Genomic DNA, 49,624 nt, shown 5'->3' with positions numbered 1-49,624 from the left:
TGAAAGAGTGTGGGTAACTTTCTCTTAAAATAAGACAGGCTTTTTATTATCCCCCCTTTAGTAAAGGGGGGCGAGGGGGGGATTTGAAGGGCAATCAATTATAAAATCTCCCCATAACCCCTCTTTTCCAAAGAGGGGAATAGAGAAGGGTAAAAAATTAACCGCTCGATTACGCGAAGCCCCGCTATTACAAATGCAAGAGGTAATAAATATGGTAAGAAAACCAGCCGTAGCCGGTCAATTTTATCCGGGATCGGCGGCGGCTTTAGAAAGGGAAGTCCGGTCGTATCTGGTTTCGGGGGAGAAGAAGGAAGTCCTGGGGGTTATTTCTCCTCACGCCGGGTATATATACTCCGGACACGTAGCCGGGGCGGTCTTTTCCCGTATAGCCGTTCCCGATGATGTGATTATCTTGGGCCCGAATCACCGGGGCATGGGCGATCCTTATGCCGTGATGGCTGAGGGTACATGGCAGATGCCTAACGGCGAAGTAGCTATCAATAAGGAACTCGCCTCCCTGATACTTGGGCATTCACGTTATATTACAGATGATTACCGCGCCCATAGTTATGAGCATTCACTGGAGGTGCAGGTTCCTTTTCTGCAGGCGTTAAATAAGGATTTCAGTCTGGTGCCGATCGCCCTCGCCCATGCGGGCTGGGAGGTCTGCCGGGAGATCGGCGAATCCATAGCCAGGGCCATCAAGGAGTACGGCCGGAAGGTGCTTATCGTGGCCAGTTCGGATATGACCCACTACGAGTCTGACAAGTCCGCCAGGCAGAAAGACAAACTGGCGATTGACCGCATCCTGGCCCTTGATCCGCGGGGCCTTTTAGCCACAGTCCTTAAACACGATATTTCTATGTGCGGGGTTATCCCGGCAACGATTACCCTGACAGCCTGCAAAGAGCTGGGGGCTACTCATGCTGAACTGGTTAAGTATGCCACCTCGGGTGATGTCAGTGGTGATTACCTGCAGGTGGTCGGGTACGCCGGACTTTACATAGAGTAACCCGGCGTTCAGCTCTCAGCCGTCAGCTATCAGCCTAGAAACAAAACCTTGGCAGAAAGCGATGGCTGTAGTTACGCTTGCTAAAAACAAGAATGTTTATTACATTGGCGGGGTCTGCGGCCCCGTTTTATTTTTGAAGGCGGTTAATTAAGCAGGGAAGGAATCTATAATTATGTCTGAGGCACGCACGCGTTTTTCGCCCAGCCCTACTGGCTATCTCCACATTGGCGGGGCGCGCACCGCCCTGTTTAACTGGCTTTTCGCCCGGAGGCATGGCGGGACGTTTATCCTGCGGATTGAAGACACCGATGTAGCCCGCTCTACAGAAGAGGCGACCCGGGCTATTCTGGACGGACTCCAGTGGCTGGGTATTGATTGGGACGAAGGCCCGTATTTCCAATCTCAGCGTCTGGATATCTATCAGTCTTACATTGACCGCCTTGTGTCGGAAGGAAAGGCATATTATTGTTCATGTTCGCCGGAGCAATTGGATGCCAGAAGGAAGGCCGCTATGGCCGAAGGGAGAAAGCCAAAATATGACGGCGCCTGCCGGAATCGGGGTCTTGAGAAAGGACCGGATACCGTCGTCCGTTTTCGCGCCCCGGAGCACGGAACAACTGTAGTACACGATCTGGTAAAAGGGGCAACGGTTTTTGACAATGCAGAACTGGATGACCTGATTATACAGCGCAGCGACGGCATGCCCACTTACAACTTCGCCGTGGTGATAGACGACATCAGCATGAAGATTACCCATGTTATCCGGGGCGACGATCACCTGAATAATACCCCGCGTCAGATATTGCTCTATGAGGCCTTGGGCTGGCCGGCGCCGGAGTTTGCCCATGTGCCTATGATTCTGGGCGCAGATAGAAGCAGGCTCAGTAAACGCCACGGAGCCACCTCCGTACTGGCCTATAAAGAGATGGGCTACTTACCCCAGGCCATGCTTAACTATCTGGCCCGGCTCGGCTGGTCTCATGGAGACCAGGAGATATTCTCGCGGGAAGAATTGATTGAAAAGTTCTCTTTAGAGAATGTGGGTAAGTCTGCGGGCATCTTTAACCCGGATAAACTCCTCTGGCTGAACGCCCATTATATTAAGGAAGAAGACCCGAATAAATTGGCCCGACTTGTTCTCCCATTTCTGGAACAGCATGGCATTAAGGTGGAAGATGTGTCTTATCTGGCCAGGGCTATTCCTACCCTGCAGCCGCGCAGCAAGACGCTGGTAGAGATGGCCGGGGGCATGCCCTTTTATTTTAAAGATGAATTGGACTATGAAGAAAAATCCGCCCAGAAGTTTCTTACCCCGGACATTAAAGGACTCATGCAGCAGATTTTGGAAGAGTTAAAAGGGCTTCCTCTCTTTCGGCAGAAGGATATGGAGGCGACATTTGAACGTTTCTGCGCCGAAAAAGATATTAAATTTAAAAAAATAGCCCAGCCCCTTCGGCTCATACTTACCGGCAAAACAGTAAGCCCGGGCCTGTTTGAGTTGATGGAAGTCCTCGGCCCGGAAAGGGTAGTAAAACGCTTAGAGCGAGGCATTAAATACCTCGCCTCTATGGTATGAGAGCGCCTGCCGCTTTTTCTCAAAACCCGTATTAGGCCACCATTTAAGCTTGACATGACTGGTTTTTTGTATATATTTGACAAGCTATGCATTTTTTATGTGTAGTTTTTAACTCGCAGATATTACAGGATAAAAATTAGTAAATTATCTCTGATTCTTCCGGGACTCTGCGGTAATTTTAAGTTTTTAAAGGTCCAGCCTTGAAGATAAAGGTACATGACATCCCCCAGGAAGGGTTAAGCTGCCATGTCGAATACGGGAGAGAGATTCTACAGGATATAACTCAGGTACAGGAGCCGATCGCGGTTAATATAAAGATTGAACGGGCGGGACGCGATATCCGGGTCATGGGTGATATTAAGACCAGGCTATTACTTAACTGCAGTCGTTGCCTGGAGGATTTTGCATGGGCGCTGGCGGATGAATTTGATTTCCTGTTGATGTTGCCCACCGGCGAAAAGGGTTATCCTGAGATCGAACTTTCACCTGAGGATATGGATGTTTCTTTTTTTGACGGGGAGACCGTGGATGTGGCGCAGATCGCGGCCGAGCAGATATTCTTGCAGATGCCTGTTAAACCTCTCTGTCATGAGGAGTGTAAGGGGCTGTGCCCGCATTGCGGCGTCAATCTGAATCTTACCGCATGTGATTGCCGGGCAGGGGCGACTTTCTCGCCATTTGAGGCGTTGAGAGATATAAAGCTCAAGGATCGATCATAAAAATAAGGAGAATTTAATATGGGATTACCAAAAAGAAGACATTCAAAGTCAAGGAGGGGAAAACGGCGGGCCCAGCAGGGTTTGGCGTTGCCCGGTCTTTCTCTTTGCCCGCAGTGCCAGGAAACCAAGTTGCCGCACCGTGTTTGTCCTCACTGCGGCACTTATAAGGGCCGGACCTTAATCGAAGTAACCGAATAATAACCATATAACCAACTATGATATGATAAGAGTAGCTGTTGATGCCATGGGGGGCGACCATGCCCCCGCCGTGGTCATAGAAGGGGCCGCTCAGGCTGTAAAGGAAAGGCCTCTGTCCATCATTCTGGTTGGCCAGGAAGATCTATTAACTCAAGAAATTGAGCGTCTCGGGGCCGGATCGGGTCATTTTATCATACAAAATGCCACAGAAGTTGTGGGCATGGATGAATCTCCTTCTGAGGCCTTAAAAAAGAAGAAGGATTCTTCTATCCGGGTGACGTTTGAGATGGTGGGCCAGGGCCGGGCCGACGCAGCGGTCAGCGCCGGAAATTCCGGCGCCACGCTGGCTACGGCCAGTTTTGTGCTGGGAAGGCTGGAAGGGGTGGAACGGCCGGCTATTGCCGGTGTCCTTCCCACTCTAAAGGGACCGACGGTGATGATTGATGCCGGGGCCAATGTGGACTGTAAGCCCCATCATCTTCTCCAATTCGGTATAATGGGCACGGTGTTTTCTCAGGGTATTTTGGGGGTATCCAATCCGCGTGTAGGTCTGATGAGTATAGGCGAAGAGGGCGCCAAAGGAAATCTGGTAGTAAAAAAGGCGTATGGGCTGTTTTCCGCGAGTTCACTCAACTTTATAGGTAACGTGGAAGGAAGGGACGTCTTTAGAGGCGATGTAGATGTTATTGTCTGTGATGGTTTTGTCGGCAATGTCTCGTTGAAGTTAAGCGAAGGTCTGGCCGAGGCCATCAGTCTTATGCTCAGGGCCGAGATAGAAAAGAGCCTTTTTGCCAGGGCAGGTTATTTGTTATGTAGTAGCGCCTTCCGCAGGTTTAAGAAAAAGGTAGATTATGCAGAGTACGGAGGAGCCCCTCTTCTGGGTATAAATGGCATCGGAATTATTGCCCATGGCCGATCTTGTCCCAGGGCCATCAAGAATGCCATTTTGATGGCTGCTGAGTTTGTATCACAGAAGCTGAACGAACACCTCCTTTCCAATTTAAGAAACAGCGGTGACTTGCAGGCTCTGGGCAGGCGGCGGGTCGTATCTGACAGGTAACACAGGAACAGGAAAATCTGAGGAGAATTTTATTTTGGTACGCACGGTTATTGTCGGCACAGGTTGTCACTTACCGGCGAGGGTATTGACCAACCAGGATCTGGAAAAGATGGTCGATACCTCTGACGAATGGATTACTACGCGTTCGGGAATAAAAGAGCGCCGCATCTCCTCTAAGGATGAACCCTGTTCCTTCCTGGCCACGCAGGCGGCTAAGAAGGCCCTGGATATGGCCGGGATTAAGGCCGCAGAACTGGATATGATTATCGTCTGTACCCTTACGCCGGATATGCTCATGCCCACGGCCGCCTGTCTGGTACAGAAAAATCTTGGGGCAGAAAGGGCAGCTGCCTTTGACCTGTCTGCGGCGTGTTCCGGTTTCCTCTATGGACTGGCTACCGCCGACAATTTTATTCGGAATAATATCAATTTTAAAATACTGGTTATAGGGGCTGAAGTTCTCTCCTGTCGCGTCAATTGGAAAGATAGAAATACGAGTGTCCTTTTCGGGGATGGGGCTGGAGCAGTAGTGGTAACCGGTCGTAACGGAAAGCGGGGTATCCTCTCCAACCATCTGCACGCCGACGGCGCCCTCTGGAAACTTTTACATATCCCGGGAGGCGGTTGCGTGTCGCCACCCTCCCGCCAGATGCTGGACGACAATCTGCAGTACATTCACATGCAGGGCCGTGATGTATTTAAGCTGGCCGTAAGGGCCATGGAAGAATCCGCCCGGGAGGCCCTGGAGGCCAATAACTTATCTCCGCAGGATATAGACCTTTACATTCCTCATCAGGCCAATATACGAATTATTAACAGCATCGCTGAGCGCCTGCAACTGCCCAGGGAAAAGGTCTATGTTAATATCCATAAATATGGCAATACATCGGCCGCCACCATTCCCATTGCCCTGGATGAGGCCAACCGTGAAGGGCGCATCAGGGAAGGAGATTTAATAATGCTCAATGCCTTCGGTGGAGGTTTTACCTGGGGGGCCTCGCTGATTAGATGGTGAAAGATATTAATGAAAGGGTGATTTCCTATGGATTATTTCCTGACTGATGAGCAGAAGATGATTGTGGACCTGGCGCGTAAGATAGCCGAGGAAAAGGTTGTGCCCGTGCGTGCGGAACTGGATGAAAAAGAGGAATTTCCCTGGAAGATAATGGAAGACCTGGCGAAGGCAGACCTCTTCGGAATCTATCTTCCGGAAAAATACGGTGGATTTGGCGGGGGATGCTTTGAAAACTGTCTGGCTGTGGAACAACTTGGGCGCGCCTGTATTGGCGTAGCCACAACCTTCGCCGCCAGCGCCTTGGGGGCCCTTCCCATCCTTTTCTTCGGCAGCGAAGAGCAAAGGCAGAAATATCTGCCGGAGATCGCCAGTGGCCGAAAATTGGCGGCCTTCGGCCTGACGGAGGCCGGGGCAGGAAGCGATGCCGGAGGTATCCGCACCACGGCGACGAAAGACGGCGACGCCTATATTCTAAATGGAACCAAGCAATGGATAACCAACGGCGGTGAGGCGGAGATCTATACGATAATCGCTCTAACGGATCGAGAAAAAGGGGCGCGGGGAGCGAGCGCCTTTATTGTAGAGAAAGGGGAGGCCGGGTTTAGCTTCGGGAAAAAGGAAAAGAAGATGGGACTTCGGGCCTCATCTACACGGGAACTTATATTTGACCATTGCCGCATCCCCAAGGACCGGCTTATTGGCCGTGAAGGCATGGGCTTTATAGTAGCCATGCGGACCCTTGATCTGGCCAGGCCGGGCATCGGATCCCTGTCCGTCGGTCTGGCGCAGGGGGCATTGGATGCCGCTGTGCAATATGCCAAAGAGCGGGTGCAATTTGGCCATCCCATAATCTCGTTCCAGGCCGTGCAGCACATGCTGGCGGATATGGCTACCCAGACGGAGGCGGGCCGGGCCCTGGTCTATGCCGTGGCCAGATATATAGACAGTAACCCCAAGGATATAAGTAAGGTCTCGGCCATGTCCAAGCTCTTCCCAAGTGATGCGGCCATGCAGGTGACCACTGATGCAGTCCAGGTCTTTGGCGGCTATGGTTACATGAAGGACTATCCCGTGGAGAAGATGATGCGGGACGCCAAAATTCTTCAGATTTATGAAGGAACCAACCAGATCCAACGCAGTGTCATTGGCCAGGCCCTGAATAAGGAATATAGCCGCACAAAGTAGACCCTTAGCTTTAAATTTCATAACGCAAAGACTCTGGTTGGTGAAGTTCAAAGTTCGAAGTTCAAAACGTCACTCGTCACTGGTCATTAGTCATTGGTTAGGTCTGGAAGATTGATCGCTTTTACCAGTGACAAATGACTACTGACTAGTTCCCGACGCGCGCAGCGCGGAGGGAACGGTCTTCGGCGTAGCCGAGTTAGGATTTAGAATTCGGGATTTACTTGAGGAGAAATATTAAATGGACATCGTAGCCTGCATAAAACAGGTTCCAAATTCGGCCCATGTCCGTATTGATCCTGAGACCAAAGCCCTGGTACGGGAGGGGGTAGAAAGCATTGTCAATCCCTATGACATGCACGCCCTCGAGGCCGGATTGAGTCTTAAAGAACGTTATGGAGGAAAGGTAACGGTATTAACCATGGGCCCGCCCCAGGCTGAAACAGCGCTCAGGGAGGCCCTTTCCTGTGGCGCTGATGAGGCCGTGCTCCTTTCCGATCGGGCCTTTGCCGGTTCTGATACCTGGGCTACTACCTATATCCTCTCTCTGGGCATTAAAAAGATCGGCCATTTTGATTTGATTATTTGCGGAAAACAGGCTATAGATGGGGACACAGCTCAGGTCGGCCCCGGTCTGGCCGAGCGTTTAAATCTTCCTTATGTTACCTATGTGCGGCATATAGAGTTTGTGGAAAACGGCGCCATGCGTTTGCAAAGGCTGATGGACAGTGGATACGACGTGCTTGACCTGCCCCTGCCGGCCCTTTTAACCGTGGTCAAAGAGATCAACGAGCCTCGTCTTCCTTCGCTTAAGGCCAAGATAAGGGCCAAGAATCAGCAGATTCCCGTTTATGGGGCCAAAGAGCTTGGCGCTGACGAAAAGAAGATCGGTCTGGCTGGATCATTTACCGAGGTAACCGAGATTTTTGCCCCGAAATGGGATAGAAAGCGCCTGATGATCGAGGGTCCGGTCGAGGAGCAGGTAGAGATTTTGCTTAAAAATATTAAACAGATTAGGTATTAAATATCAATATATGAGCATAAGAATAGACCAGGATAAATGCACCGGTTGCGGAACTTGCCTTGAATCCTGCCCCTATGAGGCTATTACCCTGGAAAATGGCATAGCCAGAGTTGGCGAGTCCTGTGTCCTTTGTGGGATCTGTGCGGATAACTGTGAGGCCGGAGCTATTGTTATTGAACGGGCCCGGGATATGGCCGGGGAAGACCTTCAGTCCTACCGTGGCGTGTGCATTTTTGCCGAGCAGGGATATGGAAAGATGCACTCCGTCTCCTATGAACTTCTTGGTGTCGGCCGGCGCTTGGCTGACGATCTGGGGGTAGAATTAGTCGCAGTCCTGTTGGGTCACAATGTCACGGATATGGCGGATGAACTGGCCGCCTATGGAGCTGATAAGATATATGTGATCGATCACCCGGAGCTTGCCTGTTACAGCGACGATGCCTATGGCAATGTCCTGGTGGATGTTATCCGGCAGTGCCGGCCGGAGATCTTCCTGGGAGGGGCTACAGCTATTGGCCGTTCGCTTATTCCCCGCGTGGCTACCATGCTCGGTGGCGGCCTTACTGCAGATTGCACAGAACTGTCTATACGTAAGGAAGACCGGTTATTGCTCCAGACCCGGCCGGCCTTTGGCGGGAATGTTATGGCTACCATTGTCTGTCCCAGATCGCGGCCCCAGATGGCCACGGTCCGGCCCAAGGTGATGAAGAAGGGGGATTACACCCCCGGTCGGAGGGCCGAAGTCATTCCTGTTACTCCCGGTTCGGACCGGGTGCGTTCCCGTGTACGCCTGGTAAATTCAGTTAAGGAAGAGACCGATCTGGTCAATGTGGCGGAGGCTGATGTTATAGTCACCGGAGGAAGGGGCCTGAAAAACGCGGAAAATTTTGCCTTGCTGCACGAACTGGCCAGACAACTGGCCGGCGCTGTTGGAGCCACACGGGCCGCAGTGGATGAGGGATGGATATCTTATGCCCATCAAATAGGACAGACAGGGAAGACCGTCAGTCCCAAGCTTTATATCGCCTGCGGGGTGTCGGGAGCGGTACAGCATTTGGTAGGTATGCAATCTTCAGATATCATCGTGGCTATTAACAGTGATCCTGGCGCCCCTATTTTTGATGTAGCTACCTATGGGATAGTCGGGGACCTCTTTGAGATTATTCCGGCGCTAACCAAGAGACTGAAGGAGTCATCAAGCTCATGAGCTTCCAGGGGAAGGTGGCGATAGTAACGGGTGGATCAAGAGGTATCGGCCGGGCCATAGCCCTGCGTCTGGGAGGCCTCGGCGCAAGGGTGCTCATAAATTATACGGCCAATGAAAAGGCGGCCATCGAGGTTAAAGAGGCCATTGAAAAGGGTGGCGGCACAGCCAGCATTCATTGCTTTAATGTCTCTTCTTATCAAGCGGCGCAGGATTTCTTCGGCCAGGTGCTTGAGGAATTGGGACGTATCGATATACTGGTAAATAATGCCGGGATTACCTGCGATGGACTGTTGGTACGCATGAAGGAAGAAGACTGGGACCGTGTCCTGGACGTCAACCTGAAGGGCGCCTTTAATTGTATTCGTGCTGTGGCCAGGGCCATGATGAAACAACGGACCGGCCGCATAATTAATATCTCTTCCGTGATTGGGGCCATGGGCAATGCTGGACAGGCCAATTATGCCGCTTCTAAGGCCGGGTTGATGGGGCTCACCCGCTCCGTAGCCAGGGAGCTGGCCCCGCGCGGTATCTGCGTAAATGCCATAGCCCCGGGTTATGTTGAAAGTGATATGACCGCAGCTATCCCCGAGGAGATAAAAAAGTCTTTATCCGCCCAGATACCTTTGGGCAGGCTGGGCACACCCGAAGATATAGCCGATATAGTGGAATTTTTGTCCTCAGATAAGGCCGGCTACATAACCGGACAGGTCATACATGTGAATGGCGGCATGTTTATGGGATAAATTATCCTTATTAATATTCGAAAATACAGGGAGGAGAAATAATATGTCTGTGCAGGATCAGGTAGTAGAGATTATTGCTAATCAGTTGAGCGTAGCCAAAGAGGAGGTTACACCTAAGGCCTCTTTTGTTGACGATCTCGGCGCTGATTCATTAGACCTGGTAGAGTTGGTAATGGCTATGGAGGAGAAATTTGGCGTCGACATCGCGGACGAAGATGCGGAGAAGATGAAGACTGTCCAGGATGCCGTCAATTATATCCAGGCACAGCAGAAATAATAAATTAGACGGCCCGGCAATCAGCGGTCTTTTGGGGCTTCTTTGCCTTGGCTGACCGTTGGAGCCGATGGCCGAATACTTACAGGTGGAGTGGTGTCTTGAAGCGAAGAGTGGTGGTTACTGGTTTGGGGTTGATTACTCCCCTTGGCATCGGGGTAAAAGAATCCTGGCCGGCGGCATTGGCAGGAAAATCCGGAGTAGGGGAGATCACACGCTTTGATACCAGGGATTTTTCGACAAAGATCGCGGCGGAAGTCAAAGGCTTTAATCCTGAAGACTTTATACCCAAGAAACTGATCAGGCGCATGGATCTGTTCATCCAATATGGCATTGCTGCGGCCAGTATGGCCATTGAAGATGCCAATCTGGTCATCAGTGAAGGGAATGCAACCCGCGTGGGGGTGCTCACCGGCAGCGGACTCGGCGGATTAGGGACAATCGAAGAATATCACGGCGTCCTTTCAAATGAAGGCCCGCGGCGAGTCACACCATTTTTTATTCCCATGGTTATCCCTAATATGGCCTGTGGCCACATATCAATACTCTATGGCGCCAAAGGGCCCAATATCTCTGTGACTACGGCCTGCGCGGCCGGCTCGCACGCTATAGGCGAGGCGTTCAGGATAGTTCAGGGCGGTGCGGCAGATGTTATGATCTGCGGGGGTGTGGAGTCGGTAATTACCCCGCTCACGGTGGCTGGTTTTAGTTCTATGAAGGCCCTCTCCGCCCGAAATGATGACCCTGCCGCAGCCTCCAGGCCTTTTGAAAAAGACCGGGACGGATTTATTATCGGCGAGGGCAGCGGTATGATTATCTTGGAAGACCTCGATACTGCCTTAAATCGCGGGGCGAAAATATATGCGGAGATCGTAGGATATGGCTTAAATAGCGATGCCTACCACATGACCGCGCCTGCGCCGAGCGGGGAAGGCGCAGCCAGATGTATGCAGCTCGCCCTGGATGATGCCGACCTTTCTCACCAGGACATTGATTATATCAACGCCCATGGCACATCGACCTCCCTTAACGATTTCATGGAAACGTTAGCTATAAAGAGCGTGTTTAAGGAACGAAGCCAAAGTGTCCCGGTCAGTTCGACCAAATCTATGACCGGCCATCTTTTGGGCGGGGCCGGTGGCGTTGAGGCTGTCTTCTGTATCTTGTCTATTGTAGATGGCGTAGTGCCTCCGACTATAAACTATGTAACGCCGGATCCGGAGTGCGACTTGGACTACGTGCCCAACCAGGCACGCAAGGTAGAAGTCAAGACAGCCATGTCTAATTCCTTTGGGTTCGGAGGCACAAACGCCGTTATCATCTTTAAAAAATTCGAGGAATAAAATGGAAGTGGCACTGGGTTGTGACCATGGCGGCTACGCCTTGAAAGGGCCGATAAGGCAATATCTGGCGTCAAATGGCATCTCTTGCTGTGATGTAGGCGCCGATAGCGAAGACTCAGTCGACTATCCTGTTTATGGGATGAAAGTTGCTAAACTGGTCTCCAGCGGCGAATGCCAGCGTGGAATTTTGCTCTGCGGCAGTGGAATAGGCATGTCTATTGTGGCCAATCGCCTGCCCGGGGTTCGGGCCGCCCTGTGCCATGACATTTACACGGCACGCTTGAGCCGCCAGCATAACGATGCCAATGTATTGGTCCTGGGGGCCAGGATTATTGGACCGGGGCTGGCCATGGAGATCATTAAGACGTGGTTTGAAACGGAGTTTGAGGGTGGCCGGCATAAGAGACGCATTGATTTGATCGAGGAGTTGGCTGGGAAATACAGATAGAGAGATCAAAAGGTGTAGGCTAAAAGGAATGACAAATTTCAAAGCTCAAATAAATGACAAATGGCAAAACCCAAACCGCGAAATTTTTGTCATTTAGTTATTTGAATTTCATTTGAATTTTGGATTTTGTCATTTGAAATTATACAACTACATTTTGGTTCTCCGCTTACAGCGGACGATGGTTAGGGGTTATAACGAGCATGTTGTATTTGAAGAATACCGATCCTGAGATATTCAACGTCCTCCAACTTGAACTTGAGAGGCAGACTCATAAGCTGGAGATGGTGGCCTCAGAAAATTTTGTCAGTGAAGCTGTCCTGGAGGCACAGGGAAGTATTTTAACGAACAAGTATGCCGAGGGTTATCCGGGCCGGCGGTACTACGGCGGTTGCGAGTACGTAGATATGGCCGAGAATTTGGCCATAGAGCGGGTCAAAGAGATATTCGGCGCTGAATACGCTAATGTCCAGGCCCACTCCGGTACTCAGGCCAACATGGCTATCTATTTCGGGTTTCTTGAGCCCGGCGACACAGTATTAGGTATGGATCTGGCGCATGGCGGCCATCTATCCCATGGCAGCCCGGTGAATTTTTCCGGCCGATTTTATAACATAGTCTCATATGGGGTAAGCAGGGAAACCGAGACCATAGATTATGAAGAGGTAAGAAAACTGGCCCTTCAATACAAACCCAAAATGATTATTTCCGGGGCCAGCGCCTATCCGCGGGTAATTGATTTTGCTGCCTTTCGCTCGATTGCGGATACAATTGGGGCCTATCTGATGGTAGATATGGCCCATATCGCCGGCCTGGTCGCGGCCGGGGTGCATCCTTCACCGGTACCCTATGCCGATTTTGTCACCTCGACTACCCATAAGACACTGCGGGGGCCGCGTGGAGGTCTTATTCTGGCCAGGGAAAAATATGGAAAAAAACTCAATAGCCAGATATTTCCGGGTATCCAGGGCGGGCCGCTTATGCATACTATTGCAGCCAAGGCGGTGGCCTTCAAGGAGGCGTTAAGTCCTTCCTTTAGATCCTATCAGGAACAGATTGTGAAAAATGCCCGGACCCTGGCTACGGTTCTTCAGCAGGATGGTTATCGTTTAGTCTCCGGAGGTACAGACAACCACCTTATGCTGGTTGACCTGATGACTGTCCGGGGGATAACCGGTAAAGACGCAGAACTGGCCCTGGATGAAGCCGGTATTACGGTGAATAAAAATGCCATACCCTTCGATACAAAAGGCCCGCAGATAACCAGCGGCATACGCATTGGGACGCCGGCCGTAACCAGCCGGGGCATGAGAGAAGAAGAGATGACTACTATAGGTCGTCTCATGACGCTTGTCCTGGGTAATCTGGACAGTGAGAAGGTGCGCCGGGAGGTACGGCAGGAAGTGCGCAGCCTTTGTGAGCGGTTTCCATTATATCCGGGCCTGTGGTCCTCATACGGCGGGCAGAAAAAGGGCTGAAGATGAGCAGGCCGTCATGGGAAGAATACTTTATGAACATTACCTATCTTGTGGCCGAACGATCCACCTGCCTGCGGCGCAAGGTAGGGGCAGTCCTGGTTAAAGACAAACGCATCCTGGCCACGGGTTACAACGGAGCCCCTTCCGGCCTTAAACATTGCCTTGATATAGGTTGTCTGCGCGAAAAAGAAGGCATTCCCTCCGGTGAACGGCACGAACTCTGTCGCGGATTGCATGCCGAACAGAATGTGATTATCCAGGCCGCATATCACGGCATATCCATCGCTGACTCCACCATCTTTTGTACGAATCTCCCCTGCGTTATTTGCACCAAAATGTTAATTAACGCCGGCGTCAAATGTATTTTTTACCGTGAAGGTTATGCGGATGCCCTTTCCCGTGATATGCTGGCAGAGGCCGGCATTAACTTGATTCAAATCTAACAGATACACGGAGGCCTTTCCAAAATGAAATGCCCCTTTTGTGGACACGCGGAAGACAAGGTAATCGACTCCCGGGTCAGCAAAGATAATCTGGTTATCAGACGCCGTAGGGAGTGTTTTCGCTGCCAGAGCCGGTTTACAACCTATGAGCGGGTTGAGGAATTTATGCCCCTTGTAGTAAAAAAAGACGGGCGGCGGGAGCCCTTTAATCGTACGAAGGTTGTCGAAGGGCTGAAAAAAGCCTGTGAGAAAAGGCCGATTAGCATTAATCTAATCGAGGAATTTGTGGATGGCCTGGAAAAAACCTTGCAAGAAATGGGGGAGAAAGAGATCCCATGCTCGGTTATTGGAGAAAAAGTCATGGCCAAATTGCGCGAATGGGATGAAGTGGCATACGTTCGATTTGCCTCAGTCTATAAGCAGTTTAAGGACCTGGACGAGTTTATGACCGAACTAAAGGGCTTACTGGCTACCCGCGAGGAAAAAGAGGAAAAATAGTTGGCAGAAAACGCTGACGAAAAGTATATGCGGATTGCCCTAACCCTTGCCTCAAAGGGGCGGGGACGTACTTCGCCTAATCCCTTGGTCGGAGCGGTTATTGTCAAGGATAATAGGATAGCCGGCCAGGGATACCACGAAAAGGCCGGAGAACCCCATGCGGAAATCAACGCCATTACCGCCGCGGGCAAACGGACGCAGGGCAGCGCCCTGTATGTAAATCTTGAGCCGTGCAATCACCATGGCCGCACGCCTCCCTGTACGCAGGCGATCCTGACGGCAGGAATACGCCGCGTGGTCGTTGGCATGCCTGATCCCAATCCCGATGTAAAGGGGGGCGGTATCGAGTTTCTGCGGTCACACGGGGTGAAAGTAGAATGCGGCATCTTAGAAAAAGAGTGCCTTCGGCTAAATGAGGCCTTTATCAAGTACGTCACTGAGAAAAGGCCCTTTGTTATCATGAAGGCGGCGGCCAGTATGGACGGCAAGATTGCTACCCGAAGCGGGGATGCCAGATGGATTACCGGTGAAAGGGCACGCCGTTTTGTGCACCGTCTGAGAAATGAGGTTGACGCCATCCTGGTAGGCGCCGGAACAGTTATAAAAGACAATCCCATGTTGACTACACGGCTCGGACAAAAAAGAGGCAGGGATCCGTTGCGGGTAATACTGGACTCCGGGCTAAAAATTCCCCTCACTGCCAGGATATTTAACTTAGACTCATCTGCGCAAACTCTCGTAGCTACACTTGACAATGCCTCCGATAGCAAAAAGAGGCGTCTCATAGAAAAAGGCGTAGAGATAATGGCGGTTTCTACCAATCAAAGCGGCCTGGACCTTGCGGAGTTGTTGAGTAAATTAGGCAGGAAAGGTATATTAAGCATACTCATTGAAGGCGGGGGAACCGTCTTTGCCTCAGCTATACAGTCCAGATTGGTGGATAAATTTTATCTCTTTTATGCGCCGATTATTATCGGAGGCACAAAAGCCGTGGACATGGTAGGCGGAGAAGGTGTAAATCATATAGCAGGGGCCTTTCGGCTTAAGGATATGAAGACAAGAAAGATAGGAGATGACCTTTTAGTTGAGGCCTATCCGGCTGGTTAGCGTTTAGCTGTCAGCAGGGCTGATGGCTGATAGCTGAATACTGACTGCTCGTCTGGGATTTTTTGGTTTCCGGATGAAAACTAACGAATTAGTAACAAGTTAGCGCTTTTAAAAATGCGCTAAATCTCATTGCAAAATGGAAAATGTAAAATTTCGGACAAAAACCATCAACATTTTGAATTTTGCACTTTGAATCTTGCATTTTGAATTGAAGTTTAGCCAGTTTTTCAAAAGGCTAAACTGATACACGAACTATAGGTTGAGAAATGTTCACCGGAATCGTAGAGACCCTGGGTACCGTAAGAAAAAAGGCCTCTTCCGGCGAGGGGTTGAGACTTACGATTGAGGCCGATATAAAGTGGTCCGACCTGATGCCGGGAGAAAGTATTAGTGTGAACGGGACCTGTCTGACCGCAACAGATTTATCCGGTCCGGTGTTTACCGTAGATGTCTCTCCGGAGAGCATTCGCCGGACTACCATGGGACGGATCAATATAGGCGATAAGGTAAACCTGGAAAGGGCATTAAGGCCCACAGATCGCCTGGGCGGTCATATCGTGACCGGACATATAGATGCGACCGGAGTTATTCTGAGCCGGCAGGAGCAGGCCGCCTTTACCCTGTTTTCTATCCGGATTCCAAAGGAATTCGCCGGATACGTGATAGAAAAGGGCTCCATCGCCGTAGATGGCATCAGCCTTACAGTAAACGATTGCCATGATTCTTCGTTCTCTGTATCCATCATCCCTTTTACTGCCCGGCACACCACTATAGGCCGGCGCAAAGCGGGCGATGCCGTTAATATCGAATTTGATATTATCGGCAAGTATGTGGAAAAATTGCTCTCAAGGGGCCGGAACGATAAGGCCAGGGATGTAGAGAAGGGCAGGATCAGCCGGGAGTTTCTGGCCGAACATGGGATTGTCTAAGCAAGCTAAGGAGATAATAAAATGCCTGTAACTACCATTGAAGAGGCCCTGAAAGATATTAAGGCCGGAAAGATGGTCATCCTGGTTGATGATGAGGACAGGGAAAACGAGGGTGACCTGACCATGGCAGCGGAAAAGATTTCAGCAGAGGCTATCAATTTCATGGCCCGTTATGGCCGGGGTTTGATATGCCTTTCTCTTACTCAAGAAAAGATCGAACAGTTGCAAATTCCTATGATGATCGGCCATAACACATCTCCTTTTCGAACTGCCTTCACTGTATCCATAGAAGCAAAACGGGGGGTAACTACCGGAATTTCTGCGGCAGACCGCGCCACAACTATACTTACCGCCATTGCCGACGATGCCGGCCCTGATGATCTGGTCATGCCCGGGCATATTTTCCCATTAAGGGCACGTAAAGGCGGCGTTTTGGTGCGCACCGGCCAGACCGAAGGCTCGGTTGATCTGGCCAGAATGGCCGGATTAAAACCGGCCGGCGTAATCTGCGAGATCATGAAAGATGACGGCACCATGGCCCGTCTCCCTGATCTGGAGATATTCGCAGCGGAACATAACCTTAAGATCGTTGCCGTCCGTGATATAATAGAATACCGGCTCAGAAACGAGCGCTTTGTGCATCGGGCGGCAACGACGGTTCTTCCTACCCTCTATGGCGGGGAATTCACGGCCATAGCCTTCACTAATGACATAGACGATAGCGAGCATCTGGCCCTGGTTAAGGGCGAGATTAACCCTGAAGATGAAGTTCTGGTGCGCGTCCATTCCGAGTGTCTTACCGGAGACGTGTTAGGATCCCTGCGTTGCGATTGCGGCAAACAATTGCAGGCCGCCATGAAAATGGTGGAACGGGAAGGGAAGGGGGTTATACTTTACATGGCCCAGGAGGGTCGTGGCATAGGCCTTGTCAATAAGATCAAGGCTTATGCATTGCAGGATCAGGGAAGGGATACGGTAGAAGCCAATTTAGAGCTGGGCTTTAAAGCCGACCTCAGGGACTACGGTATCGGCGCACAAATACTGCACGATCTTGGCGTTCGCAAGATGAGGCTTCTGACCAATAACCCCAAAAAGATTATTGGACTGGAGGGATATGACCTTAAGGTTACAGAAAGGGTGCCCATCGAAGTCCCTCCCGGTAAAGAGAATATCCGTTACCTCAAGACCAAAGAGAAAAAGATGGGGCATATATTGAACCTTGATTAAACTTTTAAGCGTTCAGCAGTCAGCCGTCAGCGATCGGCAGTGAGATTGGTTGAAAAAATCAATAAATTTTAAAAAAGAGGGAAGAAACATGGCCAGAGTATTCGAAGGCAAGGTACGGGCCGAAGGGCTCAAGATAGCCATTATCATCAGTCGATTTAATGACTTTATCGGTGAACGCCTTATGGGCGGGGCCATGGATGCCTTGCTGCGTCACGGGGCAAGCGAAAAGGATATTGATATATACAAGGTTCCGGGGGCCTTTGAGATTCCACTGGTGGCCAAAAAGGCGGCTGCCAGCGATAAATATGATGCTGTAATCTGCCTGGGCGCGGTCATCAGAGGGGCAACGCCACATTTTGAATATGTCAGCGCCGAAGTCTCCAAGGGAATCGCCCAGGTATCCCTGGATACCGGCGTTCCCCTGGCTTTTGGTATCCTTACCACGGACACTATCGAGCAGGCCATTGAACGCGCCGGGACTAAAGCAGGCAATAAGGGATGGGACGCGGCCCTGGCCGCTATTGAAATGGTCAATCTTCTTAAGGCCATTCACCGCAAAGACACAAAGGAAACCTAAGATAATAAAAATAGTTGATGTTCCTTAAGGCCTTGCGTTTTTTGCCTGCCCCGTAGGGAGGAACCGACCGTATCGGGGCGCCTTGGCAGCGGACTGTTAGGACTGCCGGAACCTCTTTGAAAGACTTATCGTATGGGCATTCGCCGGAAGGCACGAGAAAGCGCTCTCCAAATATTGTACGAAATGGACCTGACCGGGTCGGGGGCAGAAAAGGCGACGTCCGCCTTCTGCGCTTCATTTAAGATTCCGGAGCAGGCACATGATTTCTGCTTACGACTGGTCAAGGGTGTCGATACCCATCGGGGACAAATAGATACTTTAGTTAATGGGCATTCTGAGCACTGGCGGCTGAATCGAATGTCGCGGGTGGATCGGAATATCTTGCGGCTGGCTGCATTTGAACTCTTGTATTGTGACGACATTCCTCCTAAGGTAACTATCAACGAGGCAGTAGAACTGGGTAAAAAATTTGGGACCGAAGACTCCGGTCCTTTTATAAATGGAATACTGGACGCCATCAGCCATCAGCTATGTCAGGGTGGGAGTGATAAAACTTAGCTATGACGGAAGTACAAGCGAATAACTACGCCTTTCAAGAAATAGAGACGCGCTGGCAGACGTATTGGAAAGCGAATAAGACTTTTAAGACCGTAGCGGACGGTACAAAGGATAAATTTTATCTCCTTGAAATGTTCCCTTATCCCTCAGGCAGGATTCATATGGGTCATGTCCGCAACTATACCATAGGGGATGTCTTTGCGCGCTACAAGCGGATGAGAGGCTATAACGTACTCCACCCCATGGGCTGGGATGCCTTTGGACTTCCGGCAGAAAATGCCGCCATAAAACATAAAATTCATCCTGCCCGGTGGACATACGAGAACATCAATTATATGCGTTCTCAGTTGCAAAAGATGGGATTTAGTTATGACTGGGATCGGGAGATTGCCACCTGCGATCCCGGCTACTATCGTTGGGAACAGCTATTTTTTATCCAGATGCACAAGAAGGGGCTGGCATATCGCAGGGAATCTCCGGTTAACTGGTGTGAAAAATGCGGCACGGTTCTGGCTAACGAACAGGTCGTGGGAAGTGGTGTGTGCTGGCGCTGCGATACGCCGGTTACTACCCGCCGGTTGAAGCAGTGGTTTTTTAGAATCACGGCTTACGCCGAGGAGCTGCTGGCGGAATGTGACCGTCTTACCGGCTGGCCTGAAAAAGTGGTTACAATGCAAAAAAACTGGATCGGTAAGAGTGAAGGGTCCGAGATCCACTTTCCTATTGAGGGTTCTGATAAAAAGATAACGGTATTTACCACCCGGCCGGACACCGTATTTGGAGCCACTTTTATGAGCCTGGCGGTTGACCATCCGCTAGTCCTTGAACTTTCCCGCAGCGCCTCCCGGGAGGCCGCTGTGCTGGCCTTTGTAGAAAAAGAGAATCGTGAAAAAAGATTGCGTATCGGGGGCGAAGACTTTGAGAAGGAAGGCGTCTTTACGGGGGCCTATTGTTTGAATCCCCTTACCGGCCGGCGTATGCCCATATTTGCGGCCAATTTTGTTTTAATGGAGTATGGGTCCGGCGCGGTTATGGCCGTACCGGCACACGATCAGCGTGATTTTGAATTTGCCCGCAAGTATGATCTGGACGTTGTGGTGGTTATTCAACCGCCGGGAGATAAACTCTCCCCTGGAAATATGACTGAAGCCTATGTCGAAGAAGGCACAATGGTCAACTCCGGTCAATTTAACGGCATGAACAGCAACGAGGCTAAAAAGGCTATCATCCGCCATCTTGAGGTAACCGGCCTGGGTAAAAAAGCGTTAAGTTATCGGCTGCGGGACTGGGGGATCTCCAGACAGCGCTACTGGGGCGCGCCGATACCTATTATTTACTGTGATACATGTGGCGCTGTGCCCGTACCGGAAAAGGATCTGCCGGTTGTACTTCCCCTGGATGCCGAAATAGATGAGACCGGCCGCTCACCTCTTCCCCGGCTCAGTTCCTTTGTCAACACCACGTGCCCTTCCTGCGGCCGGGCCGCCCGCCGGGAAACAGATACCATGGACACTTTCGTTGAGTCTTCATGGTACTTTGCCCGCTATGCCTGCCCCGACTACACGGAAGCCCCCCTTGACCGGGCCGGAGTCGATTACTGGCTGCCGGTTGACCAATATATAGGTGGGGTAGAGCATGCCATACTCCACTTATTATATGCGCGCTTTTATACCAAGGTGCTGCGTGATCTGGGCTGGCTTAATATAAACGAACCGTTTAGAAATCTCCTTACCCAGGGGATGGTCATAAAAGACGGGGCAAAGATGTCAAAGTCCAAGGGCAATGTGGTCGATCCCGATGACCTCATAAATCGCTACGGCGCGGATACTGTACGCCTTTTTTGCCTGTTTGCCGCTCCTCCGGAACGCGACCTGGAGTGGAGTGACCAGGGCGTGGAAGGCGCCTATCGTTTCTTGAATCGGGTCTGGCGACTTGTAACTGAAAACCGGATTACAATAGCCCAATCTCCGGCTGTAATCAATGTATCTGAACTAAAGGGCGAGGCAAAGGCGCTGCATCGTAAGATTCACCAGACCATTAAAAAAGTCGGCGCTGATATTGAGGACAGATTTCATTTCAACACCGCTATAAGCGCCGTAATGAAACTGGTCAACGATGCTTATGGTGTCATCGGCTTAGGCGATAAAAATCCGCAGACCCTGGCCGTCTTGAAACTGGCGATAGAGACCGTCATCATATCACTCTCACCATTCGCTCCCCATCTTGCGGAAGAGCTGTGGCAAACGATGGGGCATAAGGAAATGCTCTCGTCAGTTTCCTGGCCTTCCTATGATGAAGAAGCCGCCCGCCAGGAAAAAGTAGAGCTTGTTGTTCAGGTCAACGGCAAGGTACGCAGCCGTGTCGAGGTGGATGCCGGGCAAGGAGAATCAGAGATCAAGGAAGCTGCCATTAGCGACCTGCGTATCAAAGAATGGATTAAGGAAAAAGAGATTAAAAAAGTCATCATAGTCGGGAATAAGCTGGTAAACATCGTGGTTTAGGCTTAAAAAAGGTTACGTTAAAATGAAGAGATACGCTAAGGTTATCAATCCGTTACTGCTATTTTTTTTCATTTCCGCCTGTGGTTATCACTTCAGCGGACAAGGCAATCCCTTTTCCGAAGATATAAAGACCATAGCTATTCCGGTATTCAGTAATCAGACGGGAGAGACAGGTTTCGAGAACTATTTAACAAACCAGTTGGTCTATGAATTTACAAGCCGAAAAAGGCTGAGGGTGGTCGATATCAAGGATGCGGATGTCGTTCTAAAAGGTAAAATAAGGTCGATTAACCTGCCGGATATATCCTTTAGCGGCACTTATCTAGGGCTGGAAAGGAAGGCGGTAGTTACGATAGAAGCGGTATTAGAAAGGCGCGACAGCAGCGTACTCTGGCAGAACAAAGACATAATCAGAGAAGAGGTCTATAAGGTAGAAAGCAGCCCCCTTACCACAGAAAGTAATAAGCAGGCAGCCCTTCATAAGATCGCTACTGACCTCGCCGAGATGATCCACATGCGGATATTTGAAGATTTCTAATCGATGAACTCATAAAAAGTCCAAAATATCACGCAAAGCCGCCAAGGACGCAAAAAGAATAAAATTTGGAACTCAGGAACTCATAAAGAAAAATACTGTTCTATTCCTGATTTCTTGATTTCCAGATTTTCTTTTTTCCTTCGCGGTCTTTGCGCCTTTGCGTGAGAAATAGAAGTGGCCTGTACCCGTCTGGATACAAGCCATTTCTGATATTGGTACGCTAAAATATTTCCGTCTTAGCTTTGTGAGCCGGATTGAAGGGCGTTTACATGTCTGGTCAAACGCGAAATCTTGCGAGCAGCGTTTCTGTGATGGAGTGTCCCCTTGGAAGCAGCCTTGTCGATGACCGGAATGGCTTTAGCCAAAGACTCCTTGGCCTTATCCGGTGATTTTTCTGCCATGGCTGCATGGACTGCTTTGATTACATTTTTAACCCGGGTCTTAATAGCTTTATTAATTTCCTGTTTTTTTTCAGACTGCTTAGCCCTCTTAATCGCTGATTTATGATTAGCCAACTCCTGCCCTCCTTAAAAAATCCTGAATTATCGTTGAAGTAAAACACCCGTATAAATAATTGGTTAAAGGTATTATGTCAAGGTTTTTCCGACTCTTTGTCGGCGGCTTCGTAAAAAAGTCCCCCAATACCCCGTCCCCTTTTGTTAACATATATCATTTTGGTAGTGCGTATACAGAATCCTGTGCTAAAATAATTTGGAAGCAGAGATATATTTCCGCCGGCTATAGCCATCCTGGAGATATACAAATTGAAGGCGCTGGAGCGCAGAACTTAACATGCCTGAACTTCCAGAAGTCGAGAATATAGTAAGAGACCTCCGGCCAAAGCTCTGTGGTAAGCTTATAAAAGAGGTTGAAGTTGCTCACCATAGCATAATAGTAGGCCGAAAAAATAATCTTCCAGGGCTCCTCAGAAATAAGAAAATCAAAAACCTGTCCCGGAAAGGCAAATGTATTGTCTTTGATCTGTCAAATGGCTATGAGCTTAGCATCCATCTGGGCATGACCGGTCAATTATTATACCGGCAGAAGGGTGGGGCGATAGACCGGCATACCCGCATGGTCTTACATCTTAATGATAATCTACATGAATTGCGCTTTGCCGATATGCGTCGCTTTGGCTGGGTTTCCCTCCGGTCGAAGATGCGCCGGGGCGTGAGGCCGGGTGAAGACAAAAATGCCTATCTGGATAATCTGGGCCCTGATGCCCTGACCCTCGATCTAAAAGGGTTCAAAACCTGTCTCTCTAACCGAACCGGCACAGTAAAAGGTCTCTTGCTCAATCAGCATATTATAAGCGGTCTGGGGAATATTTATACAGATGAAAGTCTTTACCGGGCCGGCATCCATCCGCAAAGAAAGGTAAATACGCTCACTGAACATGAGATCAAAAGACTCCATAAGACCATCGGGCAGATACTCAACGAGGCTATTGTCTGTGGTGGTTCTAGTGTCAGCACCTATAGGCTGCCGGATGGAAAAGAGGGGGAATTCCAGAGACAGCATAAGGTATATCAGCGGCAAGGCAGGCCGTGCCCGCGGTGTAGGACGCCTATTGTCAGGATAAAGGTGGCCGGGCGGGGAACCTGTTTTTGTCCAAAATGTCAAGATGAGAATTGATGGATTTGTAAAAAAGCCTTTTCACCGCTGAGCACGCAGAGTTCGCAGAGAAAAACTTCATTTTCGTTATTGGTTACTCGAATAACAAATAACAATTAACGAATAACTTCATTGACGTAACCATGTTCGAACCGGCCTACATGGAAACATATAAAAGTGGCGAGCTCAACCCCCGCATCGAAAAAGCTAATAAAATACTTGAAGAATGTTGTCTATGTCCGCGAAAGTGCCGGGTTAATCGGATGCAGAACGAAAAAGGGATATGCCATACAGGCAGACTTCCCATGGTCTCCAGTTTTAGCCCGCATTTTGGAGAAGAGGCCCCGCTTGTAGGTCGGCATGGATCAGGAGCCATATTTATCACAAGCTGTAATCTCCTTTGCGTTTTTTGTCAGAACTGGGAAATCAGTCACCTCGGAGAAGGCGAAGAGATCTCTCTGGAACAATTTGCCCTGCTGATGCTATATTTACAGAACATGGGTTGCCATAACATCAATTTTGTCACTCCAACCCATGTTGTGCCCCAGATACTGGAGACCCTATCCATAGCCATTGAGGGCGGACTTTGCGTCCCCCTGGTCTATAACACGGGCGGGTATGATGCCATCGAGACGATTAAGCTGCTGGATGGTATTTTTGATATCTATATGCCTGATTTTAAATACTGGGATGAAGAGGTGGCTATAAGACTCTCCAAGGCGCCCGGTTACCCGGAGATAGCCGGACAGGCCATCAAAGAAATGCATCGCCAGGTGGGCGACCTGACTGTAGATTCCAGTGGCATAGCACAACGTGGACTCCTGGTGCGCCATCTGGTCCTGCCGGATGGTCTGGCCGGGACGCGGGATGTTATGCGTTTTCTGGCCCGGGAAATATCGCCGAATACCTACGTGAATATAATGGACCAGTATCGGCCCTGCGGCGAGGCGTACAAATATCCTCCCCTTGACCGGCGTATAACTGCCGAGGAATACCGTGAGGCGATCACGATGGCGAAAGAAGAAGGGATAACCAGGCTTGACCTGCGGAAACGGACATTTATCCTGTATTGACGGCTTCGTAAAAAGTAAAATTTTACCGCAGAGATCGCTGAGAACGCTGAGATAACATATTGAATAGTTTACAGTTTTTCTCTGCGGACTCTGCGTGCTCAGCGGTAAAAAAGCTTTTTTACGGATTCATCAACATTGGAGTCTTTACGAGAACATCCGGTATTGATTTTAAAGGTTATGAGCGATAGACGTATATTTGCGGTTGGGGATATTCATGGATGTCTGGATAAGCTGGAAGGGTTAATGGGTACCCTGCCGGTTAACCTCGGACAGGATGCCCTTATCTTTCTTGGAGATTATATTAACCGCGGTCCGGCTTCCCGTGAAGTCATCGACTATCTCTTAGATTTAAAAGATAGGTCGAATCATATAGTATTTCTCATGGGTAACCATGAAAAGATGTTCCTCGATTATCTTGACCGGGTCAATCCCTTTTTATTCATCCTGAATGGAGGCCAGAAGACCATCGATGCCTATAGCAAAAAGGGGGAGTTTTCCCTGCCCCCGGATCATCATGATTTTTTTCGTTCGCTGCTCCTTATACATGAGACAGAGGACTATATCTTTGTTCATGCCGGCCTTCGGCCTTATTTACCGTTAGAGGATCAAAAAATAGAGGACATTCTCTGGATAAGAGAGGCCTTTTTTTCTTCTATGTACGACTTTGGCAAGAAAGTCGTCTTCGGTCACACGCCATTTGGTGAGCCGCTGGTGATGGGAAACAAGATAGGCATTGACACCGGTGCAGTTTACGGCAATAAACTGACATGCGTTGAGCTACCCGCACAGAAGTTTTATTCTTTTTGACCATATTTATACCCCCTTTGTCGAGCAATCAGCATTCAGCTATCGGCATGAAGCCGGTCCACCGTTCACTGTTGACCGTTTACCGAAAGAAAATGTCGGACAACGGTTAACGGATAACAAACATGCTGACGCCTGATGGCGGATAGCTGAAAGCTTGAAGTCGGAAACAGTAGTTCCCGGCCTATGGTCGGCCCAGGGCCGGATGAGCACTAACTACAACCCGTCAGGAATTTTCAATCAGGATTTAAGAAAAAAACTCCTCATGCCGATGCAAAAAACAGTGGTAGTCCCATTATGTATAGTCAAATAAGGAAAACTTAGAGGGATAGAGATGGACAACGAACCCAAAACCTTGCAGGAGATATTAGACGATATTGCGCTTAAGGCTATAATGCTGACCCCGGGAAATCTGGTTGAGTTAGGGGAGCTCCTCTCCAAGATTGAAGAGGTTATGGCCTATGAGGATACAACCCTCCCGGCGGCTCTAAAGAAGATAGGCGGGGGACTCAAACTTATTATAGAAAAGATCATATTGGGCGAGATATCCGACACGGACGTAGTCTATGAAAAAATAAGCCAGGCCATCTCTATGTTACAGGATATTTGCAGAGAAAAAGACCAGGAGCAGGCCGGCGTTTCTCTTAAAAACTTTAATGGACTGCTTAAAGAATTAAATCTTGCGGATACGGAAGGGCAAACAGCGGGACAAGATGACATAACAATGGAAGAGGAGGCAACACCTGAGGTTTCTGTGACCAAAAGCAAGCCGGTTATAGACATTACTCAGGATAAAGAATTGCTTGCCGGATTTATTAGCGAGAGCATGGAACATCTTGAACAGATTGAGGTGGACATCCTCTCCCTTGAACAGTCTCCTGAGGATAAGGACTGCATAAACACTATTTTTAGACCATTCCATACTATAAAAGGTGTCTCAGGCTTTTTGAATCTACAGGATATTAACAAGTTAGCACATGAAACGGAAAATATCCTGGATAAAGCCCGAAACGGCGAACTTTCGATCTCCTCAGAAATTATTGACCTTATCCTGGACGCCTGTGATGTCCTGAAGAGGATGATAATGGACATAAAAACGGCCCTGGAGACAGGTACATTAGAGCAAAAGGATTACGACCTGGACAGTTTTATCAGCCGGATAAGGGCCGCGCAGGAAGGGGAGGTAGGAGAAGAGGCCACCCGGCCGGAGCCTAAATTAGTAGGGGAGATACTGGTCGAAAAGGGTGTGGCCGATACAGAGGCCATAGATAACGCCCTGGAAAAACAGCGAGATTCCGGTGAAAAAATCGGGGAGATTATCATCAGAGAGGCCGCTGTTAAACCCAAAGAGGTCGCCCATGCCCTGCGTGAACAAAAAGCTATGACCTCCATTGCTTCTGCCGGGAATGCCAATAGCGCCGTCAAGGTGGACATCGGCAAGCTCGATAACCTGGTAGATATGGTCGGTGAGCTGGTCATCACCCAGTCCCTTATCTGGCAGAATTCCCACGTCCAGACCATACGGGATCAGAAACTTATGCGTGATTTCTCCCAGCTAAGCCGTATTACTACCGAGCTACAGAAGACAGCCATGTCTTTGCGAATGGTGCCCATAAAACAGACCCTTCAGAAGATGATCCGGTTGGTACGGGATCTGGCCAAAAAATCTGAAAAACAGGCTGATCTTCAGATGAGCGGTGAGGATACAGAGATCGACCGCAATATGGTGGACGCCATTTACGATCCCCTGGTGCATATGATACGTAACTCTATAGACCATGGCATTGAGATGCCGGATGAAAGAGCAACTAAAGGCAAGCCGGCCACCGGCACTATCTGGTTAAGGGCTTATCAAAAAGGCGGTAACATTGTGATTGAGATCGAGGATGACGGACAGGGCCTGAACCGCGAGAAGATATTAAAAAAGGCCAAGGAAAAGGGATTGATTAAAAACACCGAGGGTCTCTCCACATTTGAAATTGATAATCTTATATTCCAGGCCGGATTTTCTACGGCCGATAAGATAACCGATGTCTCCGGCCGGGGCGTAGGGATGGATGTAGTAAAGAAAGCCATAGAGAAGTTGCGCGGCAAGGTGGAGATAAATTCGCGTCCCGGACAAGGTTCTACATTCACCATTAAGGTTCCGCTTACCCTGGCTATTATCGACGGCATCATAGTAAAGGTAGGGGTGGAACGTTATATAGTGCCAACAGTGGTCATTAAAGAGACTATAAGGCCGCGGCAGGAAGAATATAGCACTGTCCATGGCAAGGGCGAGATGATTAAGGTCAGGGGAAATCTTATCCCGTTAGTAAGATTATATAAGATGTTTGATATTGATGCCGAACATAAAGACCCTTGCGAGTCTCTGGTAGTGGTGGTTGAAAACGAAGGACGGCAGAAATGCCTGCTGGTTGATGACCTACTTGGCAAACAAGAAGTGGTCATCAAGAGTCTCGGAGACCACATGAAAAATGTCAGAGGACTGGCTGGAGGGACTATTTTAGGAGACGGGAAAGTAGGGCTGATTTTAGACATAAACGGCATATTTAGTGTGGCTGAAGAACAAAATTTAGGGATGCTGCATTAATTATTAGCCGTCAGCCTTCAGGAGTCCAAAGAAGTGATGAGTAACGAGTAATGAGTTTTTCAACTCGTAACCCGCAACCCGGAACCCGGAGAGCTGAAGGCTGATAGCTGAAAGCTTATATATGAAAAAGGGGAGTTAAATTATGCCGGCAGATAAGAACATGAGAATATTGGTGGTTGATGACTTTAACACCATGCGCCGTATAGTAAAAAACATTCTGAAACAACTGGGATTCGAAAATGTAGGCGAGGCCGAAAACGGTCAGGAGGCGCTTGAGGTCTTGAAAAAAGAAAAATTTGACTTCGTCATAACCGACTGGAATATGCCGGTTATGACCGGCCTTGATCTGCTTAAGGCCATCAAGGCAGATGCCGCACTAAAAGATATCCCCGTAATGATGGTCACTGCCGAGGCACAGCAACAGAATATCGTGGAGGCGGTTAAGACCGGGGCTAGTAACTATATTGTCAAGCCATTTACGGCCGAGGTTCTGGAAGAAAAGATAAGCAAGATATTCAAGTAATTTGATGTTCGACGACCTTACCGATAAAGAATTCGAACTCTTCAGTAGGCTCATCTATACCAAGGCCGGCATTAACCTCCACACAGGCAAGAAAGAACTGTTACGGGCCAGGCTGGCTAAAAGGCTGAGAAGCTCTAATTTTCAGAGTTTTCAGGAATATTATGATTACGTGCTGCAGGATAAGAGTGGGGAGGAGCTGGTTAGGCTGCTGGATAGCGTGTCCACCAACCTGACCAGTTTTTTTCGTGAATCCAACCACTTTCAATTCCTGGCAGATGAGGCGCTGCCGGGCCTGCTTGCAGATAAAAAAAGGGGCGGAAGGATAAGAATCTGGAGCGCCGGTTGTTCATCAGGCGAGGAGCCTTATTCTCTTGCAATAACTATTTTAGAACATAAGGCAGTTATCCCGGCGTTGAACTTAAAAATATTGGCAACCGATATATCTACAAGGGTCTTAGCTACAGCCGAGCAGGGGATATACCCGGAAGAACGATGCAAGGATATTAATACTAATATCCTGAAAAAATACTTCCAAAAAGGACAGGGCCGGTGGCAGGGATACGTCCAGGTTAAGCCTGTGGTCAGGAACTGCATCCAGTTTATGAGATATAACCTCATGGAACCATGTCCATGTAAGGAACCTATGGACATAATTTTTTGCCGTAATGTGATGATCTATTTCGATAAGAACACACAGGGAAAAGTAGTAAACGGTTTTTATTCGGCGCTAGGTGAAGGAGGCTACCTTTTTATCGGGCACTCAGAAAGCCTGACGGGTATAAAGCATGCCTTTAAATATGCGCGTCCGACTGTCTATCAGAAAAAATAGAAAAAGGATCGGTTGTGGCCAGCAAACTCGTCGTCGGTATTGCAGATATGTGCGTAAGCAAGGACCCCTCGGCTATTTTAATTACTTACTCCCTGGGGTCCTGCATCGGCGTGTCCATTTATGATCCTGTAGTTAAGGTGGGGGGGTTGCTTCATCTAATGCTTCCTGAATCAAAGATAGCCCCGGAAAAGGCAGAAAAAAATCCGTGCATGTTTGCAGATACAGGCGTGCCCTTGCTTTTCAAAGAGGCATATAAATACGGCGCTGATAAAAAACGCATAATAATTAAAATAGCGGGCGGGGCGCAGGTTATGGATGCCAGCGGCTTTTTCAATATCGGCAAACGTAACTACATGGCCCTTCGCAAGATCTTTTGGAAAAATGACGTTCTTATAAGCAAAGAAGACATAGGTGGTAATGTCAACCGCACTATGCGCCTTGAGATAGGCACGGGGCGCGTCTATCTCAAGGTATCGGACAGCGGAGAGATGGAACTATGAAAGATCTCAGGACCATTACTAAAGGTATCAAGGAATTGCCACCACTTCCGGAAGTGGCACAGAAGGTATTTTCCTTGCTAAACGATCCCAAAAGCAACGTTCAGGATCTGGTCAAGGTTATACAGCTTGACCAGGCTATGACGGCTAATATATTGAAATTATGCAATTCTGCATACTTCGCCCTAAAGAGAAAGATCAGTTCCTTGCAGGAGGCCCTGGTCTTGCTCGGCCAGAAAAATTTACACGAAATCATTATGACAGACAACAGCGGTAAATACTACCAAAGGGCCGGTGCAGGTTATAGCCTGGGGAAAGGCGAACTCTGGAGACATTCTGTGGCCTGCGCCCTTCTTTCTCAGATATTGGTGCGAAAAACAGGTTTGCCTGAAGATCCTTTCTTATTTACCGCCGCTCTCCTTCACGATATCGGCAAGGTGATACTCAGCACTTACGTCAAGACAGAATATGATCAAATAATCAGGTTGGTTAAAGAACAGCAATATCCCTTTTTGCAGGCAGAAAAAGAGATTATCGGGATTGATCACGCCGAATTAGGGGGGCGGATCGCTGAGGAATGGAATTTCCCCGGCGCCCTGGTAGAAGCGATTGCCCAACATCATACGCCTGATACGGAGAATTACATCTCCTGCATCGTTCATCTCTGTAATCTGATGACTATCATGATGGGTATCGGCACGGGTTATGGCCTCGCTGACTATGGGAAAGATGCTGTCATGAAAAAATTAGGTCTGAAAGAAAGACATCTCGAATCATGTATGGTTGAACTATGGCATGAACTCCAGAAGGCGGAAGACCTGCTCAAATGTTAACTCAATAAATGCCTGCCTGATGGCGGGCAGGGAGGCGGCTTCTTATGGCCTTTAATGTCTTAATAGTCGATGACTCTATGGCCATGCGCAGCGTTATACGCAAGGTCATCTCGATTTCCGGCTTCGATGTCGGGACCTTTTTTGAGGCCGGCAATGGAAAAGAAGCGCTCGAAGTTCTTAACGGGCAGTGGATAGACCTGGTTCTAAGTGATATTAATATGCCGGAGATGGATGGCCTCACCTTTGTAAAAAAGATGAGAGAGCATGAGATCTATAAAAACATCCCGGTAGTTATGATAACCACCGAAGGCTCCCAGGCCTGTATAGATGAAGCCATGTCTTTGGGGGTTAAGGGGTATATCCAGAAGCCGTTTATGCCTGAGGTAATCAAGGAAAAACTCGAAGAGATTATGGAGAAGGCCAGATGAATCCTGCAGATAGAAACGTTTTAACCGTTGTGGTTCAAGAGGTGTTTGAAACCATGTTTTTTACCTTCGTTGATCCCATAGGCGAAGACGAAATGGGCCAGGTTATGTCACTCCCCGGTCCTTATTTTCATGGTCAAATCGGAGTAAAAGGCGAGGACCGGAAGAGGGTTCTGGATATCTTTATTCCCGAAAAGATGATCGGCAGCCTGACCGAAACCCTCCTTCGCAAGGAAGACGATAAAGGCGTTAGTAAAGAAGAACTTATTGATACGACGAAAGAAATAGCAAACATGGTCCTGGGCAATATCCTGAATAAAACCAATAAAGAAGGAACCCAACGATTAACTACGCCCACCGCTGAATTAGTCGGGGACACCTCTCCCTTTGTCAAGGATTCAGGTGTGGAGCGCATATATTTTGAGACCGATTGGGGGATAATAGTCGTTCTCTTTACCTGCGGTTAATATTCCGGAGCTACAAGATTATGAACACATCCAAGATAAAGGTATTGATAGTCGATGACTCGGCCATTGTCCGAAAGATATTTTCTGAAGAATTATCTAAAGAACCGGATATCGAAGTCGTCGGAACAGCGCCCGATCCTTATGTGGCCCGGGATAAGATAGTTAACCTGAAGCCGGATGTAATCACCCTGGATATTGAAATGCCCCGCATGGACGGACTGACCTTCCTGGGTAAGCTCATGAAGTACTATCCGCTACCGGTCATAATTGTAAGCTCGCTTACGCCTGCCGGCGGCAAATTGGCTTTAGAGGCCATTGATACCGGGGCAGTAGAGGTCATTGCCAAGCCCGGCTCCGCTTACAGCGTCGCTGATATGACGGTTCAACTCCTTGATAAGATAAGGGCTGCGGCCCACATTAAGGTAAACCAGCGTGCGGCCTCCACCAAAGAGAGTTGCCAGGCAACCTCGGCAGTCCCGCGTCCGTCTTTAGCCCTTGCGGAGACTACAAACAAGGTTATAGCCATTGGGGCCTCTACGGGCGGGACGGAGGCCATAAAAGAGGTTCTTATCCAGATGCCGCCCAATATACCCGGTATAGTCATTGTCCAGCACATGCCGGCAAATTTTACCACCGCCTTTGCCAATCGCTTAAACGACATTTGCCAGATTCAAGTAAAGGAGGCCAAAGACGGCGATTCGGTAATAAACGGCACCGCGCTGATCGCTCCGGGAAACTACCACATGTTTTTAAGGCGCAGCGGGGCACGGTATTACGTCACGGTCAAGCAAGGGCCACTGGTATGCCATCAAAGGCCGTCTGTGGACGTGCTTTTTAGTTCAGTTGCGCAATATGTGGGAAGTAATGCCATAGGCGTAATCTTAACCGGCATGGGGGCAGATGGGGCAAGAGGTATGTTAGAGATGAAACAGGCTGGAGCAAAAACGATAGCCCAGGATGAAAAAAGCTGTGTCGTCTTTGGCATGCCTAAAGAGGCCATAAGATCCGGCGGAGTAGATATTGTGACGCCGTTAAAAGATATACCCAACGAAATTTTTAGATTATTCGAGTAAGATGACCTTGTAAGGTAACAATTTAGCGCTTTTAAAAATGCGCTAAATCTCATTGCAAAATGGAAAATGCAACATGGAAAATGTAAAATTTCGGACAAAACCATCAACATTTTGAATTTTGCACTTTGAATCTTGCATTTTGAATTGAAGGTTAGCCAGTTTTTCAAAAGGCTAAACTGATGACCTCACAAGAAGTATTTCATTCTATAAAAGTTGACATAATATATCTTATCCGACATTATGTCCCGTATGTAAAATTGCCGTAACACGTTAGCTCTTTTTAAAACTTCAGGCAGGATATGCCCGGAGGCCGAAAACACCAGAGCCGTAGTAAGCAAATTGTTCCTGCGAAACTTGTCCCTGACCCCGAGCCCGGAGTTATCCCGTACCTGATATGGGAAGGAACAGTAAAATCAACATAATATTAAATCTATATGATGTTATTTATAATATTATATATTAAACTACTTGATATTGTGTTATTTAATTAAATTTTTTTAGACCATGGAAAAACTTTTCCGTTTTATAAGAAAATTTTTTCCACTTTTTTTAAAAAAAATTTCCTTTTAGTCGATAAAGTAAGATATAGTATACGACATGGAGACGGCATCCAGTATGGATATTATGGATATGATAGTTGGTGAAAGTGAGCCAATTAAAAGAATAAAAGAGCTTATTAAGCAAATAGTCGATACTGATCTGACGGTTGTAATTTACGGAGAAAGCGGTGTCGGCAAGGAATTAGTTGCCCGGTCCTTGCATTTCCAGTCCCACCGCAAGGATTTCCCCTTTGTTAAGGTCAATTGTGCCGCCCTCCCCTCCGAGCTCCTGGAAAGTGAATTGTTTGGCTATGAAAAAGGCGCCTTTACCGGGGCTGACGGACTGAAACCTGGTAAATTTGAACAGGCAAATGACGGCACCATATTCTTAGACGAAATTGGAGATATGCCGTTAACATTGCAATCAAAATTATTGCAGGTACTTCAGGATGGCGAATTTTCGAGAATTGGTGGTAAAAAGGATGTCAAGGTGAATACCTGGGTAGTCTCAGCAACTAACCACAACCTGGAAAATGAGGTTAAGCGAGGTCTTTTTAGAGAAGATCTTTTTTATCGTTTAAATATTATAAAAATCCTGGTGCCTCCCCTCCGCGACAGAAAGGAAGATATACCCATTTTATTTGAGCATTTCCTCTCACGCTATGGTGAGCAGTTTAATCCTGATTTCGTTCTGGATAAAGAAGTACTAGATGTCTTTTCCAGTTACCACTGGCCTGGAAATGTGCGGGAAATGGAAAACTACATAAAAAGGCTCCTGGTCCTGAATGATTGGGAACAATTAAAGGAAGAAATCCTCGATAAAATCCATGCGGCGCCCACAAGAAGGGATATAGCCATAGCGGCGCCGGATGTAAAAGCAAAAGAAAAAATATCCCGGGATGTTCTGGAGAAGTTAATAGATCTGGGTGAAGAAAAAGAGAGGATCATCTCCCTTCCTTCCCTTAAAGAAATCAAAAAACAGGCCCTCCTGAAGATCGAAAAAGAGGTGATAGAGGAAGTTTTAAAAAGAACAAACTGGAATAAAAAAATGGCCGCACGACATCTTAAGATCAGTTATAAGGCCCTGCTCTATAAAATAAAGGAGGCGGACATAAAAAAACCGCCCGATTTAGACAAGGAAAGAAAATGAGACAGTATTCACTATAAGACTTGCAGGTGAGAAAAATATTTCCACTACCAGGAGAAAAAACTTCCACAATAAGTTTACCAGTATTTCCATTTACGCCTTAAACGTTTCTGCCCGGGATTTACACATATAATTAAATCATTCATAATATCCAACAGTTATTAATTGTCTATGGCCTATGAAAGTTCTGGCACCTTTTTTGCTCAATATTGGAAGCGTTCAAAATAACTATGTCAGCGGCACTCTTATGTTAAGTTTAGTCCGGGCTTAAAGAAAGTGGTGTTAATATGCACTTAGATGGTGAAAGAAGAAGACATTTTCGTATCCCGTTACGGCTTCCCGTCCGTCACCGTGTTGCCGGCAGAGATTTTGAAGACAGTATTGCCTTAGATATTCATCAAAACGGGGTATTTATTCTATCGGAAGAACTACCGGACGTTGGAACCGCCATAAATCTGAATTTTACCATTCCGGAAACGGACCAGTTAGTCAGAGTCAAAGGCGACGTACGCTGGGTCATTGATCGTCAACCCAATCATGAATCCGGTATGGGCGTTAAATTTGAAAAACCCGTATCCTTTGTAATGCCCATAAAATTAGTCTCACAATATATGGATAATAACCTGGCGGCATTTGTTGATTATGCCCGGCATCCATTTTACCCTGAGATTCAACAACTCAAAAATCTGAACAACCACGTCATTAACTCGGTAAATAATGGGGTTATTATATTAGACGAGGAATTTGTAATCAGAAATTACAATCCAAAGCAATGTGCTGCATTCATACCGGAAAAGCAAAAAGTAATCGGCCGACCCATCTGGGAGGTGAACAAGCTATTTAATTTACGGTATCAGGAAAAGACATTTAAAGACATATTGCAGGAAGTCTTGGGTGGTAAGAGCTATAGAATTAAAAATGTTTCTTATGAACCACCTCTAAAAGAATCAAATAATAACTATTTAGACTTAGAACTAAGGTCTGTTATTGAAGCTAGTGGAGCTGTTTCAGGTATAATAATCGTAATCCAGGACGTTTCAAAGGAAAGGCAATGGTCCTTACGGGAAAAAGAGCTTGAATCACTCCTTATTGAACAATCCAGACATTCTTCCGTCGGGTTAATAATAAAAGGGTTATTGAATAATATGGTTAACCCCCTTTCTTCCATACAAGGCAGACTTGAACTGTTAAATCTCGAGATGCAAGCCGGTAAAAATAACTTGGCAGATTCTTCTCATAGCGCTCAAGGGATAGACAAACTTGATAAGTATATAGAAGGGCTGAGGATGATCGGTCATAATGTACAAATCCTCTCTGATCTATGTCGTAATTTCATGACCAGGATAAAGAAAGAGCAGGACACGATGCCCCGGCTTCTTAATCTGAATGATATTATTATGAACGAGATTATGTTCCTGGAAGCAAACCAGAAATTCAGGTATGAAATTAACAAAAAGTTGGCCCTGGCAAAAGACCTTCCCTTTATATGGGGGGCTTATATCGATTTTTCACAACTTATTTTCAATCTCTTAGACTATTGCATCAAGGCCATGAACCTTTCTGATAAAAAGGAGCTTTTTATTTCCACCGGATTTGAAAATAATATGATTTGTCTGGATATAAGACATTCGGGTACGGCCTCAATGCAAGCACCACAAAACAATTTTCTGCTATGCCTTCTTAATCTTTTAAGAAAAAAATACAATTTCGACCTATCCGTCCAGGAACAATATAGCAACACCATATTTTCTTTACGTATCCCGGTTTCTGAAAATTAAAAAGGCAATCCCAGTAATCATTAGTCCTAAGTCGATAGTCAGCAGTCAGAAAAAGAGTGATGGGGCATGGTTCATAGCTGAAAGCTGATCGCTGAGAGCTGCTAACTGACCATATGATCGAAATCGATGGCTCTTATGGAGAGGGAGGCGGGCAGATATTACGGACCGCTCTAAGTCTATCCTGTCTCCTCCAGAAGCCCTTCCGCATCTATAACATCCGCGCTAACAGAAAAAATTCCGGTCTGCGCCCGCAGCATCTGGCCGGTGTAAGGGCAGCAAAGGCGATCAGCCAGGCAGCAGTTGACGGCGCTACCATCGGTTCAACCACCCTCGCCTTTCGGCCTGTTACACTAAAAGGCGGCAAATATCTCTTTGATGTGGCCGAAGAAAGAGGAAGCGCCGGATCCGTCTCTCTGGTCTTTCAAACCATATCACTTCCATTAGCTTTTGCAGGCGAGCCTTCCGATGTGACCATAAAAGGCGGTACTCATGTGCCCTGGAGTCCGCCCTTTCACTACCTGGCCGGAGTATTTATCCCTACTATAGAGGGAATGGGCATGGTGGTAGATGCCCATCTTGAACGATGGGGTTGGTATCCTATGGGCGAAGGCATCGTCCATTTCTCCATAAAGCCGGTTACCCGGCTGAAGGGCATATCTAAAACCGACAAGCTGCAACCCGAAGAGGTGACCGCAATATCAGCAGCTTCCAATCTGCCGGAGCACATCATAACCCGACAAAAGAGACAATTGTTTAAGAGAATTTTCGAAGATACGCCGCGGCGTGCCGCTGAGGGGATAACAGCCTCCTGTGAAGAGATTACGGCGCCTTCTATTGGTCAGGGGACTTTTGTGTTCTTAAGGGTTCGGGGAGGCGATTCCTATGCCGGTTTTTCGGCCTTAGGGGCCAGAGGGAAACGGGCGGAGGAAGTAGCCGATGAGGCTGCCGCTCTATTCCTCTCCTTTTTGGATAGTCAGGCGGCCGTAGATAGACACCTGGCCGATCAGCTCATTCCCTATATGGCCTTGGCTGATGGGAAAAGCAAAATATTTACCGCGGAGATAACCTTACACCTCATGACCAATATATGGGTTGTTGAACAGTTTACCCAGGCCAGATTCCATGCAGAAGGCAAGCTTGGCAACCCTGGCATCGTAACATGCCTTCCAGAATTAAGAGCTAAAAGCTGAAGGCTGATAGCTGATAGCTTATTTTATGCCTGCCAGGGCCTTTTCCGCCTCTCTAGCCTCCGGGAAGGCACGACTTATACTGAGGGCCTTGGCCAACTCTGCCTTAGCCTTAGTCTTATCTCCTTTCTTTAGATAGGCCATGCCTAAGTGATAATGGATGCTAGGATGATTAGGAATCTTTTTAATGGCATCTTCAAACTCTCTTATAGCCCTGTCAACAATGTTTTTCTTATAGTAGATCCATCCCAGGGTATCAGCGATGCCCGGGTCTTCAGGGTTCTGTTCCTTGGCCATTTGGGCCAGGGTAAGGGCTTCGTCTATGTTTCCGCCATGTTCCGTCAGGTTACAGGCCAGGTTATTTGCCGCCGGGGAAAATTTCGGATTGGTTTTTAAGATTTCCCGATATTCTTTTTGGGCAGCCTCGTATTTACCCTGGGATTCATATAAGACCCCCAGACTCATGCGTGCGGTTATAGCCTTTGGATTCCTTTTTATGGCCTCCTGAAACTCTGCCACGGCCTTATCCGTGCGTTTTGTGGCTGCATACAGCCTGCCCAGGGCCATATACGGAGAGACAAAGTCAGGACTGATACTGATTGCCTTCTTGTAGTTTACTTCCGCAAGATCAACCTTCTGATCCGCCAAGTGGAGATTGCCGAGCAGGTTATAGATAAAAGGATTGTTGGGGGAACGTTTAAGCTGTTCTTCCGCCCGCGTTATGGCCTTTTTTATATCTCTCCCCGCCACGTGAATAGAAACCACCTGGCTCAAGGCATCAATAAGATGGGGATTTAACTTTAAGGCGTCTTCAAACTCATTTAACGCCGGATTATTCTGGCCCATCACACGGTAAGCTATACCCAGACGATAATAACCTGCCGGTGACTTGGGAGCTATGTTCTTGGCCTCCTGATATTCCTTTTGCGCCTCCTTGACCTTTTTTTGCCCCATATAACTGTCTCCAAGGAGGAGCCTGGCCTGGAGATTTCCGGGCTGAACCTTAATTACTTCCTGCAGTTCCTTTTGTGCGGCGTCAACGGCCCGTTCTCCCAGATAGATCTCGGCCAGCAGCAATCTTGCCTTTGTGAGGCCCGGCGACTGCTTAACGACCTCGACCAAGCTGTTTTTAGCGAGCTGGGTCTCACCTTTCCCGATATGGGCCAGGGCCTTATAATAGCGGACGTCCTGAAGACGCGGCTCCTCTTTAAGAATCCCATCAAATTCGGTCAGGGCGTCGGTAAAATCTCTCTTCTTGAGATAAATCCGGCCCTTAAGTACCCGGGCCGGGGTGTTCTTTTCGTTTTCGTCAAGGATATCTTCCAGTTCTTTTTCGGCCTCTTTTATCTTTCCGAAGTCATAATAGAGCATGGCTATGGCATTTTTGATATTCAAATCATCAGCTTTGGCCTCCGAAGCCTTTTTGAACTCGGCAAGGGCCGGTTCAAACTTATTCTGTAAGGCATAATATCGCCCCAGGACCATAAAAGGCTTTGGGTCTTTGGGATCGAGCTGCGAGGCCTTTTTAAAGGTACCCTCAGCCTCTGCCGGCCTGCGTGTTGCTATATAGAAATTGCCCAGTATAATGTAATAGTCTGCTTTTTTGGGGTTTAAGGAGATGATCTTTTTCAATTCGGCTTCTGCCTGGTCAATCCGTCCGGTACGGGCATAAAAATCAGCCAGCGTGAGCCGGGGGCCGGGCGCCTTCTCATCTGCCGCCATTGCCTTTTTAAGGTATTCCTCCGCGAGATCTAATTTCTTCTGCCCTGCATAAATCCTGGCCAGTAATATGTAGGCCGGGGACTGTTTAGGATCGAGAGCAATAATTTTATTCAGGGTGGCAATAGTTTCGTCGGGTTTACCTTCTGCCAATAGAATGTTGCCTGACAGATAGAGGGCATCAATATTGTCAGGCTCTTTTTTTAAGACTAAGGCGGCCTTTTCTTTTGCCTCCGGTAGCTTTCGGCCTAACATGTATAGATTTCCAAGTTTAATCTGGGCATCGTATAGCTCAGGATTAAGTTCCGCCGTTCGGCTTAGTTCTCCAAATGCACCCCTTAGATTCCCCTTTTTGAGATAAGCAAGGCCTAATTTATGGTGCCCATCCACATATTTGGGATCGATCTGAAGGGCATTTTTAAACTCAATAATGGCCTCATCCAGCTTATTTTCCTTAACCAACTCCATGCCCTTTTTATAATGTTTGGCCTTCTTTTCCTCTGGAGTGCTGCAACCGACACAAATCAGCATCATTACTGCAACCAGGGAAAACCAAAACCTTTTTGTCCTCATGGGATTCTCCTTATCAGACTTGAGCTTTCAGCTATCAGCGATCAGCTATCAGCCATGAGCGATGAGTTATCAGACATCCGTTGTCCGCTGCCGCAGTATCTCAAAGAGAACCACGGCTCCGGCCACCGCGGCATTAAGGGAAGAGACCTTCCCTAACATGGGGACAGAGACCATTAGATCACAATGCCTTCTGACCAAAGGACGCATGCCTTTTGCCTCGCTGCCGATAACCAAGGCCACATTAGTTTTAAGATCGGTCTCATAAATCGTCTTATCGGCCTCCGCGGCCGTGCCGATAACCCAATATCCGGCCTCTTTTAATCTCTCGAGTGCCCTTACAATATTTGTAACCCTAGCCACAGGTACATAAGTGAGCGCGCCGGCGGCCACCTTTTCTACTGTCCCGGTGACCTGTGCAGACCGGTCCTTAGGAATTACAATGCCCTGAACCCCGGCAGCGTGTCCGCTTCTTATTAATGAGCCAAGGTTCTGGGGATCAACTATCCCGTCCAACACCAATATCAGTCCGTATGTCGTAGTAGCGACATAACTTAATATATCTTCTAAGGTTTTGTAACTAACTTCTTGAATATATGCGACTATACCCTGATGATGGCTATGGCCGACAATGTGTTCCAGTACCTCTTCCTTCTCAAACTGTACGCTAACTGACAGCGAACGGGCCAGATATATGATGGCCTGCCTGGCCTTTCCCTGACCGCCGTACTTAACCAGGATCTTTTGGACTAATTCCGGATTGTTTTTGAGCTTTTCTTGGACCGGGTGTATTCCCCATATCAGATCAGGCATCATCTACCCGCTAAACGCTATACGCTGATTGACAACCAGTTAAGTGAAGGAATGATGCGGGAGCGGCGGCAACGTTCGGCCTGGACTATAGCTGTAAAATTATGAACTGCCTCGTCCAGGTCATCATTTATGATAACGTAATCATATTCCCGGACAGCCCTTACCTCTCTGCGGGCATTGGCCATGCGCAGTTTTAAGGCCTCTTCGTCATCGCTCTGTCTTTTCCTGAGCCGTTCCTCCAGAACCTCCCAGGAGGGAGGCAAAATAAATATGAGTATGGCCTCAGATAGTTGATCCCGTACCTGCCTTGCGCCCTGGACATCTATGTCCAGTAGGATGTCTTTCCCTGATCCCCGACATTCACTTATCTGTCTTTTAGCCGTTCCATAGTAGTTGTTATGTACAAGGGCCCACTCCAGAAAATCTTTGCGTTCCCTCATGCGAAGAAATTCATCTTCGGAGACAAAGAAATAATCAACCCCGTCCTTTTCGCCGTAACGCGGCGGACGGGTGGTATGTGAGATAGAATAGGCCAGATCCGGTATAGACTCCAGGACCCGATGGCATACCGTGGTCTTTCCGGCCCCGGAAGGCGCAGAAATTACGAACAAACTACCTTTTCCCGGCACTATTTTTCTTTCACCTCTTCTTCCTTGTAAATATCGCTCGTAAAACGCTGGGCAATAGTCTCGGCCTGGATTGCGGAGAGGATAATATGGTTGCTGTCCGTAACGATAATAGAACGCGTCCTCCTCCCTTGGGTAGCATCAATCAGCAGCTTACTTCCTTTGGCCTCTTCCTTTAATCTCTTCATCGGCGCTGAACTTGGGTTGACAATGGCGATTATCCTGTCCATCACCACGGAATTGCCAAAACCTATATTAAGCAATCTTGACTCTATAGTCTTACTCACTTTTTAATGACTCCCTTTGTCGGTTGATTATTTTTTATTCGTGCTAGCCACTAAGGCACAAAGGCACTAAGATGAATAATTTTCTTCTCTGTGTCTTGGTGACTTGGTGGCGGATTAGGTACTTTTACTCTACATTTTGCACCTGTTCCCGCATCTTTTCCAGTTCACATTTGATATCCACAACCTTATGGGAAATAAACGCATCTCCGGCCTTTGAACCCATGGTATTGGCCTCACGGTGCATTTCCTGGATAAGGAAATCAAGTTTTCTGCCTATAGCTCCATCGGTATCCGTTAATCCCCTGAATTGATCGAAATGACTTCTTATACGGACCAGTTCCTCGGTCACGTCAGCACGGTCCGCCATAATGGCTACCTCCTGGGCAAGACGCATTGGGTCAACCTCTATATCCTCTAAAAGGGTTTTAATTCTCTCCTGCAGCTTGTCCCTGCACACCTTTATTACCTCAGGGATGCGATTCTGTATATCATTAACCAAAGAAGAAAGGAGGTCAAGTCGTTTTATAAGATCGGCATGAAGCGCCCTACCCTCCTCTATCCTCATTTGTTCCATAGAACTCATACCTTCGACAAGGATTAGTTCTATAATCTTCCAATCTTTTTCCACGTCTATCTCTTCCTCTTTTATCAAAATAATATCCTTAAGGGAAGCCATAAGGGAGAGTTCTATCTCCCCCTTAAGGTCGAATTGCTCCTTCAGGCGGCCTAGAATCTTGTGATAGGCAGTAGCCAATCCCGTGTCCAACTCGAGGTTCTGTACCCTTGTCGCGTCGCCATTAACCTGGAGCATAATTTCTATTCTGCCCCGGGAAAATTGTGAGGCTATCTTTTTCCTGATCCGTTCTTCGATGAGTGTGTATTTTTTGGGGAGCCGTAAACTGATATCTAAATATCTATGGTTTACCGACTTCATTTCGATAGTCAGTAGTCCGCACGGCAGTTCACCATTGGCCCGGCCAAAGGCCGTCATACTTTTAAGCACTATTTACTCCTTGCTATCAGCTTTCAGCGTTCAGCAGTCAGCTTTATTTGACTCCCGGACTTTGACTTTTGTTTTCTGATAGCTGACCGCTGATTGCTGAGGGCTATTTTAACTGAAAAAGATATTTTCGCCGGATTTGTTCCATGATCGTCCTCACCTTCTGACTGGCATAATCCGGATATGTCCAGGGCAGGGTCTGGAACTCGCCCTTACTGTAGATGAGGGTGAGATCACCATAAATCCCCTTGCCCAGGTAAATACGATGGGTATAGTTCTTACCCGTGGCCAGAATCAACCTTTCGGCCACTATGTACCCCGGATCAATATTTACCTGTCGCCTGCCTTCCAGGGCCCCTTCCATCTCCGCGGCATTGGTCTCATGTTTAAGGTCTGGCAGGAGATAAGGGTCTATCAGCTTTTCAAAGGCGGCAAACCGCCGCACAAGAGGAGCGCCCAGCTCTGTGTTATAATAATCCGTCTGATCAAAGGGCAAAACTTCGCTTATAAAGTCCACATCGCCCCATCGGTCGGCCAAGTCCTTTATAGTCTCATTAATCAAGGCTTCGTCCTTAGCTATAATGCTCACCAAAAGTTTGGCTGGAGGGGAAGGTTTTGGCTTGCTCATAATAATTTTATAGCTGTCAGCTATCAGCGATCAGCTACTCAGCCTGCTGACGGCTGAGTAGCTCAATGGCATTTATTAATTCCACCGCCCGTACAGTAGCCGTGCCAATTTTTCCTACCACGATGCCGGCGGCAAAATTGGCCAGGGTGGCTGCCTCGCGCAGGGTAAGGCCGGCAGCAAGTCCCATGGTCATAGTAGCAATCACCGTGTCCCCAGCCCCCGTGACATCATAAACCTCTTTGGCCACCGTGGGGATGAAATACATTCCCTGCCCTTTCTCGATAAGCGCCATGCCGGCCTCTCCACGAGTAACGAGGACGGCCTTGCATTGGACCAGCTTCCTCAGTTTTTCCCCGGCCCGGGCCAGTGATTCGTCTGAATCAATTCTAATACCCGTTATGCTTTCCGCCTCAAGCTGGTTCGGGGTAAAAATAGTCACCCCCTTGAAGAGGCGCATATCCCGCACCTTGGGATCTACGGCCCAGATAACCTTATTTTTGGACAGAAGGGGCCTTAAGCCATCCATCAACTTCGGACAAACCACTCCCTTGGCGTAATCTGAAATTATAACGGCAGAGGTATCGGTGAGGCTGTCGCGGACACAGGATAAAATATTTTCGATACTCTCTTCTGCTATTTTGCCCCGGTTCTCCCGGTCAAAACGCACTACCTGCTGTCCATGGGCTACGATACGTGTTTTGACGGTAGTCGGCCTTGATTCCTCAACCACGATGCCCTCGGCGGGACAGCCAAGCTTCCGTAGTTCTCTGACCACGCGGCGTCCCATCTCATCCCTGCCTACGACCGCACAAAGAGAGGCCCGTGCGCCGAGCGAGCAGATATTGTGCACTACGTTTCCCGCCCCTCCCAGCATCCGGGACTCATCCCTTACATCAACCACCGGTATCGGCGCCTCAGGAGAGATGCGGGATACCTTGCCCCATATAAACTCGTCCATCATGACATCGCCGATGACCATGATCTTTACGGCGTGAAAATGGTTAACGGCTTCCTTCAATTTTTCTTTATCAAGGCCTGTCATATCTCTAACCTAACTTTGAACGTTATATTAAGTCTTGACGGGTAACATACCATTATCCGGACCGGGAAGCAATAATATGCGCATGTTCAAATCAGCCCCATTAACCTAAATATCCGCTCGAACCTCATTTCCCATGTATGTTCATGGCGGGCGCGCTGGTATCCGCTCTTTCTTATGGCCTCGGCCTTTTCAGGATTGGAGAGAAGGTCTTGAATTTTTAAAACAAGATCTTCAAAGCCGGTATATGTCATAATATCTGTGTCCAAGTCATAGAATTGCTCCAGTTCCCGGTTATACTCGGTTAAATACAGCCCACCGCTCATGGGAATCTCAAAATCCCTCCCTTTAAGGCAGTAGGTATCCTTATGGCCCACTACGCCGCCAAATCCGAGGTTTATCTTGCTTCTTGAATACATGCGCACCATGTCTTCCGTGGATAGCGGGCCATTTGGCCAACCATATCCATACGCTTCGACGCGTATGCCGTGAAGCGTGAGTTTGCGAATAAGTTCCGGGCGGTTTCCATAACATTGCCCAACGAAGGACACATCAATGGTTTTATCTACGTCATATGGTTTGTGGATTTCAGGATTTGCCCCTTCCGGAAGATAAACAGGAAGAGCGCCTTCCACACAATACTTTTTCAGCGCATCCTCGGTGCTTGTCCAGCAAAGGTCGAAATAACGGCAAATGTCCCGGGAACCCATGGCCTGGCCCTGTCTGATTTTCCCCACAAAATGTTCCTTGTCATTCAGAGCGAGATTAAGCATGGGAACGCCAAAGGCCCTTAGTGCCTGCATGGTCTCCGGTGCCACCAGTTCTCCGGAAAGATAAGCGAAGATTACATCGATATCATCTTCTTTAACCCATCGCCCTACGCGATTAACGAGATCCTCGTTCATCTCTGCTTTTACCGAGTTGTGCCAGTCCTTTTGCTGATGGTTGAATTGCTCAAACCAGTCGTAATGTTGAACGGAGCCGAATTTTTCAAGGGCGGGCTTCAGGGATTCATTTTCCCAGTTATAGTGATGATAAATGGCAAGGATGTGCAAGTCGCCCTTTGGTTTCGGTTTTAAATGGGGAATTTTTTGTTTTATGGTCTGTTGGATAGTTCGGTCATCAGGTATGGCAAGATGGCGTGATGCAACTAGCGAATTATAGTGGTCGAATTCCCGCTCCAGACTCTTTTTGTTTTTCCAGGCCCTGAATTGTTTTCGATATTTCTTAAACGGATCATTCACGATCATCGTGAATCCTGAATTTTTCTTATAGTATAAAGCCTTGGCCCCTTTGATTTATCTTCACGATCATTCATCATATTTAAGACATGCCCGGCATCAATAGCTGGTATAGCAAACCGTTGAGCTACGTCAACACATACTAAAAGGGCGCCAGCACCCGCTCCAACTAGACAAATATTCGTATCTGATGGTAGTTGTTTTAGAATATCTTCTCTCATCTTTTCCCATTGCGTTGCGACATAGGCATCGGGGAGTTCTATAAAGGCAATTTCCGGACAACTCGAAAATCGATCAAACCATTGAATGCACGAATTCATATTACATTCTGAACTCAGGATACATACCTTTTTATGATTAACGAGACGGGCAAAATCCTCAGAGGTAAGATAGGCATAGACTATATAAAATGGCAGATAATTGTCACCGGTCAGCTCGATGTGGTTCTGGTAGAGAAAATTCACGAATGTTGAGGCTGAACCACCTTGTTTGGACTTACGTAAGAACGAGAAAAATCCTTTTGCTTCTTGATGCATATTCCCCGGGAAAATTAAGGGGGCAAACTTTCCCAATCCAGCAAGCGTTTTCAGCGCCTCAAGATGTGAAGGCATTGCCTTTTTGATAGCCCGAACAGATTCTGCCTGTTGATAAAGGCCGTTACAACTCAGGTCATAATTGTAGAATGCATATTCTCCGTCAGCAAAGCGAACAACAGGTCTTCCCTTCTTGTGCAACATGCTTTGTTCAATCAGCTTGTGCAAGATATCCAAATAATGATCACCGCATGATACGTCCTGATGAAAGAGGCATGTTTCTTGGTCTAATACCGCGTACCCGAATTCCTTAAGTATGGGTGTGTTGTCGATATCTTTTACCAGAAGTCTGTTAAATCGGTATATTTGACTTGTTATCATGCGATCTAGATGACAAGTTTTCTTCATAAAACTATTCCTAAGATAAGTTACTCCTTTTGTGCGACAACGGCATAACTATTACCGGAAAACCCCTTTGCAATTAATCGGGCAAAGAGATTTATACCAGGAATCTGTTTGAGTTTGTTTTTGATATACTCCGAATGATAGTTCTTTGTACGGATAATTTTAAACCCATGTTTTGACAGCATGGTTTTTAACGCTTTTGGGGTAAAATGATAAAGATGGTAAGGAATAGACCAACCCGGCCACTCAGCCCAGGTCTTTTTTGCATCTGTTCCTTCATAATTGGGGACATCGACAATCATAAGCCCACTTGGTTTTAACCACACCCAGGCTTTTTTCAGGTAATCCTCTGGGTTAGGGGTATGCTCCAAAAAGTGCCACATCGTAATCATATCGACCGATTGGTCTTCAAAGTCGATTTCGGCAATAGATCCTATCCTTACTGGTATTTTAAGTTCATCCATTATGTAGGAGGCTGCATAATCAGAAATATCTACCCCCTCTACGTCATATCCATACATACGAGAGGCATACAAAAAATAGCCCATGCCGCATCCGATATCGACAAGCCGGCCATTTTTTTTTAATGAACGAAAAAACTTGATCCGATGGTCTTCCTGGGAAATACGGCGTCTCATTTCAAGCGAGTTAACTTGTAGACCTTTGTCATAATGGCTTTGGAAATAACTTTCTTTATAAAGCTGATTTAATTCTGTTGGATCTGGGCGAGGATCAAGAAAGCCTAACCCGCAATTATCACATTTGAAGGCAGTCCAATCTCCCTTTCGAATCAGAACAGATCGATTTGGACTGTTGCATAGGATGCAGTTTGAAGGGGCTGATTCCATAATTTTCCTACCTTGGTAATTGATGTACAACGTTCTTTATTGTATGATAAATAACTCGATATTTAATCAGTTTTTCCTTTGCCCTTGCCTTGTCTTTCATAAAAGGAATCGTTAGATTCAGCGTTGCTATCCTCCAGCAGGCTTTTACTAAATGTGCTCTGCTGATTTTCTCGATTGTTTCAGGAAGATAATGCTTTTTATAAAAGACATATTCTGCAATAATTTTTTTTCTCCATGTATCTGAAGATGCGAAGTTTCGTTCACTCCGTCCTCCTAAGTGAACGACCACAGCAGAATCATTATACCCAATCTCATATCCTAACTTTCGAATTCTTAGACACATATCCTGATCCTCGCCGTAAAGAAAGAAATCTTCATCAAATCCACCGATTTTTTTTATTATTTCTGAACGTGCTATCATGCTTGCACCCAGAACACAGGCGATAGAACCTGTTAGTCCGGATAGCTCATTGGTGGTGTATTTCTCTCCCGGATATCTGTAAGATATGGATTCTTGTAACGTCCCGTCTGGATTGATGACTTTCGTACCGGCAAGGCCAATATGAGGATTACCATCCATGAATAAAATCATCTTCTTCAAGCACTCTGGATGCGCAATCTTTGTATCTGGATTAAGGAAGAAGATGTAGCGTCCCTGGCACCGTTCCCGTGCTTGGTTATTGGCTGCAGCAAATCCCTTATTTTCGGTATTCGCAATGAGATGGACTGATGGATAATTATTTTTGATGAAAATAGCACTTCCATCGTTTGAAGCATTATCAACAACAAATATTTCTCTGCTACAATCTTTAAACGCCTCAATTGAATCAAGGCAGTCGCCAATCAAGTCAACTGTGTTATAAGAGACAATGATGATAGATATTTCTAATTTTTTATAACCAGCCATCCCATGTAGTTTTAAATAGTTAATCTATTGCCCCTTCATGAATCCGTATTATGTCATCTTTGACATCAAAAATTGAGTTCGAGTACTTTTCCCCCACAAACTCTCTGAGTTGAGACAAGGTAGGATAACCATTTTGTCCGATAAAGCTTCTTGCATCATCAATTAAGATGACATGGTTCTTAATAGGATGGCTGAAAATATATTGCAATTCTTTCATGATTGGTGTGTCTAAATCTCCCCTACCAGTCTCTCCTCCCGAATAATGAGCATCAAGCCAAAACAGAGCCGGCTCTTTAATATTGCTTAAAATTTTTGGTAAAATATATCCACTATCAGCATGATACAGACAAATATGATTATGACCCACAAACTTTTTAACTGCGTTTTGATACAAAGGTTTATATACTTCTATAGAGTGTATAGATGCAAAGTGATTCCTCATCGACTCAACCATATCTCCATAATACGTTCCAGTTTCTATCATAATTCTAATCTTGAACCTATCCGCATATTTTTTTACTACCCATTGCTTCACTAAATGGGGAGGGGGTATGGGTCTTCCTTTAATTATCCAAAACAATCTATCCCATACTTTAGCAGGCAAGATTCTTTTTATCTCTCGTTTAAAATTTCTATAACCCACTTAATACATCTCCTCTTCATATACCTTCAAGACCCTATCCACTGCCACTTCCCATGTTTTATGGAGCGCTGTTTTGAAGGCTTCCTTACCCATTTTGGACCTAACTTCCTCATTAAACATCAAGGCAATCCTGTCAGCAATTTCACCTGCATTGTCTGTATTCTCAATAACAAATCCATTAACCCCCTCTTTCACCAGGTCCTTTGCCCCTACTTTTCCGCTAATCATGACCGGCAAAGAAGCAGACATGGCTTCGAGTACAGACATCCCAAAGGTATCAAATCTCGAAAGCATGGAAAAGATATCGCAGGCGAGATATATCCTGTCAAGGTTTTCCTTCTGGACGACTCCGGTAAAAATTACATGATCTTTGATTCCTAAATTCTGAGCAAGACGGCCGTATTTATTAGCATCACCCTTGCCCACGACCAATAATCTAAACTTTTCTGATGGATATTCCGACTTGAATTTTGCTAGTCCCATCATAAGCTTGTCGAGGCCCTTAATATCAAAATTCATGGAAACGAATAAAATCACCTTATCCGACAGACCTATGCCAAATTGTCTTTTTATCTCCTGACGGTAAAGCTGCCGATCAACCCCTTGAAATCTTTGGATATCAACACCAGGATGAATGACCTGAACTTTATCGGGATCAACCTCTCGATATTCCTGTAAGAATTTTCCCTTGCCCAAGTCGGATACGGCAAGGAATTTCCGGCATCTTTTGTTTGTGACCAGTTTTTTTTCGACCCATGCCGTTGCGCAATCAAAGAGACTCGTTTGTTTTTTGCGCACTTCACGGACCCAGATTCGGTGCGGGATACCGTGCATGGTAAATATGTCGGCATTAAATATCCTGTCATGGGCGTGGACCAAATCGAAGGCCATTTTTGATATCTTGCGGTCTGCGAAATACGCGAAACTAATCGTGGTCAGAAACTTGGGGAGACCAATAATCGGAACGCGGTGAAAGGTGATATGTTCCGAGTTTTTTTGCCATTTATTAGCAAAAACATGCACTTCAAATCGTTTATCCTGAGCAATCCTTTCAGTTAATTCAGCGGCAAAACCTTCTGCCCCACCTACTAAACCATATTTTGGGATGACAATGGCTATTTTGTGAATATTTGGTATCATGCAATTTCAAAACAAGCGCAGTAAAATGAACAATATCAACCGGGTGCCGATTTGATATCTAGTTGATTATCCGACTTCATATTAAGACGCCATAAAATGGTCATCATAGCTAAAATAGCGTAAAGCACAATCGCAGGCGGGCCACTGTGCGTGTTTTCAAACATCCCTTGGATAAAGACAGCAACGAAT

The 49,624-nt window shown here is 47.5% G+C and carries 52 protein-coding genes (1 of these 52 only partly in view); 37 read left to right on the top strand and 15 right to left on the bottom strand.

Annotation, left to right across the window (positions count from 1 at the left end; genetic code table 11):
* Positions 1 to 211 precede the first annotated feature (211 nt).
* The 23 genes from amrB (at position 212) to RDU59_08165 (ending at position 21,654) form a co-directional block, all read left to right on the top strand.
* Entirely contained in the window at positions 212 to 1,012 is an 801-nt protein-coding gene (gene amrB, locus RDU59_08275; protein MDQ7838475.1) for an AmmeMemoRadiSam system protein B, read from the top strand.
* A gap of 172 nt (positions 1,013 to 1,184) precedes the next feature.
* On the top strand, positions 1,185 to 2,588 hold the full coding sequence (gene gltX, locus RDU59_08270; protein ID MDQ7838474.1) for a glutamate--tRNA ligase: 1,404 nt from the start codon (positions 1,185 to 1,187) through the stop codon (positions 2,586 to 2,588).
* A gap of 200 nt (positions 2,589 to 2,788) precedes the next feature.
* Positions 2,789 to 3,307 (top strand): DUF177 domain-containing protein, encoded by a 519-nt coding sequence (locus RDU59_08265; GenBank protein MDQ7838473.1) that lies wholly within the window; start codon positions 2,789 to 2,791, stop codon positions 3,305 to 3,307.
* Positions 3,308 to 3,325: 18 nt separating this feature from the next.
* The gene (rpmF, locus tag RDU59_08260; protein ID MDQ7838472.1) at positions 3,326 to 3,505 is read left to right on the top strand and encodes a 50S ribosomal protein L32; all 180 of its coding nucleotides are present in this window, start codon (positions 3,326 to 3,328) and stop codon (positions 3,503 to 3,505) included.
* Positions 3,506 to 3,530: 25 nt separating this feature from the next.
* Entirely contained in the window at positions 3,531 to 4,565 is a 1,035-nt protein-coding gene (gene plsX, locus RDU59_08255) for a phosphate acyltransferase PlsX (protein MDQ7838471.1), read from the top strand.
* 34 nt (positions 4,566 to 4,599) lie between these two features.
* The gene (locus tag RDU59_08250; GenBank protein MDQ7838470.1) at positions 4,600 to 5,580 is read left to right on the top strand and encodes a beta-ketoacyl-ACP synthase III; all 981 of its coding nucleotides are present in this window, start codon (positions 4,600 to 4,602) and stop codon (positions 5,578 to 5,580) included.
* 27 nt (positions 5,581 to 5,607) lie between these two features.
* A complete protein-coding gene (locus RDU59_08245; protein ID MDQ7838469.1) occupies positions 5,608 to 6,765 on the top strand; it encodes an acyl-CoA dehydrogenase family protein in 1,158 nt (385 codons plus the stop codon).
* 238 nt (positions 6,766 to 7,003) lie between these two features.
* Positions 7,004 to 7,786, top strand: coding sequence for an electron transfer flavoprotein subunit beta/FixA family protein (locus RDU59_08240; GenBank protein ID MDQ7838468.1), 783 nt, complete (start codon positions 7,004 to 7,006; stop codon positions 7,784 to 7,786).
* A 10-nt stretch (positions 7,787 to 7,796) separates the two neighbouring features.
* Complete coding sequence (locus RDU59_08235) at positions 7,797 to 8,993, top strand: electron transfer flavoprotein subunit alpha (protein ID MDQ7838467.1); 1,197 nt, start codon at positions 7,797 to 7,799, stop codon at positions 8,991 to 8,993.
* Positions 8,990 to 9,736, top strand: coding sequence for a 3-oxoacyl-[acyl-carrier-protein] reductase (fabG, locus tag RDU59_08230; protein ID MDQ7838466.1), 747 nt, complete (start codon positions 8,990 to 8,992; stop codon positions 9,734 to 9,736). The genes RDU59_08235 and fabG overlap by 4 nt, the downstream gene beginning before the upstream one ends.
* 43 nt (positions 9,737 to 9,779) lie before the next feature.
* The gene (gene acpP / locus RDU59_08225) at positions 9,780 to 10,013 is read left to right on the top strand and encodes an acyl carrier protein (GenBank protein ID MDQ7838465.1); all 234 of its coding nucleotides are present in this window, start codon (positions 9,780 to 9,782) and stop codon (positions 10,011 to 10,013) included.
* A 98-nt stretch (positions 10,014 to 10,111) separates the two neighbouring features.
* Entirely contained in the window at positions 10,112 to 11,353 is a 1,242-nt protein-coding gene (gene fabF / locus RDU59_08220) for a beta-ketoacyl-ACP synthase II (protein MDQ7838464.1), read from the top strand.
* Between the two features lies 1 nt (position 11,354).
* On the top strand, positions 11,355 to 11,801 hold the full coding sequence (rpiB, locus tag RDU59_08215) for a ribose 5-phosphate isomerase B (GenBank protein MDQ7838463.1): 447 nt from the start codon (positions 11,355 to 11,357) through the stop codon (positions 11,799 to 11,801).
* Positions 11,802 to 12,001: 200 nt separating this feature from the next.
* Positions 12,002 to 13,276, top strand: a complete 1,275-nt coding sequence (gene glyA / locus RDU59_08210) for a serine hydroxymethyltransferase (GenBank protein MDQ7838462.1) — start codon at positions 12,002 to 12,004, stop codon at positions 13,274 to 13,276.
* Between the two features lie 2 nt (positions 13,277 to 13,278).
* The gene (locus RDU59_08205; GenBank protein MDQ7838461.1) at positions 13,279 to 13,719 is read left to right on the top strand and encodes a cytidine/deoxycytidylate deaminase family protein; all 441 of its coding nucleotides are present in this window, start codon (positions 13,279 to 13,281) and stop codon (positions 13,717 to 13,719) included.
* 24 nt (positions 13,720 to 13,743) lie between these two features.
* Positions 13,744 to 14,217, top strand: coding sequence for a transcriptional regulator NrdR (nrdR, locus tag RDU59_08200; GenBank protein MDQ7838460.1), 474 nt, complete (start codon positions 13,744 to 13,746; stop codon positions 14,215 to 14,217).
* The gene (gene ribD / locus RDU59_08195; GenBank protein MDQ7838459.1) at positions 14,218 to 15,324 is read left to right on the top strand and encodes a bifunctional diaminohydroxyphosphoribosylaminopyrimidine deaminase/5-amino-6-(5-phosphoribosylamino)uracil reductase RibD; all 1,107 of its coding nucleotides are present in this window, start codon (positions 14,218 to 14,220) and stop codon (positions 15,322 to 15,324) included.
* A 266-nt stretch (positions 15,325 to 15,590) separates the two neighbouring features.
* Positions 15,591 to 16,253, top strand: a complete 663-nt coding sequence (locus RDU59_08190; GenBank protein ID MDQ7838458.1) for a riboflavin synthase — start codon at positions 15,591 to 15,593, stop codon at positions 16,251 to 16,253.
* A gap of 21 nt (positions 16,254 to 16,274) precedes the next feature.
* Positions 16,275 to 17,480: a bifunctional 3,4-dihydroxy-2-butanone-4-phosphate synthase/GTP cyclohydrolase II gene (locus RDU59_08185; GenBank protein MDQ7838457.1), complete on the top strand. Its 1,206-nt coding sequence runs from the start codon at positions 16,275 to 16,277 to the stop codon at positions 17,478 to 17,480.
* 88 nt (positions 17,481 to 17,568) lie between these two features.
* Positions 17,569 to 18,057, top strand: a complete 489-nt coding sequence (gene ribE, locus RDU59_08180; protein ID MDQ7838456.1) for a 6,7-dimethyl-8-ribityllumazine synthase — start codon at positions 17,569 to 17,571, stop codon at positions 18,055 to 18,057.
* Between the two features lie 132 nt (positions 18,058 to 18,189).
* Positions 18,190 to 18,615, top strand: coding sequence for a transcription antitermination factor NusB (nusB, locus tag RDU59_08175; GenBank protein MDQ7838455.1), 426 nt, complete (start codon positions 18,190 to 18,192; stop codon positions 18,613 to 18,615).
* 2 nt (positions 18,616 to 18,617) lie between these two features.
* Positions 18,618 to 21,116 carry a leucine--tRNA ligase gene (gene leuS, locus RDU59_08170; protein MDQ7838454.1) on the top strand — a complete coding sequence of 833 codons (2,499 nt, stop codon included), beginning with the start codon at positions 18,618 to 18,620 and terminating at the stop codon, positions 21,114 to 21,116.
* Between the two features lie 22 nt (positions 21,117 to 21,138).
* Positions 21,139 to 21,654: an LptE family protein gene (locus RDU59_08165; GenBank protein ID MDQ7838453.1), complete on the top strand. Its 516-nt coding sequence runs from the start codon at positions 21,139 to 21,141 to the stop codon at positions 21,652 to 21,654.
* A 236-nt stretch (positions 21,655 to 21,890) separates the two neighbouring features.
* Here the strand turns inward: RDU59_08165 and rpsT are convergent, their stop codons facing one another.
* Positions 21,891 to 22,169, bottom strand: a complete 279-nt coding sequence (rpsT, locus tag RDU59_08160) for a 30S ribosomal protein S20 (protein ID MDQ7838452.1) — start codon at positions 22,167 to 22,169, stop codon at positions 21,891 to 21,893.
* Between the two features lie 277 nt (positions 22,170 to 22,446).
* On the opposite strand from rpsT, the gene mutM reads away from it, so the two are divergent.
* The 14 genes from mutM to rtcA all read left to right on the top strand — a co-directional run bounded on the left by mutM (position 22,447) and on the right by rtcA (position 37,039).
* Complete coding sequence (gene mutM, locus RDU59_08155; protein ID MDQ7838451.1) at positions 22,447 to 23,289, top strand: bifunctional DNA-formamidopyrimidine glycosylase/DNA-(apurinic or apyrimidinic site) lyase; 843 nt, start codon at positions 22,447 to 22,449, stop codon at positions 23,287 to 23,289.
* A gap of 242 nt (positions 23,290 to 23,531) precedes the next feature.
* Complete coding sequence (locus tag RDU59_08150) at positions 23,532 to 24,341, top strand: radical SAM protein (protein MDQ7838450.1); 810 nt, start codon at positions 23,532 to 23,534, stop codon at positions 24,339 to 24,341.
* A 177-nt stretch (positions 24,342 to 24,518) separates the two neighbouring features.
* Entirely contained in the window at positions 24,519 to 25,148 is a 630-nt protein-coding gene (locus RDU59_08145; protein MDQ7838449.1) for a metallophosphoesterase family protein, read from the top strand.
* Between the two features lie 331 nt (positions 25,149 to 25,479).
* On the top strand, positions 25,480 to 27,738 hold the full coding sequence (locus RDU59_08140) for a chemotaxis protein CheA (protein ID MDQ7838448.1): 2,259 nt from the start codon (positions 25,480 to 25,482) through the stop codon (positions 27,736 to 27,738).
* Between the two features lie 142 nt (positions 27,739 to 27,880).
* On the top strand, positions 27,881 to 28,261 hold the full coding sequence (locus RDU59_08135) for a chemotaxis response regulator CheY (protein MDQ7838447.1): 381 nt from the start codon (positions 27,881 to 27,883) through the stop codon (positions 28,259 to 28,261).
* Between the two features lie 4 nt (positions 28,262 to 28,265).
* Positions 28,266 to 29,090 (top strand): protein-glutamate O-methyltransferase, encoded by an 825-nt coding sequence (locus RDU59_08130; protein MDQ7838446.1) that lies wholly within the window; start codon positions 28,266 to 28,268, stop codon positions 29,088 to 29,090.
* A gap of 47 nt (positions 29,091 to 29,137) precedes the next feature.
* Entirely contained in the window at positions 29,138 to 29,590 is a 453-nt protein-coding gene (locus tag RDU59_08125; protein MDQ7838445.1) for a chemotaxis protein CheD, read from the top strand.
* The gene (locus RDU59_08120; GenBank protein ID MDQ7838444.1) at positions 29,587 to 30,420 is read left to right on the top strand and encodes an HDOD domain-containing protein; all 834 of its coding nucleotides are present in this window, start codon (positions 29,587 to 29,589) and stop codon (positions 30,418 to 30,420) included. The genes RDU59_08125 and RDU59_08120 overlap by 4 nt, the downstream gene beginning before the upstream one ends.
* A gap of 44 nt (positions 30,421 to 30,464) precedes the next feature.
* Positions 30,465 to 30,848 carry a response regulator gene (locus RDU59_08115; protein MDQ7838443.1) on the top strand — a complete coding sequence of 128 codons (384 nt, stop codon included), beginning with the start codon at positions 30,465 to 30,467 and terminating at the stop codon, positions 30,846 to 30,848.
* On the top strand, positions 30,845 to 31,312 hold the full coding sequence (locus RDU59_08110; GenBank protein ID MDQ7838442.1) for a hypothetical protein: 468 nt from the start codon (positions 30,845 to 30,847) through the stop codon (positions 31,310 to 31,312). The genes RDU59_08115 and RDU59_08110 overlap by 4 nt, the downstream gene beginning before the upstream one ends.
* A 20-nt stretch (positions 31,313 to 31,332) precedes the next feature.
* Positions 31,333 to 32,385 (top strand): chemotaxis response regulator protein-glutamate methylesterase, encoded by a 1,053-nt coding sequence (locus RDU59_08105; GenBank protein MDQ7838441.1) that lies wholly within the window; start codon positions 31,333 to 31,335, stop codon positions 32,383 to 32,385.
* Positions 32,386 to 33,000: 615 nt separating this feature from the next.
* Positions 33,001 to 34,074, top strand: a complete 1,074-nt coding sequence (locus RDU59_08100) for a sigma-54 dependent transcriptional regulator (protein MDQ7838440.1) — start codon at positions 33,001 to 33,003, stop codon at positions 34,072 to 34,074.
* A gap of 284 nt (positions 34,075 to 34,358) precedes the next feature.
* Entirely contained in the window at positions 34,359 to 35,849 is a 1,491-nt protein-coding gene (locus RDU59_08095; protein MDQ7838439.1) for a PilZ domain-containing protein, read from the top strand.
* 113 nt (positions 35,850 to 35,962) lie between these two features.
* Positions 35,963 to 37,039 carry an RNA 3'-terminal phosphate cyclase gene (gene rtcA / locus RDU59_08090; GenBank protein MDQ7838438.1) on the top strand — a complete coding sequence of 359 codons (1,077 nt, stop codon included), beginning with the start codon at positions 35,963 to 35,965 and terminating at the stop codon, positions 37,037 to 37,039.
* Between the two features lie 18 nt (positions 37,040 to 37,057).
* On the opposite strand, the gene RDU59_08085 is transcribed toward rtcA, so the two are convergent.
* The 14 genes from RDU59_08085 to RDU59_08020 form a co-directional block, all read right to left on the bottom strand.
* Positions 37,058 to 39,328: a tetratricopeptide repeat protein gene (locus tag RDU59_08085; protein ID MDQ7838437.1), complete on the bottom strand. Its 2,271-nt coding sequence runs from the start codon at positions 39,326 to 39,328 to the stop codon at positions 37,058 to 37,060.
* A gap of 69 nt (positions 39,329 to 39,397) precedes the next feature.
* The gene (gene rlmB / locus RDU59_08080; GenBank protein ID MDQ7838436.1) at positions 39,398 to 40,141 is read right to left on the bottom strand and encodes a 23S rRNA (guanosine(2251)-2'-O)-methyltransferase RlmB; all 744 of its coding nucleotides are present in this window, start codon (positions 40,139 to 40,141) and stop codon (positions 39,398 to 39,400) included.
* A gap of 14 nt (positions 40,142 to 40,155) precedes the next feature.
* Positions 40,156 to 40,749: a guanylate kinase gene (gmk, locus tag RDU59_08075; protein ID MDQ7838435.1), complete on the bottom strand. Its 594-nt coding sequence runs from the start codon at positions 40,747 to 40,749 to the stop codon at positions 40,156 to 40,158.
* A 17-nt stretch (positions 40,750 to 40,766) separates the two neighbouring features.
* The gene (locus RDU59_08070) at positions 40,767 to 41,039 is read right to left on the bottom strand and encodes a DUF370 domain-containing protein (protein ID MDQ7838434.1); all 273 of its coding nucleotides are present in this window, start codon (positions 41,037 to 41,039) and stop codon (positions 40,767 to 40,769) included.
* A gap of 136 nt (positions 41,040 to 41,175) precedes the next feature.
* Positions 41,176 to 42,054: a YicC/YloC family endoribonuclease gene (locus tag RDU59_08065; protein ID MDQ7838433.1), complete on the bottom strand. Its 879-nt coding sequence runs from the start codon at positions 42,052 to 42,054 to the stop codon at positions 41,176 to 41,178.
* A 103-nt stretch (positions 42,055 to 42,157) separates the two neighbouring features.
* The gene (locus tag RDU59_08060) at positions 42,158 to 42,679 is read right to left on the bottom strand and encodes a DUF4416 family protein (protein ID MDQ7838432.1); all 522 of its coding nucleotides are present in this window, start codon (positions 42,677 to 42,679) and stop codon (positions 42,158 to 42,160) included.
* A gap of 34 nt (positions 42,680 to 42,713) precedes the next feature.
* Positions 42,714 to 43,721, bottom strand: a complete 1,008-nt coding sequence (gene rfaE1, locus RDU59_08055; GenBank protein MDQ7838431.1) for a D-glycero-beta-D-manno-heptose-7-phosphate kinase — start codon at positions 43,719 to 43,721, stop codon at positions 42,714 to 42,716.
* 86 nt (positions 43,722 to 43,807) lie between these two features.
* A complete protein-coding gene (locus RDU59_08050; GenBank protein MDQ7838430.1) occupies positions 43,808 to 44,968 on the bottom strand; it encodes a glycosyltransferase in 1,161 nt (386 codons plus the stop codon).
* A complete protein-coding gene (locus RDU59_08045; GenBank protein ID MDQ7838429.1) occupies positions 44,965 to 45,729 on the bottom strand; it encodes a hypothetical protein in 765 nt (254 codons plus the stop codon). Before RDU59_08045 ends, RDU59_08050 begins: the two co-directional genes overlap by 4 nt.
* Before the next feature lie 191 nt (positions 45,730 to 45,920).
* A complete protein-coding gene (locus tag RDU59_08040; protein MDQ7838428.1) occupies positions 45,921 to 46,745 on the bottom strand; it encodes a class I SAM-dependent methyltransferase in 825 nt (274 codons plus the stop codon).
* A gap of 7 nt (positions 46,746 to 46,752) precedes the next feature.
* Positions 46,753 to 47,652 carry a glycosyltransferase family 2 protein gene (locus tag RDU59_08035; GenBank protein ID MDQ7838427.1) on the bottom strand — a complete coding sequence of 300 codons (900 nt, stop codon included), beginning with the start codon at positions 47,650 to 47,652 and terminating at the stop codon, positions 46,753 to 46,755.
* Positions 47,653 to 47,671: 19 nt separating this feature from the next.
* Positions 47,672 to 48,295: a hypothetical protein gene (locus RDU59_08030; GenBank protein ID MDQ7838426.1), complete on the bottom strand. Its 624-nt coding sequence runs from the start codon at positions 48,293 to 48,295 to the stop codon at positions 47,672 to 47,674.
* A complete protein-coding gene (locus RDU59_08025; GenBank protein MDQ7838425.1) occupies positions 48,296 to 49,435 on the bottom strand; it encodes a glycosyltransferase family 4 protein in 1,140 nt (379 codons plus the stop codon). It abuts the gene before it with no gap.
* Positions 49,436 to 49,470: 35 nt separating this feature from the next.
* Positions 49,471 to 49,624, bottom strand: the end of a protein-coding gene (locus RDU59_08020; GenBank protein MDQ7838424.1) for an O-antigen ligase family protein. It continues 1,109 nt past the right edge of the window; the window shows 154 of its 1,263 coding nt (coding positions 1,110-1,263); the start codon falls outside the window, past its right edge — the gene reads right to left on this strand; the stop codon is at positions 49,471 to 49,473.

The organism is Thermodesulfobacteriota bacterium (assembly GCA_031082315.1).
GTDB lineage: Bacteria > Desulfobacterota > QYQD01 > QYQD01 > QYQD01 > QYQD01.
This window is presented reverse-complemented; position numbering and strand designations above follow the sequence as displayed.

Coding starts and splice junctions, on each gene's coding strand:
- amrB (MDQ7838475.1), top strand. CDS start 212: ATGGTAAGAAAACCAGCCGTAGCCGGTCAATTTTATCCGGGATCGGCG.
- gltX (MDQ7838474.1), top strand. CDS start 1,185: ATGTCTGAGGCACGCACGCGTTTTTCGCCCAGCCCTACTGGCTATCTC.
- rpmF (MDQ7838472.1), top strand. CDS start 3,326: ATGGGATTACCAAAAAGAAGACATTCAAAGTCAAGGAGGGGAAAACGG.
- RDU59_08245 (MDQ7838469.1), top strand. CDS start 5,608: ATGGATTATTTCCTGACTGATGAGCAGAAGATGATTGTGGACCTGGCG.
- RDU59_08240 (MDQ7838468.1), top strand. CDS start 7,004: ATGGACATCGTAGCCTGCATAAAACAGGTTCCAAATTCGGCCCATGTC.
- RDU59_08235 (MDQ7838467.1), top strand. CDS start 7,797: ATGAGCATAAGAATAGACCAGGATAAATGCACCGGTTGCGGAACTTGC.
- fabG (MDQ7838466.1), top strand. CDS start 8,990: ATGAGCTTCCAGGGGAAGGTGGCGATAGTAACGGGTGGATCAAGAGGT.
- acpP (MDQ7838465.1), top strand. CDS start 9,780: ATGTCTGTGCAGGATCAGGTAGTAGAGATTATTGCTAATCAGTTGAGC.
- rpiB (MDQ7838463.1), top strand. CDS start 11,355: ATGGAAGTGGCACTGGGTTGTGACCATGGCGGCTACGCCTTGAAAGGG.
- glyA (MDQ7838462.1), top strand. CDS start 12,002: ATGTTGTATTTGAAGAATACCGATCCTGAGATATTCAACGTCCTCCAA.
- RDU59_08205 (MDQ7838461.1), top strand. CDS start 13,279: ATGAGCAGGCCGTCATGGGAAGAATACTTTATGAACATTACCTATCTT.
- nrdR (MDQ7838460.1), top strand. CDS start 13,744: ATGAAATGCCCCTTTTGTGGACACGCGGAAGACAAGGTAATCGACTCC.
- RDU59_08190 (MDQ7838458.1), top strand. CDS start 15,591: ATGTTCACCGGAATCGTAGAGACCCTGGGTACCGTAAGAAAAAAGGCC.
- RDU59_08185 (MDQ7838457.1), top strand. CDS start 16,275: ATGCCTGTAACTACCATTGAAGAGGCCCTGAAAGATATTAAGGCCGGA.
- ribE (MDQ7838456.1), top strand. CDS start 17,569: ATGGCCAGAGTATTCGAAGGCAAGGTACGGGCCGAAGGGCTCAAGATA.
- nusB (MDQ7838455.1), top strand. CDS start 18,190: ATGGGCATTCGCCGGAAGGCACGAGAAAGCGCTCTCCAAATATTGTAC.
- leuS (MDQ7838454.1), top strand. CDS start 18,618: ATGACGGAAGTACAAGCGAATAACTACGCCTTTCAAGAAATAGAGACG.
- RDU59_08165 (MDQ7838453.1), top strand. CDS start 21,139: ATGAAGAGATACGCTAAGGTTATCAATCCGTTACTGCTATTTTTTTTC.
- mutM (MDQ7838451.1), top strand. CDS start 22,447: ATGCCTGAACTTCCAGAAGTCGAGAATATAGTAAGAGACCTCCGGCCA.
- RDU59_08150 (MDQ7838450.1), top strand. CDS start 23,532: ATGCAGAACGAAAAAGGGATATGCCATACAGGCAGACTTCCCATGGTC.
- RDU59_08145 (MDQ7838449.1), top strand. CDS start 24,519: ATGAGCGATAGACGTATATTTGCGGTTGGGGATATTCATGGATGTCTG.
- RDU59_08140 (MDQ7838448.1), top strand. CDS start 25,480: ATGGACAACGAACCCAAAACCTTGCAGGAGATATTAGACGATATTGCG.
- RDU59_08135 (MDQ7838447.1), top strand. CDS start 27,881: ATGCCGGCAGATAAGAACATGAGAATATTGGTGGTTGATGACTTTAAC.
- RDU59_08130 (MDQ7838446.1), top strand. CDS start 28,266: ATGTTCGACGACCTTACCGATAAAGAATTCGAACTCTTCAGTAGGCTC.
- RDU59_08125 (MDQ7838445.1), top strand. CDS start 29,138: ATGTGCGTAAGCAAGGACCCCTCGGCTATTTTAATTACTTACTCCCTG.
- RDU59_08120 (MDQ7838444.1), top strand. CDS start 29,587: ATGAAAGATCTCAGGACCATTACTAAAGGTATCAAGGAATTGCCACCA.
- RDU59_08115 (MDQ7838443.1), top strand. CDS start 30,465: ATGGCCTTTAATGTCTTAATAGTCGATGACTCTATGGCCATGCGCAGC.
- RDU59_08110 (MDQ7838442.1), top strand. CDS start 30,845: ATGAATCCTGCAGATAGAAACGTTTTAACCGTTGTGGTTCAAGAGGTG.
- RDU59_08105 (MDQ7838441.1), top strand. CDS start 31,333: ATGAACACATCCAAGATAAAGGTATTGATAGTCGATGACTCGGCCATT.
- RDU59_08100 (MDQ7838440.1), top strand. CDS start 33,001: ATGGATATTATGGATATGATAGTTGGTGAAAGTGAGCCAATTAAAAGA.
- RDU59_08095 (MDQ7838439.1), top strand. CDS start 34,359: ATGCACTTAGATGGTGAAAGAAGAAGACATTTTCGTATCCCGTTACGG.
- rtcA (MDQ7838438.1), top strand. CDS start 35,963: ATGATCGAAATCGATGGCTCTTATGGAGAGGGAGGCGGGCAGATATTA.
- RDU59_08085 (MDQ7838437.1), bottom strand. CDS start 39,328: ATGAGGACAAAAAGGTTTTGGTTTTCCCTGGTTGCAGTAATGATGCTG.
- rlmB (MDQ7838436.1), bottom strand. CDS start 40,141: ATGATGCCTGATCTGATATGGGGAATACACCCGGTCCAAGAAAAGCTC.
- RDU59_08060 (MDQ7838432.1), bottom strand. CDS start 42,679: ATGAGCAAGCCAAAACCTTCCCCTCCAGCCAAACTTTTGGTGAGCATT.
- rfaE1 (MDQ7838431.1), bottom strand. CDS start 43,721: ATGACAGGCCTTGATAAAGAAAAATTGAAGGAAGCCGTTAACCATTTT.
- RDU59_08050 (MDQ7838430.1), bottom strand. CDS start 44,968: ATGATCGTGAATGATCCGTTTAAGAAATATCGAAAACAATTCAGGGCC.
- RDU59_08040 (MDQ7838428.1), bottom strand. CDS start 46,745: ATGGAATCAGCCCCTTCAAACTGCATCCTATGCAACAGTCCAAATCGA.
- RDU59_08035 (MDQ7838427.1), bottom strand. CDS start 47,652: ATGGCTGGTTATAAAAAATTAGAAATATCTATCATCATTGTCTCTTAT.
- RDU59_08025 (MDQ7838425.1), bottom strand. CDS start 49,435: ATGATACCAAATATTCACAAAATAGCCATTGTCATCCCAAAATATGGT.